The organism is Pseudomonas sp. FW507-12TSA (assembly GCF_058781435.1).
In genome coordinates, this window is the sequence record NZ_JBYSWT010000004.1 from 222,309 (window position 1) to 272,126 (window position 49,818).

Genomic DNA, 49,818 nt, shown 5'->3' on the forward strand with positions numbered 1-49,818 from the left:
ACGGTCACTGACCACGATGCGGTGCGGAATGCCGATCAGCTCCATGTCCGCGAACTTGATGCCCGGGCTGGTCTTCTTGTCGCGATCGTCCAGCAGGACCTCGAAACCGGCAGCGGTGAGCTGCTCGTAGAGCTTGTCGGTGGCTTCGCGAACCTGTTCGGTTTCATAGCGCAGCGGTACCAGGGCAATCTGGAACGGAGCCAGGGTGTCGCTCCAGATGATGCCTCTCTCGTCGTTGTTCTGCTCGATGGCGGCAGCCACCACGCGAGATACGCCGATACCGTAGCAGCCCATCTCCAGGGTGACCGGCTTGCCGTTCTCGCCCAGCACTTCGCACTTCATCGCCTGGCTGTACTTGCTGCCCAATTGGAAGATGTGCCCGACTTCGATGCCGCGCTTGATCTCCAGCACGCCCTTGCCGTCCGGGCTCGGGTCGCCGGCGACCACGTTGCGCAGGTCGGCCACGGCTGGAACCGGCAGGTCGCGCTCCCAGTTCACGCCGAAGTAATGCTTGTCGTCGATGTTGGCGCCGACGCCGAAGTCGCTCATCAGGGCCACGGAGCGGTCGATGATGACCGGCAGCGGCAGGTTCACCGGGCCCAGGGAGCCAGCGCCAGCGCCGATGGCTGCACGCAGTTCGGCTTCGGAGGCCATGACCAGTGGGTCGGCGACGCCTGGCTGCTTGGCAGCCTTGATTTCGTTGAGCTCGTGGTCGCCACGGATGATCAGGGCGATCAGCTTGCCCGGCTCTTCGGCGTGCACCACCAGGGTCTTGACGGTCTTTTCGATTGGCAGGCCGTAGCCTTCCACCAGCTGGGCGATGGTCTTGGCGTCAGGGGTATCCACCAGGCGCATGGTTTCGGTCGGCGCCGGGCGTGAGGTTTCGCGAGGCACGGCCTCGGCCTTCTCGATGTTCGCCGCGTAGTCGGAGCCGTTGCTGAAGATGATGTCGTCTTCGCCGGATTCGGCCAGTACGTGGAACTCATGGGAGCCGGCGCCGCCGATGGAGCCGTTATCCGCTTCCACTGGGCGGAACTTCAGGCCCAGGCGGGTGAAGATGTTGCAGTACGCCTGGTGCATGCGGTCATAGGTGACCTGCAGCGACGCCTGGTCGGCGTGGAAGGAATAGGCGTCCTTCATGATGAACTCGCGACCGCGCATCAGGCCGAAGCGTGGGCGGATCTCATCACGGAACTTGGTCTGGATCTGGTACAGGTTCAGCGGCAGCTGCTTGTAGCTGCTCAGCTCGTTGCGGACCAGGTCGGTGATCACTTCTTCGTGGGTCGGGCCTGCGCAGAAGTCGCGATTGTGGCGGTCCTTCAGGCGCAGCAGCTCGGGGCCGTACTGTTCCCAGCGACCGGATTCCTGCCACAGCTCGGCCGGTTGGATGCCCGGCATCAACACTTCAAGCGCGCCAGCGGCGTTCATTTCTTCGCGAACGATGGCCTCGACCTTGCGCATCACCCGCAGGCCCATCGGCAGCCAGGTGTACAGGCCGGAAGCCAGTTTGCGGATCATGCCGGCGCGCAGCATCAGCTGGTGGCTGATCACGACCGCGTCGGAAGGCGTTTCTTTTTGTGTGGCGAGCAGATATTGACTGGTACGCATGGTAGGCCGTTATCGGTTGCTTAAGACTGGAAGTGACGGAGCATTGTACGGGCGCGTGCCGCTGGCGTACAGGATTGCGCTCGGCAGGGACAGGGGCGGTCTGGAAAAGCCCGCAACCCCTGGGAAACGTTAGGATTCTTCGCCGACGGCGTTGTTGCTGGCCGAGGTTTGTTCCTCGGCTTTAGGGCCGGCGCGATGGCTTTCCTGGAACCAGTGCAGGGCGATCAGGATCAGGGTCGGGACTCCGAGGATCGCGGTGATGAGGAAGAAGTCGTGATAGCCGAATTTTTCCACCATGACCCCCGAATAGCCGCCGATCAGGCGCGGCAGCAACAGCATGATGGAACTGAGCAGCGCGTATTGGGTGGCCGAGAACTTCAGGTTGGTCAGGCTCGACAGGTAGGCGACGAACGCCGAGGTGGCCATTCCGGAGCTGAAGTTGTCCAGGGAAATGGTGACGATCAGCATCTTCAGGTTCGGCCCCATGTCGGACAGCATGAGGAACAGCAGGTTGGTGCCGGCGGATGCGGCGCCACCGATGAACAGGATCGGCAGGATGCCGAAACGCACGATCAGCAGGCCGCCCATGCCGGCGCCGATCAGCGTCATTATCAGGCCGAAGATCTTGCTGACTCCGGCGATCTGGTCCTTGGTGAAGCCCTGGTCGATGTAGAACACGTTGGCCATGACCCCCATGACCGTGTCCGACATGCGGTAGGTGGCAATTAGCCCCAACAGCAGGAAGGCCTGCCAGCGATAGCGCAGGATGAAGTCGTTGACCGGCGTCAGTACCGGCGCCAGGCCACGGCGGCCCATGGCCGACAGGCACAGCGTGGTGAGGGTGATATAGAGGATGGCACGCAGGAAGGCCCGATCCTCCAGTAGCAGGTCCAGCAAGCTGACGCCGTGGAAGATCACGCTGGCGAAGTCGGTGTTGTAGAGCTGGGTGAAGGTGGCTGGCACCGAGACCAGCAACACGATCAGCACGAATACCGAGATCAGTTGGTGGGCGAAGCTGTAGCGCCCCGCCGACAGCTGGGTGCGCAGGGGCACTGCGGGTTCGCGCATGAGCAAGGTGGTGATCAAGGCCGGGATCATCAGCACCCCGAACAGCACGTAGGTGCCGGTCCAGGCCGAATGCTTGTAGCTGAAGCCGGTGGAGCCGAAACCTTCGGCGAAAAACAGCGCGCCGGCGGTGGCCAGCAGTACCGCCACGCGGTAGCCGGACATATAGCTGGCAGCCAGGGCGGCCTGGCGGCTGTCGTCGGCGATCTCCAGGCGGTAGGCGTCGATGGCGATATCCTGGGTAGCCGAGGCGAAGGCCACAATCACGGCAATGGCGATCAGCCAGGACAGGTGTTTCTGTGGATCACAGAAACCCATGCCGATCAGGCCCAGGATCACCAGCGCCTGGGCCAGCACCAGCCAGGATCGTCGTCGACCCAGCTTGCCCAGCAGCGGCAGGCGCCATTGGTCGAGCAGGGGCGACCACACCCATTTGAAGGCATAGGCCAGGCCGATCAGGCTGGCATAACCGATGGTTTCGCGGGCCACTCCGGCCTCGCGCAACCACACCGAAAGCGTTGAGAACACCAGCATGTAAGGCATGCCGGCAGCGAAACCAAGCAGCAACAGCACGAGCGTCGAGGGGCTGGCATAGGCGGCAAGTGCGGCGCGCCAGGTTTTACGGGGCATGGGCTGGAGTCTGCCTCAAGGATTACGGAAACAAAGCGCGCACTCTAACCGCTGTGCTCTACCGGACGCCAGCCATGGCGCTGAATATCCACCCTGTTGTTCAGGACACTGACACCTTCGTCGCGCAGCCGTGCCCGTTGTTCATCCCCCGATGGGCTGCCTGCGGGCAGGCTGATGCGACCGCCGGCACCCAGCACTCGGTGCCAGGGCAGGCTGGTGTCGGCAGGCAGCTGGCTGAGGGTACGTCCGACCCAGCGCGCTGCTCGTCCCAGGCCGGCCATTTCCGCCAGTTGGCCGTAGCTGACCACCTTGCCTTCAGGAACCTGGGCCAGGGTCAGGTATAGCGCCGTGCGTCGGATTTGCGCGGGCGCCTGTGGCTCTTCGCTGTGTTCGGTCACATTCGCGGATCCAGATATAGGTGTTCGTGGTGACTGAAGGCCGATGAGGATTGAACTCATTCGTAATAGTCGGGTCATTCGTGATCAGGGCCTATTCCAACTGGAATAATGCCGTTTTTTTCGCAAGTCCGAGTTTTGTATTTAGCTATGTTGCCTAGAATTCTCGTGTGTTTCGCCATGCTTGGCGCTTCCTTGCCCGTGCTGGCCGATGTCGTGTGGTTGAAGAACGGTGACCGCGTTAGCGGCAAGATCAAGGTATTCGACGGTGGCAAGCTGCTGATCCAGACCGATTATGGCGGGGCTATCTCCATCGACTGGAAGCAGGTCAAGACCCTGGAAAGCGACCAGGAGCTGCTGGTCAAGGAGGATGCCTATTCGGGGGAGAGGGCCAAGTCGCTGCGAGCGTCGGAGGACGGCAAGGTCGTCCTGGCCAATGGCGAGGCGCCCAGGACGGTGGAACTGGCCAGTATCCAGCAGATCATGAAGCCTAAGCCGCTGGTGGAAGACATCGTGTGGAAGGGCAATGTCGATGTGGCCATGGACTACAAGCGGGCCGAGAAGGACACCGACCGCTATGACATAGACCTCAAGACCTCCGCGCGCCATGGCGCCTGGCGACACAACGCCGAGGCCGAATACAACCGCGAGTTCCAGAACAAGGCGGTGACCACCGATAACTGGCAGGCCGAATACGCCCTGGACCGCTTCATTACCCAGCAGTGGTTCTGGCAGGGCCGCTTGACCTACAAGCGTGACAAGGTCGAGGATCTCGAGCAGCAACGGGTGGTAGGTACTGGTCCGGGCTATCAGTTCTGGGACGACGAACTGGGAGCCTTCTCCCTGGGTTCGCTGCTCAACCGTACGGACTACCGGTATGCCGATGGCGGCAAGGACAATTTCTATTCACTGGCCATGAAGTGGGACTACAACCGTTACCTGATCGGCAAGCGGGTCGAGTTCTTCACTGCTGGCGAAGTGAGCAGGCCGCTGTCCGGGGTGGCTGATTACGCCCTGGATGCCGAGCTGGGCTTGCGCTACAAGGTCACCGATTGGGCTTCGCTGAACCTCAAGGCGGAAAAGGACATGATCCGTGGTACCGAAAACAGCGACCTGGACAAGACTCGCTATACCGTAGGTTTCGGCGTGACCTGGTAACCCCGGGCGCGCTCCAGCGGAAGTTGCGGGAAAAACCTTCGGGCACAAAAAAGCCCCGCTGTTGAGGGCGGGGCTTTTTACTGGATCAGTGCAAGTTAGATAACTTGTACTTCTTCAGCTTGCATGCCTTTCTGGCCGCGAGTAGCGACGAAAGAAACCTGCTGGCCTTCTTTCAGGGTTTTGAAGCCGTCAGCCTGGATGGCTTTGAAGTGTACGAACAGGTCGTCACCGGATTGTGGGGTGATGAAGCCGAAGCCTTTCTCATCGTTGAACCACTTAACGGTACCGGTTTGGCGATTAGACATGGTGTATCTCCTTGGACAAAGTTAACTGCGACTCGGGAAAAGCCCGGGCCGAGACTGAGTGCAAAGAGCAGGAAAAATTCTTGAAGATGGTTGGATCGAAATTCAACATCGTGTAGAGATTCTCAGTGACACAAGCAGCACAGTGGCGCCACCTTAAACCTTTTTCCCGAACGTGCCAATGGCCATTGCGAAGGTTTCTCGGTTTTCGTGATCGGTGACCGGCCATCTGTCTTGTAGCCCTTTAAAAACGCGGGATGGAGCGAGAAAAGCAGCCTGGACTTTGAACCCTGCCCCGCGCCCCGGTAAGATGCCGCACAGAATTTTTCACCTCGTTATTTCAGGACTTCCGCCATGAGCATCAAATCGGACAAGTGGATTCGCCGCATGGCGCAAGAGCACGGCATGATCGAACCGTTCGTCGAGCGCCAGGTGCGCGGCGAACAGGACAGCCGGGTCATCTCCTTCGGCGTCTCCAGCTACGGCTACGACGTGCGCTGCGCCGACGAATTCAAGGTGTTCACCAACATCAATTCGGCCACCGTCGACCCGAAGAACTTCGATGCCGGCAGCTTCGTCGACATCAAGAGCGACGTGTGCATCATTCCGCCAAACTCGTTCGCCCTGGCCCGTACCGTCGAGTACTTCCGCATTCCGCGTGACGTGCTGACCATTTGCCTGGGCAAGAGCACCTACGCCCGTTGCGGCATCATCGTCAACGTCACCCCACTGGAACCCGAGTGGGAGGGCCACGTGACCCTGGAGTTCTCCAACACCACCACCTTGCCGGCGAAGATCTACGCCAACGAAGGCGTGGCGCAGATGCTCTTCCTGCAGTCCGACGAAGAATGCGAAGTGTCCTACAAGGACCGTGGCGGCAAATACCAGGGCCAGCGCGGCGTCACCCTGCCGCGTACCTGATCCCGTTCGTCTGACGAACAGCGGGAATTCCTCGGCGGGCGGACACTCTATTGCAGTGTCCGCCGGCACGCGCAAAGCGTGCCGGATACAGTCCAGGAGTGCCCCCATGAAGATCGATCCCCGAATAAGCGCCACCTTGGCAAGGCTCGAACCCAATCAGGTTGGGGTATTGGCCTGGAGCCTGCTGGCGCATCCTCCTGTCGACATGGCCGGGGGCATCCCCGGCCAGCCAGATCCCGATACCCCTCAGCCCGCCGAGCCCAGCGAACCTGGCGAGCCGACCCTGCCGGACGAGCCGCCACCCGCGCCTGTGGCTTGAGCCGCAGGGCGCCTGGCACCCGCGCCCGCTGAAGCGGCGCGGGCGACGGGCTACTTCAGGTTGCCACTGAGGAACTGCTTCAGGCGCTCGCTCCTGGGGTTGCCCAGGACCTCTTCGGGCGCACCTTCTTCTTCCACCAGGCCCTTATGCAGGAACAGCACCTGGCTTGAGACCTTGCGCGCAAAGCTCATCTCGTGGGTCACCATGATCATGGTCCGGCCTTCCTCCGCCAGCCCCTGGATCACCTTGAGCACCTCGCCCACCAGTTCCGGGTCCAGGGCCGAGGTGGGCTCGTCGAACAGCATCACCTCCGGTTCCATGGCCAGCGCCCGGGCGATGGCCACCCGTTGCTGCTGGCCGCCGGAGAGGAAGGCCGGGTACTGGCTGGCGACCCGGGCCGGCAGGCCGACCTTGTCCAGGTAGCGTCGGGCCCGCTCCTCGGCGTCCCTGGTGCTGACCCCGAGTACCCGGCGCGGAGCCATGGTGATGTTCTCCAGTACGGTCATGTGGCTCCACAGGTTGAAATGCTGGAACACCATCGCCAGCCGGGTACGAATGCGCTGCAGCTGCGCGGGGTCGGCCACATGCATGCCGTGGCGGTCCTTGACCATGCGGATCTGCTGGCCATCCAGGCTCATGGCCCCGTCATCCGGGGTCTCGAGGAAGTTGATGCAACGCAGGAAGGTGCTCTTGCCCGAGCCGCTGGCGCCGATCAGGCTGATCACGTCGCCCGTTCTGGCCTTGAGGGAAACACCCTTGAGCACTTCATTGTCGCCATAGCATTTATGCAGGCCTTCAACGGTCAATTTGTACATGGGGCATGCATCCTCAAGGCGAAAGTAGATAGCCGCTGCGATAGGCTTCGCGACCGGCGACATGGGCTACCACCATGCCGGCGGTAGCCATGCGGCGCAGCGAGCGGGCATACATCAGCCCGGCGTTGCGGCAATGGATGGGGGTGACTCGGTCGGTGATCGGGTCGATGATCTCGGCCACTTGCTGTCCGGCCTCCAGGTAATGTCCCGGCAGGGTGGTGAACACCAGCAGCCCGCCCAACGGCGTCGCCACCGGCTCCACTGCGGCCAGTGGCGTGGCTGGAAACGCCAGTTCCGGCAGCGGCGGTGCCTCGCCAGCGATGGCGCCATAGTGGGTCAGGTAGTCCAGCAGGGCCTGGCAATCGCGGCTGGCCAGCGGGTGATTGACGTCGCCCTGGCCGCGCAGCTCGACGGTGACCGCCAAGGTGCCGGTGGGGATCGTGAAGCGCTCGCCAAAACGTTGCTGCAGTTGCCACCAGGGCAGGGTGAAGCACTCATCGAACGACAAACCGCCCGAGTCGGTGGCCAGCAGGCTCGCCTGGGAGCCGATGTACCGGGCGAGCGGTTCGATCCGTGGCCAGGCCTCGGGGGTGGTGTACAAATGCGCCACGGCCTCGAAGTCGCAATGCAGGTCCAGTACCAGGTCGGCATCGCAGGCCAGCCGTTGCAGGGTCAGGCGCAGGGACTGCAACTGGGTCTCGGGCCGCTGGCGCGCCAGGGAATCGGCCAGGTGTCGGCGGATCAAGTCGAGATTGTGCTGGGGATCCTCGTCGAGCAGGTCCTGGATGGCATCGCCCACCTGCAGGCCGAGGTCGGCGAAGCTGCGATTGAAGTTCTGCCCGCTCTCCAGTTCGTAGCGCCCCAGGGGGACGTCCATCAATACCTGCTCCAGGCCGATGGGGTTGGCCACCGGTACCAGGACGATTTCGTGGCGCAGGCGGCCGGCGGCCTCCAGTTGCCCCAGGCGTTGCTTGAGGTGCCAGGCCACCAGCATGCCGGGCATTTCATCGGCGTGCAGCGAAGCCTGGATGTAGATCTTGCGAGCGGCCTGGGCGGGGCCGAAGTGAAAGCTGTGGACCTGCCGCGCGGTGCCCGGCAACGGTGCGAGCAGGTCGTGGATCTCATGGCGCATTGGGTGTTTTTCCTGCTGCAAGTCCTAGTGGGTCGGGCCAAGGAAGGCCAGCCAGCGGCGTTCGGCCAGGCGGAACAGGCCCACCAGGGTGAAGGTCACGCACAGATAGATGAGCGCGGCGATGCCGAACGACTGGAACGTCAGGAAGGTTGCCGAGTTGGCATCACGGGCGATTTTCAGGATGTCGGGAACGGTCGCGGTGAAGGCCACGGTGGTCGAATGCAGCATCAGGATGACTTCGTTGCTGTAGTACGGCAGCGAACGGCGCAGGGCCGAGGGCATGATCACGTAGGCATAGAGCTTCCACCCGCTCAAACCGTAGGCCTTGGCGGCCTCGACCTCGCCATGGGCCATGCTGCGGATCGCCCCGGCGAAGATCTCCGTGGTGTAGGCGCAGGTGTTCAGGGCGAAGGCCAGGATGGTGCAGTTCATCGCATCGCGAAAGAACGCATCCAGCACCGGCTGGGCGCGGACGGCGGCGATGCTGTAGATCCCGGTGTAGCAGATCAGCAACTGGATATAGAGCGGCGTGCCGCGGAACAGGTAGGTGTAGAACTGCACCGGCCAGCGTACCAGGCGCCTGGGCGAGACCCGGGCGATGGACAGCGGGATCGATACCACGAAGCCGATGGCGATCGAGGCCGTGAGCAGCCACATGGTCATGGCCAGGCCGGTGATGTGGTAGCCGTCGCTGTAGAGGAACGGGCGCCAATATTCCTGCAGGAGTTCGATCATCGCACGGCCTCCCGGGCACCCGCGGCATAGCGCCGTTCAAGCCGACGCAGGACGAAATTGGAAGCGCTGGTGATCAGCAGGTAGATCAGCGCCGCCAGAACCAGGAAATAGAACAGCTGGTAGGTGCTCTTGCCGGCATCCTGGGCGGCCTTGACCAGATCGGCCAGGCCGATGATCGACACCAGGGCCGTGGCCTTGAGCATCACCATCCAGTTGTTGCCGATGCCCGGCAGGGCGAAGCGCATCATCTGCGGGAAGACCACGAAGCGAAAGCGCTGGCCGCGCTTGAGGCCATAGGCGGTGGCCGCTTCCACCTGGCCCCGGGGCACGGCGAGGATCGCGCCACGGAAGGTCTCGGTGAAATAGGCGCCATAGATGAAGCCCAGGGTGATCACCCCGGCGCTGAAGGGATTGATCTCGATGTATTCCCACTCCATGAAATCGGTGAAGGAGGTCAGCCAGGTTTGCAGGCTGTAGAAGATCAGCAGCATCAGCACCAGGTCCGGCACGCCGCGAATCAAGGTGGTGTAGAGCTGGGCAGGTATGCGTAGCAAGGCAAGGCTGGAGAGTTTGGCGCTGGCGCCGATCAGGCCCAGCAGCACGCTGACCAGCAGCGATAGCACCGACAATTTGACGGTCATCCAGGTACCTTCCAGCAGCAAGGGGCCGAAACCCTTCAAGCTGAACGCGGAAAGCCCCAGGTTCGTTAGGAGTTGTTCGAACATCGATCAGTGACCCGTGACGATAAAAAAGGCGCCCATCGAGGATGGGCGCCGGCAGGTTATTTACCGCTGTAGAGGTTCAGGTCACCGAAGTGTTTTTTCTGGATGGTGGCGTAGGTGCCATCATCGTGTAACGCTTTGATACCTTTATCCAGGAGCGCTTTCAGCTCTTTGTTACCTTTGGAGATACCCACCGCGGTCTTGGCTGGCAGCAGGGGGTCGTCCACGGGTTTGCTGATCTCATAGTCGGCGCCCTGGGGCGACTTGAGGAAGCCCAGCTCGGCTTGCAGCATGTCCTGGATCGAGGCATCCAGGCGCCCGGAAGTCAGGTCGGCATAGACCTGGTCCTGGTTCTGGTAGGCCTGGGTCTTGATCCCGGCCTTGTCCAGCACGGCCTTGGCGTAGGCTTCCTGGATGGTGCCCTGCTCGTAACCGATGGTCTTGCCCTTGAGCGAGGCGGTGTCTTCGCTCAGCCCCGAGCCTTTCTTGAATACGAAGGCGGTGGGGCCGGAGAACAGCTCGTTGGAGAAGTCGATCACTTTTTCCCGGGCCGCAGTCACGGTCATGGACGAGATCACGCCATCGAACTTGTTGGCCTTGAGGCCAGGGATCATGCCGTCGAAGTCGCTTTCGACCCATTTGCACTTGACCTTCAGCTCGGCACAGATGGCGTTGCCCAGGTCGATGTCGAAGCCCACCAGGCTGCCGTCGGCGGCCTTGGATTCGAAAGGCGCATACGAAGGATCGACGCCGAAGCGCAGCTCCTTGTATTCCTTGGCCAGCGCCGAGCCGGCGGCCATGCACAGAGCCAGTGCAGAAAGGGTCAGCAATGCTTTTTTCATTATTCAATCCCTAAGAGCCGATATGAGCGCTTGTGGCGCATGAGTGCTGTTACTGCAACGCATAAGACTTAATGAAAGTAGCAATTTCCGAACCAGAGTCCCGAACAGCTGTTTTAAAAGCCAGGGGAGCCTTGGTGAGGCAGCGTTCGCGCTGAAAGAGGGCGGGTGCTCAGCTGGCGCTGAAGGAACGGCGGTGCCAGCCGGGGGATGGTTGCGTACAGGGTGCACGTTGTGGGGGCAGGCCCCGCTCGTACTGGGTGCACGAGCGGGGCGCAAGGGCGGGGGAGTTACTTGCCCGGGACCAGGGTCAGGCGGGTCTTGCCGTAGCTGCGCTCGAAGTTCTGCGGCTGCATCGGGAAGCTCAGGTACTGGGCCTTGAACCAGCCATCGATGCCATTGGCGTAGTGGGGGCTGGCCGGGTTGCCGGACTGGCCGCTGCTGTTGAGCCCCATCAAGGGCTCGCTGAGGCCGAAGTCGACGATCATGCGCAAGGCCGGGGCGGCGCTGACGGCAAAGTCCTGGCCCCAGCGGTACGGCGCGGCGTTGATGGTGTTGTGGTCGCCGCCGGCCTGCGATGGCCCGCGGATGGCCTTGCCGTCGTCGCCGATCCAGCTGTAGCTGTGCAGCTTGCCCCATTGCCAGGCCTTGCGATCGTTGCCCAGCAGTTGCTCGCCGGACTTGACCGCGGCGGCCAGGCTGCGGGCCAGGATCGCCGGCTTGTCTTCCTTCTGTGGCGTGCGCGGGTCGTCCCAGAACGGGCTGTCTTCCTGGCCCAGCAGGTGGTCGGCCTGGGCCGAGTAGGACAGGCTGCCGTTGGCGACGAAGGCCTGCCAGGGCGCGGCGGATTCCGGACCCAGCTTGTCGACGAAGATCTGCCGGGCGCTTTCCTGCAGGAACAGCTCGTACAGTGCCGCATCCGCCGAGCCGGCGCTGAGCTTGCCATCGAACGCCATCAGGCGGCTGTAGGCCTCGCGGGCCCTGGCCCGGTCGGCATCGGGCAGGGTGTCGATGGCCTTCTTCAGCGGTTGGGCCATGCCGGGGGCCTCGAACATCTTCTTCAGCTTGGTAGCGAACAGGGTGGTCTGGTCGTATTGCATGGCGATCAGGCTGCGGTTGTCCTGCTTGCCGCTGGAGGCGAGCTGGGCCAGGCGCTCGGCGCGTTCCGGGGCGTCCCAGGAGTTGGACAGCTGCATGCCGTAGCCACGGGAAATCACCCGCTGGTTGGCGATGGCGAGCCAGCCCTGGGCCGGATCCTGGTCGTAGGGGTGCAGCATCGGATCGGCATAACCGTCCCAGTCATACCGACCTTCCCAGCCAGGGGAGGGCAGCAGGCCTTCGCCTTCACGACGGTTGGGGAAGCGTCCGGTGACCTGCCAGCCGATGTGGCTGGCATCGGCGAACAGCAGGTTCAGGGCGATGGCGCGGATTTCCCGGCTGGCGTCCGAGGCCTTCTCGGCGCTCTGCGCCCGGGACAGGTCGAAGAACGCATCCAGGCTCCGGTCGTCCTTGAGCTCTGGCGTCTGCAGGGCCAAGCCCAGGCCGTTGGCCTGGCTGGCGCCCAGGGCGCTGTTGAGCAAGGGGCCGTGGCGGGTTTCGTACACCGCTTCGCGAAGCGGGCGCTGGCCCTTGACGAAGTAGGTCTCGTTGCGCACGGCCACCGGCTGCCATTTGCCGTTGTTCAAGTAGTACAGGGCATTGCCCTGGCGCTTGAGTTTTTCCAGGAACAGGTCCTGGGTGTCCCCCTGCACCGAGCTCAGGCTCCAGGCCACCTTGCCGTTGAAGCCCTGGAGGATCGCCGGCAAGCCGGGGATCGCAGCGCCGGCGGCCTGGTACTTGGGTGCGCGCAACTGGAGGTAGTGCCAGGCAGCGGCCTGGCTGTCGCTGGCCAGCAGGCTCCGGCCGTTGCGGCTGCGCTGGGGCGCGATGGCCAGGTCGCTGCCACCGCTCAGGCCCAGGGTGTTGAGCCGGGCCAACTGGCTGGCGGCGCGGCTGAGTTCGTCCAGGCCGGGGATCTCGAGGTTCAGGCCCTTGAGCTTCTCGGCTTCGGCCAGGGGCAGGGGCTCGTCGGGGTAGCTGGGGGTCAGCCAGGGCAGCTTGTCGCTGCCGACTTTGCGTGCCAGCACCAGGGCGTTGAGCTCTTCGAACAGGTTGGCGGATTGCCCGAAGTTCAGCAGGCAGAAGATCAGCGCCGAATCTTCGGGTTTCCAGTATTCGGGGGTGTAGCCGTGGGCCGCCAGGTCCGGCGGCAGCTTGTCGCGATAGCGGAACAGGTAGGCGTTGACGCCCCGCGCATAGACCTCGAAGAAGCGCTTGATCCGTGGCGAAGAGGCCTTGTATAGCTCGTCGGCGCTTTTCTTCAGGTTCACCGCGCGCATCAGGCGGTCGACGTCCAGGGCGTCGGCGCCGGACATTTCCGCCAGGCGGCCCTGGGCCAGCAGGCGCAGGGTCACCATCTGGCCGATGCGGTCGCCGGCATGGACGTAGCCCAGGCTGAACAGGGCATCGTGGAAGCTGTTGCTCTCGATCAGCGGCACGCCCACGGCGTTGCGGCGTATCGAGACGTTCTGGGCCAGGCCCTTGAGCGGTTGCACACCGGAGGTGGGAGGCAGGCTGTTCTGGGCGTTCCAGGACTGGCAACCGGCCAGGCTCAGGACGCCGGCTACTGCCGCGGCAACGCCGAATCGGGGAAGAACATGTGAGAAGGCTGGCGAGGCCATGGCAAAGCTCCTGCGGGGGGTAGCGTCGATAAAGGCGCTACGTTAGTGAGCAGGCGTGTGCCGCGCAAGCGGGGCGACAGGTATTTATCGCAGGCCCGGACGAAGGCCTGCGCCGCAGGGTTGCAGGAGCGCTTGCGGGGCCCGGTTCAGGTCGGGTTGACCCGTTCCACCAGGGCGTAGGCACGTTCGGTGGCCGGTCGCGCCTTGATGCCGTTGAACCAGCCATGCAGGTGCGGGAAGTCCTCGAGCCTCTGGCTCTGTTTCTTGTAGGAGGCGACCCAGGGGTAGATCGCCATGTCGGCGATGCTGTAGTCGCGGCCGGCGACGAAGGGCCGGTCCGCCAGGCGTCGATCCAGGACACCGTAGAGGCGGGCGGTTTCGTCCACGTAGCGCTTGACGGCGTAGGGGATCCGCTCCGGGGCGGCGTGGGCGAAATGATGGTTCTGCCCGGCCATCGGACCCAGGCCCCCCATCTGCCAGAACAGCCATTGCAGGGCTTCCTGGCGCCCGCGCAGGTCCTGGGGCAGGAAGCGGCCGGTCTTCTCCGCCAGGTACAACAGGATCGCCCCGGACTCGAACAGCGACAGTGGCGCGCCGCCGTCGGCCGGCTGGTGGTCGACGATGGCCGGGATGCGGTTGTTGGGCGCGATCTTGAGGAACTCGGCCTTGAATTGCTCGCCCAGGCCGATGTTGACCGGGTACAGGTTGTAGGGCAGCCCGGCTTCCTCGAGGAACAGCGAGATCTTGTGGCCGTTGGGGGTGGTCCAGTAGTACAGGTCGATCATGCAGCGCTCCAGGTGGATGTGACTTGTATAGGGACAACGAACCCCGGCATTGGATCTCGAGGGCTTGCCCGGGATTGTGGGGTAGTGTTGAAGTGGCAGCCTTCGAACGAATGTCCCAAGGACGAGCCTCCATGCCCCTTACCGCTGATACGGCGCTGATCATCATCGACCAGCAACAAGGCATCCTGCACCCCCGATTGGGGCCGCGCAACAACCCCCAGGCCGAGGAGCGCATGCTGCAGTTACTCGCCCACTGGCGTGAGCGCAACTGGCCGGTGGTCCATGTACAGCACCTGTCACGCTCGCCGGACTCGGTGTTCTGGCCCGGTCAGTCCGGGGTGGAGTTCCAGTCGCGATTTCGTCCCCAGGGGCAGGAGAAGCTGGTCCAGAAGCAGGTGCCGGATGCGTTTTGTGGCAACTCCCTGGACGCGGACCTGCGGGCTGCGGGGATCGGGCAAGTGGTGATCGTCGGCGTGGCCACCCACAACTCGGTGGAGTCCACGGCGCGCACTGCCGGCAACCTGGGATTCATGGTCTGGGTGGTGGCCGATGCCTGCTTCACCTTCGACAAGCCCGACTTTGCCGGACGGCTGCGGACTGCCGAGGAGGTGCATGCCATGTCACTGGCCAATCTGCATGGCGAATACGCCACGGTGGTGAACCTGGCGCAGCTGCTTTAGGCGCAGCAGCGCTTGCCGGCAAGGCCGCCGGCAGGCGTTGTTTCACGGCTGGATCAGGCGCCGTGGCACTTCTTGAACTTCTTGTTGCTGCCACATGGGCAGGGATCGTTGCGGCCGACATCTTTCAACGCGTTGCGCACCGGCTCCTGGTGGCCGTGGTTGCAATGCGGGCCGTGGACATGGCCATGGTCGTGATGGTCGTGATCGTGGTTGCAGTCAGGGCCATGGACATGGGGTTGCTGGGTCATTGAAGGTCACTCCGGGATAAAATCGCCGGGAATTATCACGCCATTGCGCTTCAGGTGCACGTCTTTGCCGATGAATAATCCCACTTCCAGCTCGCCTTCCAGGCGATAGGGAATCGGCCGGTCGGGCTTGTGCAGGAGTTTCACCAGGTCACGGATCTGCGGCCACAGGTTGGTGCGCACCGGCACCTTGAAATAGCGACTGCTATGGGGTGTGACGGTGAACCAGTGCTCATGCTCGCCATCGCTGAGCAAAAAGCGCTCCAGGTAGACCCGGTAGGTCAGGCGGCGCACGGTCAGGTCTTCGTCGTTGGGGTTGTCCACCCGCAAGTGCAGGGTGAAGCGCTGCTCCAGCAAGTTGGCCTTGACCACCTCGACCTTGACCAGGTGCACCTCGGGATCGATGTCTTCGTCGGTGAACCACGACACGCAGCCGGACAGGCCCAGCATCCCGAGCAGGCAGAGAATTGGTAGCAGGCGCAGCTCACCGATCATCGCAGGGCTCCTTTTGGTCTCCCCTGTATCCATCCTGGATCGGGGCTGATCGTGGCGGACGAGGGGTCAGCGGCTGAAGTAGCCCGCGCAGCACTTCTTGTATTTCTGCCCGCTGCCGCAGGGGCAGGCATCGTTGCGCGAGGCCTTGAGTTGCACCGTGGGGTCGATGAAGTACCAGCGGCCCTGGTTCTGCACGAACGACGAGCGTTCGCGATGGCTGTGCTCGCCCTGGCTGTCGTGCCAGCGGGCGGTGAAGGTGACGAAGGCATGCTCGGGCTGGCCGCCGAATACCTCCGAGTTTTCCACCTGCAAGCCCAGCCAGGTGCTTTGGGCGCTCCAGTCGCTGATGGATTGGCGATCCAGCCCTGCCTGTTGGGCCGGCAGGGTGGTGGCTACCAGGTAGTCCACCTGCCCCAGCACATAGGCGCTGTAGCGCGAGCGCATCAGGGCCTCGGCGCAGGGCGCGGGATGGCCGGCATGGTAATGGCCGCAGCAGGCGTCCAGCAGGTTGCCGCTGCCGCAGGGACAGATCGAAGCGCTCATCGTGTTACCACCAGTACTTTCCAAAATTTTCCGGGTTCGCCCAGAAGCGTGAATTGAGCCAATCGGGCACTTGCTTGTATTCAAGCAGATCGTAGGTAAACAGCGTCAGCACCTGTTGCTCCCGCTGGAAGCGCTCGCCGGCTTGCAGGGCCAGGGAGAAGAAGTCGGTTTCCTGCCAGCCGCAGGCGGCCAGGTCGGCCAGCACGGCGATGCGGCTGGCGTTGAGGTTGCGGATGCCTCCAAGCAGGTTCTGGCCCTCGCGCTTGGGCAGGTGCTCCAGGCAATCCACCACCAGGGCCAGGTCGAAACGCTGCGCGGCCAGGTCGGTGGGCAAGGGCCCGGGGGCGGCCTGGGCCACTTCGGTGGCCGGATGGGCGGCCTTGAACGCGGCCAGGGCAGGAAAGTCGCTGGCGCCGATCAGCAGCAGCCTTTGCGGTGCATAACGGTCCAGCAAGGCAGCCAGTGCCTGCTGCGGGGTACGGGCAGAAATACCGACGCTCATCATCGCTCCTCGATCAGAGCGTCCAAGACTAGCTTGCCGGCATCCGCGGGCCTAGAGCGGTTCTTCATTTATTCGCGAGCCCCCGTGTTTACGGGGCGAAACAGGCGCTGGCGGTTTGCTGGCGCGGGCTTTCGGCCGGGTCTTTACTCCGTGAATCGGCCCTCGAGCCGATCCCTCAGGAGAAATCAGATGAGCATCATTCGTACGGCAGTACCCCTGGTTCTGTTGACCGGTGTGTTGACTGGTTGTGCAGGTTTGCAAAAAACCGACTGGCCGATCTGCGCCGCGGTAGGCGGCGTCACCGGCGCGGCGCTGGGCGCCACCGAAAGCTCGGCGTGGGCGGGCGGTGGCGCACTGGTTGTCGGTGGCTTGGCGGGAGCCTATTGCTGGGTGCATGGCGATGGCGACGAGGATGGCGATGGCGTTCCGGACAGCCGTGACAAGTGCCCGCATACGCCCAAGGGCGTGCAGGTCGATGCCAGCGGCTGCCCACTGCCTCCTCCCGTGGTGGAAGAAGTCGTGGTGGTCAAGGAAGAAACCATCGTCGTGCGCGATGTGCACTTCCACTTCGACTCGGCCAAGCTGACCGAGGCCGACAAGACCAAGCTCAACACCATAGTGACTCGCCTGAAGCAAGAGTCGGCCTCGGCACAACTGCGGGTGACGGGGCATACCGACAGCGTCGGCAAGGCGGCCTACAACCAGAAACTCTCGGATAAACGCGCTCACTCGGTGGTGGAGTACTTGATCCAGAGCGGTATTCCCCGTGCCAGCTTCGTCTCGGTGACCGGCGCCGGAGCCAGCCAACCCGTGGCGGACAACAAGACCACAGAAGGACGGGCCATGAACCGTCGCACGGAAATCCAGATCAATCGTTGAGTAGATACGCCCGGCGCGGGCTGAGGTGCCGCGCCGGGGCGTCCGAGCGTGGCATGGGGGAGGCGGGCGCAGCGATCCTCGTCGATCCGGTTGCTAACGCACTGTTGTGGGAAGAATTTTCGTCTCCCTCTGGCTTATCCCGGTAATAAGTCGTTACTGTGCGCGCAAAGAAGAACCTACAAGGGGGGGTATATGAAGGTCTTATGGGGGCTGGGGAAGTTTCTGACCCTGGTGTTTTGGCTGGTTGTGTTGATCAACCTGGCCAGGCCGTTGATCAATCCACTGCACTTGCTGGTCAACCTGGCGGGCAGCCTGTTGCTGCTGACCCATCTGTTGGAGCTGGTGCTGTTCAACGGCAGCCTCAAGGGCCGTGCCCATCCTTGGCGTGATCGCCTGCAAATCCTGCTGGTAGGTATTTTCCATCTGCAGACCCTTCCAGCCCCCGTTATCGTCGAGGCCGATCATGCGTAAGCTCTGCCCGCTGCTCCTGTTCTTCAGCCCCCTGGTCCTGGCCCAGGAGGTCAGGGTCGAAACCAATTCCTTCATGCGCTTGCCCAATACCGCCAGCAGCCTGGTCCTGGAACGCTTGGACGTGGCCGACTTCGCTACCTTGCTGGTGCCAGCCAATGTCACTGAACTCAAGGTCGAGGACCTGCACCTGGGGCGCGAGGCGCGGATCGCCATAGTGCCCACCGGGCAGAGCCTGCATCTGGTGATTCAGCGGGCACAATTGGACGAGGGTAGTCAGTTCACCTCCCGGGGGGCGCCGGGGACCTATGAAAAGACCGCCAAGCCCGGTCGCAACCTGAACCTGCGGATCGAGTCGCTAAAGGCCCAGGAGCTGTCGGTGGATGCCCGGGGCGGCACCGGGGCGCCGGGTTATGTCGGCCTGGACGGAGCCAATGGTGATGAACCAGGCTGTACCTGGGGCCAGGCCGGACGTGGTGCCGATGGGGACAATGGCGGCAATGGCCACCCGGGTGCGGCGGGTGGCCAGGTACGCCTGGAGCTGCCGCGGGATTTCCCCGACGAGCAGATCAAGGTCTGGGTCGATGGCGGTGCCGGCGGTTTGGCCGGGGCCGGTGGCAAGCCGGGCGCGGGCGGTAAATCCAAGGGCTGCCTGGTCTACCGGGCCGACGGTGGCAAGGGCGGACGTCCCGGTGCCCAGGGCGAACCGGGTCCGGAAGGCGTGGCGGGCTCGCTGACCGTGCAGCGTCTGTAACCGGCTTTGCCAGGTGTCATGCCCATCGCCCGCTCCTGCGGGCGATCGCGTTTCAGAAGCTCGGCCGGGCAGCCGCCAGGGCCACCAGCAGCAGGCCGATGATCAGGTTGATACCCACCAGGCGGCGGATCCGCCCGAGCACCGCGGCACCGGCCGGCCAGTCCTGGGCCGCCACCGCCTGGCGCAACTCCGGCAGTTGCAGCGACTGGATACGGATGAACAGCGCGGTCATCACCAGGTACAGGCCCATCATGATGTGCACATAGCGCGGTGCGGTTTCAAAGCCATTGAACCGCAGGTGCAGCAGGCCGATGCCGCTGATCGGCAAGATCACCACTGCCGCCCAGACCCAGGCGAAGAACCGCGGGAACACCTGGGCCCACAGCTGGAGCCGCTGGGGCCCCTCCAGGGCCACCACGGCGGCGGGCCGCAGGACCATCCAGGCGAAGAACATGCCGCCGACCCAGACCAGGGCGGCCAGGACGTGCAGGCTGTAGGCGAGGGCGAAAGCGGTCATTCGGGTACTCCGTTCTGCGCAGGATGAATTAGCGGGGTATGATAGCGGCCGATTCGAACCACTGAAAATTTATCCAGCGTTTTGTGCGCCTGAAGAATCATGATCAGCAACGAACTCAAAACCACGATCCAGGGCGCCTACTCGCGTTTTCTCGAAGCCAAGAGCCTCAAGCCGCGTTATGGCCAGCGCCTGATGATCGCCGAGGTGGCCAAGGTCCTGGGTGACGTCGATACCGACGACGAGGGCCGGCGCAGCGGCGATCCGGCGGTGGTCGCGGTAGAGGCCGGCACCGGTACCGGCAAGACCGTGGCCTACAGCCTGGCGGCGATCCCCACGGCCAAGGCCGCCGGCAAGCGCCTGGTGATCGCCACCGCCACCGTCGCCCTGCAGGAGCAGATCGTCTACAAGGACCTGCCCGACCTGATGCGCAACAGCGGCTTGAACTTCAGCTTCGCCCTGGCCAAGGGGCGCGGGCGCTATATGTGCCTGTCCAAGCTCGACATGCTCCTGCAGGAAGGCCACGCGCAGACCGCCACCGCCCAGCTGTTCGAAGAAGAAGGCTTCAAGATCGAGGTGGACGAGGCGAGCCAGAAGCTGTTCACCAGCATGATCGAGAAACTGGCCGGCAATAAATGGGACGGCGACCGCGACAGTTGGCCCAACGCCCTGGAAGACGCCGACTGGGCGCGCCTGACCACCGACCACAGCCAGTGCACCAACCGCCATTGCCCCAACTTCGGCCAGTGCGCCTTCTACAAGGCCCGGGAAGGCATGGGCAAGGTCGACGTGATCGTCACCAACCACGACATGGTCCTGGCCGACCTGGCCCTGGGCGGCGGTGCGGTGCTGCCCGACCCCCGCGATACCCTCTATGTGTTCGACGAAGGCCATCACCTGCCGGACAAGGCCATCGGCCACTTCGCCCACTACACCCGGTTGCGCTCCACCGCCGACTGGCTGGAGCAGACCGCCAAGAACCTCACCAAGCTCCTGGCCCAGCACCCGCTGCCGGGCGACCTGGGGCGGCTGATCGAGCAGGTGCCGGAGCTGGCGCGGGAGATCAAGACCCAACAACAGTTCATGTTCACCGCCTGCGAGCAGATCGCCGACTTCAAGACCGGTGAAGACATGGAAGGCCGCGAGCGGCCGCGCCATCGTTTTGTCGGCGGGCTGATTCCCGAGCACATGCGCGAGATGGGTATCGAGCTGAAGAAAGGCTTCTCGCGCCTGACCGACCTCTTCACTCGCCTGACCGACCTGCTCAAGGAAGGCATGGACGGCGAGGTCAACATCGGCATCGCCAGCAACCAGGCCGAGGAGTGGTATCCGCTGTTCGGCAGCCTGCTGGCCCGAGCCTCGGGCAACTGGGAACTGTGGACGGCCTTCACCGTCGAGGACCCGGAGGACAACCCGCCCATGGCCCGCTGGTTGACCCTGGCCGAGAGCGGCTCGCTGTTCGATATCGAGGTCAACGCCAGCCCGATCCTGGCCGCGGAAATGCTGCGCCGCAATTTGTGGAACGTGGCCTACGGCGCCCTCGTAACCTCGGCGACCCTGACCGCCCTGGGCACTTTCGACCGCTTCCGCATGCGTGCCGGCTTGCCGAAGAAGGCCGTCACCGCTGTGGTCCCCAGCCCGTTCCACCATGCCGACGCCGGCGTGCTGCGGGTTCCCGACCTGCGGGCCGACCCGCGGGATGCCGCGGCCCATACCGCAGCGATCATCCGCGACCTGCCGGAACTGGTGGAAGGCTCCCGGGGCAGCCTGGTGCTGTTCTCTTCGCGCAAGCAGATGCAGGACGTGTTCGACGGCCTGGATCGCGACTGGCGCAAGCAGGTGTTCATCCAGGGCAACCTGTCCAAGCAGGAGACCCTCAACAAGCACAAGGCCCGGGTCGATGGTGGTGATTCCAGTGTGTTGTTCGGCCTGGCCAGCTTCGCCGAAGGGGTGGACTTGCCTGGCGCCTATTGCGAGCACGTGGTGATCGCCAAGATCCCGTTCTCGGTACCGGACGATCCGGTGGAGGCTGCGCTGGCGGAGTGGATCGAGGCCCGGGGCGGCAACCCGTTCATGGAAATCTCGGTGCCGGATGCCTCCCTCAAGCTGGTCCAGGCTTGCGGCCGGCTGCTGCGTACCGAGCAAGACCGCGGCACCATCACCTTGTTGGATCGGCGCCTGGTCACCCAGCGCTATGGCAAGGCGATCCTCAATGCCCTGCCGCCTTTTCGCCGGGAAATATCTTAGTCGACCGTTGAAAAACTACCTGCGTTGCCATCGCTGCGTTAAAAACAGGCTGGTGCGCCAGCCCGGTCAAAATGCTCATTTACCACTCGTGAATTGCGCTTTTTCGCCTGTTTTTTGCCTTGCGCTGACTGCCTTGCCTACGTTTTTCAACGGCCTGTTCGGCCGGCCGGCGCCGCAATACGCCGGGCAGGCGAGCACGCCGCCCGGCGAGGGCTTGGGTATCCACGTCGCCCAAGGTCTTTTCACGGGTTTACCGGGCAGGGCCGCACCTTTGCGCACCCTGCTGTCTATTTCACTTCAATGCTTGAGCACCGGCCGCCCAGCGGCCCTACAAGGAGAAACCGGCCCATATGATTCGCCGCTCGTTGCCCGTCGTACTTGCCCTGTTGTTTGCCGCGCCTGTGTTGGCGGCCCCTGCCGGACAACAAACGTTGTTCAACTTTGTCCGCCCGGCCTCCGTGGTGCAGGTGGCGACCCAGGATGCCAACCTGCCGCAGTACAACGCCGAACAAACGGCCGAAGGTGAAGTGCTGCGGCGGGTGACGTTCAACCCGACACTGCGTCCCAGCTTGCGCCTGAGCCCCCAGGCGGGGGCCTGGGACTGGTCGCAGTCGGGGCTGATGAGCCTGCGTATCCAGAGTGCGATGGACTGGGCCCTGACCCTCTACGTGACCATCCAGAGCAACGATGGCCAGACCCTGGTCAGCCGGGTCGACTTGCCCGCCGGCCCGGCGCAGACGCTGCTGGTGCCCTTGGTGGCCAGCAGTGCCCTGGAGCAGGGCATGAAGGCCGCGCCGCCGATGCCCATGACCGTGGACGGCCAACGCATCCTGTTGGCCAGCAGCGAAGGGCAGCTGGACCGCAGCCAGGTGGTGTCGGTGACCCTGTCCCTGGACAACCCCAAGGCTTCGCAAAGCATCCTTCTCGAGCGTTTCGGCGTGCAGGACGGCGAGGGCGTGGTTCGCGCCGTGTATGGCTCCCTGGTGGACGGCTATGGCCAGTCGACCCGGGACCGCTGGCCGGAGAAGGTCGCCAGCGACGAGCAACTCAAATCCGCCGCCAGCAAGGAGCAGCAACAGCTCAAGGGCTGGCTCGCCGAGCGTGAAAAGGCCCCCCTGGACCGCTTCGGCGGCCTGAGCCAGGGGCCGGTCTTCAAGGCCAGCGGCTTCTTTCGTACCCAGAAACGTGATGGCCGCTGGTTCCTGGTGACTCCCGAGGGGCATCCGTTCTATTCCCTGGGGGTCAACACCTTGGCTGCGGACAACAACCGCACCTATGTCGCCGGGCGCGAATGGATGTTCAGCGACCTGCCCAAGGACGGCGAGCCGCTGGCGGCCTATTACGGTGATGGCGACAACCGTGGCGGCAACGGCTCCGACCGCGGGCGGGGCTACAACAGCGGGCGCTGGTACGACTTCTACCGGGCCAACCTGCAGCGTACTTATGGCGCACCTTGCGCCGCTGCTGGCGCGGCCGTGTCGGCGTCCGACCAGGCGACGCCCTGCGCGGCACCGGGGTTCGACCAGAAGCGCTGGCTCGGCCACACCCTGGACCGCCTGCAAGCCTGGGGCTTCAACACCATCGGCAACTGGAGCGCGCCGGCCCTGGGCCTGGCCGATCGGGTGCCCTACACCTTGCCACTGTCGATCGTCGGTGATTACGCCAGCATCAGTACCGGCAGCGACTGGTGGGGCGGCATGCCCGACCCCTTCGATCCACGCTTTGCCATGGCCACCGAGCGCGCCGTGGCCATCGCCGCCCGGGATCATCGTGACGATCCGTGGCTGATCGGCTACTTCGCCGACAACGAACTGGCCTGGGCAGGTCCGGGAAATGACGCGAAATCCCGCTTCGCCCTGGCCTACGGTACTTTGCGCCTGACCACCGATGTCCCGGCCAAGCGCGCCTTCCTCAAGCAACTGCGCGACAAGTATCGCAACCAACAGGGGCTGTCCAAGGCCTGGGGTATCGATCTGCCGGCCTGGGAGTTGCTGGAAGACCCGGGCTTCGAGGCGCCGTTGCCAAGCCCCGAGCATCCCGAGATCGAGGCCGACTACCGGCATTTCCAGCGAGTCTTCGCCGATACCTATTTCAAGACCATCGCCGATTCGTTGAAGTGGCACGCCCCCAACCACCTGCTGCTGGGAGGGCGGTTTGCCGTCAGCACACCTGAGGCGGTGGCTTCCTGTGCCCAGTATTGCGACGTGCTGAGCTTCAACATGTACACCCTCAAGCCCCAGGACGGGCAGGATTTCACCTACCTGCGCAGTCTCGACAAGCCGGTGCTGGTCACCGAGTTCAACTTCGGTTCCCGGGATCGCGGCCCGTTCTGGGGCGCCGTCACTGAACTGGCCCGGGAGGAGGAGCGGGGGCCGGCTTATGCCAACTTCCTCAAACAGGCACTGAGCGAGCCGTCCATCGTCGGAGTGCACTGGTTCCAGTACCTGGACCAGCCGGTGACCGGACGCCTGCTGGACGGTGAGAACGGTCATTTCGGCCTGGTGGGTATTACCGATGTGCCGTTCCAGGGCTTCGTCGAGGCCGTGCGCAGGGGCAACCTGCTGGCGCTGGAGCAACTGGGCAAGGCCGCGCAGCTCGCTCGGGCCCAGGCCGAGCAGGCCGCCGCCAGCGGGCCTGCGGCGGAAAACCGGGACGTACCGAGTGCCAGGCCCGAAGCGCACGCCGGTGGCCATTCCGGCAACGGCCACTGAGGACTTTCGGGCCCTGCTCAGGTAGGACCTGGTTGTTCCCAAATTCCCTTGGGGCTGAAACAATGCGCGCCACGTTGCCGAGCATTGTCGCAGGGGGATTCAGGGGTGCAGATTCAAGGTCATTACGAGCTCAAGTTCGAGGCGGTACGCGAGGCCTTCGCGGCGTTGTTCGAAGATCCCCAGGAGCGTGGCGCCGCGCTGTGCATCCAGGTCGGAGGGGAAACCGTGGTCGACCTCTGGGCCGGCACGGCCGACAAGGACGGCGCCGAGGCCTGGCACAGCGATACCATCGCCAACCTGTTTTCCTGCACCAAGACCTTTGCCGCGGTGACCGCGTTGCAGTTGGTGGCCGAGGGCAAGCTCAAGCTGGACGCGCCGGTGGCCGACTACTGGCCGGAATTCGCCGCGGCGGGCAAGGCGGCCATCACCTTGCGCCAGTTGCTGTGCCACCAGGCCGGGTTGCCGGCCCTGCGTGAGTTGCTGCCGCCACAGGCCCTGTACGAATGGCAGACCATGGTCGACGCCCTGGCCGCCGAGCAACCCTGGTGGACACCGGGGGAAGGTCACGGTTATGCCGCCATCACCTATGGCTGGTTGGTGGGCGAGCTGATTCGCCGGGCCGACGGCCGTGGCCCTGGCGAATCGATCGTGGCCCGGGTGGCCAAGCCCCTGGGGCTGGATTTCCATATCGGCCTGGCCGACGAGGAATTCCACCGGGTGGCGCATATCGCGCGCGGCAAGGGCAATGTCGGCGATGCCGCGGCCCAGCGCCTTTTGCAGGTGACCATGCGCGAGCCCGAAGCGATGACTACCCGGGCATTTACCAATCCACCGTCTATCATGACCAGCACCAATAAACCCGAGTGGCGGCGCATGCAGCAGCCCGCGGCCAACGGTCATGGCAACGCCCGCAGCCTCGCCGGCTTCTACAGCGGCTTGCTCGATGGCAGCTTGCTGGAGGCCGAGATGCTCGAGGAACTGACCCGGGAGCATAGCCTGGGCATGGACAAGACCCTGTTGACCCAGACCCGTTTCGGCTTGGGTTGCATGCTCGACCAGCCCCAGGTGGCCAACGCGACCTTTGGCCTGGGGGCACGGGCATTCGGGCATCCCGGGGCGGGGGGCTCCATCGGTTTTGCCGATCCGGAGCGCGACGTGGCTTTCGGTTTCGTCACCAACACCCTGGGTCCCTATGTGTTGATGGATCCGCGGGCACAGAAGTTGGTGCGAGTTTTGTCGGATTGTCTGTAAAAAGGTTGCTGTTAAGAACTTTTTTGCTTAAACATGCTTGAAAAGCTGCAGGACGGAACCCTGTGGCTTTTATAATTTCCAAGCGTCTGTTTGTAGCGGTTATTTAGACCGAACTTTTTATCTCATTTTGTGGATATCCCATGTCGTCGAACAAGTCTCTAGCCTTGGCCATTTGCCTGACCGTTACCGGTTGCGCACAAACCCCACAAAATGAAGCGGACGGCGGCCATTGGTGGTCGTTCGGAGGCGACAAGGCCGTCAGCAAGGAAGCCGTTCCTGCTCCTGCCGCTGAACAACCAGCCACGGCCGAGGCTGCTCCGGCAGCCCCCGCGGGCAAGCCGGCTGTCGCGGCCAAGGGCGCTCCGGCTGCCGCTGGCAAGACCACGGCTTCCGCCAAGCAGCCAGCGCCAGCGGCCAAGGCAGCCGCGCCAGCCAAGACTCCTGCAGGCAAGCCGGCAGCTCCTGCCGCCGAGCCGGCTCCGGTAGCGGCAGCTCCGGCCCCGGCCCCGGCCCCAGAGGCTGAGAACGCTTCGGCCAAGGCTGAAGATGGCAACTGGTGGTGGCCGTTTTCCTCTTCCAAGGAGGCCGACAAGCCGGTAGCCGAGGCCAAGAAGGCCGAAGCTGCTCCAGCTCCTGTCGTGGCCAAGGCCGCTGATGCCGAGAACCCATGGTGGTGGCCTTTCGGCAAGAGCCAGCCCAAGCCCCTGAGCAAGGTCAACGTGGCGGACATCCCGATGCCCGACCCGAAAATTACCCAGGCCTGGCTCGACGACTATGAACCGCGCCTGCGTGAAGCGGTGAAGGACAGCAAGCTGCAAGTGGAGCGTCGTGAGAACGTGCTGGTAGTCACCGCACTGGTGGACGCTTCCTTCAACCCGGATCGCCCGGCGATGCTGCTGCCGGTGACCCTGGGCCCGTTCACCCGCGTGGCCAAGGCTGTGGAAGGCGATCCGAAGACCGCCGTGCTGATTCTCGGCCATGCCGATGCGACTGGTCCGACCCTGGCCAATCAGAAGCTGAGCCGTGACCGCGCCCAATCCGTGGCCGCGATCTTCAGCCTCAGCGGCCTGAAGCAGGACCGCCTGATGCTGCGTGGCATGGGCGCGGTGATGCCGCGTGCCGCCAACGACAGCCCGCAAGGCCGTTCGTTGAACCGTCGGGTGGAAATCATGCTGACCCAGCGCAGCACCCTGTTGGGCCTGCTGAGCAAGTACAACCAGCCGACCCCATCCGAAACCGAAATGGTCGCTATCCAGGACGCCAAGCCAACGGTCCCGGCTCCGGCCAGCAAGAAGGCGGCAGCCCCGGCGAAGAAGTCCACCGTGGCCAAGAAACCCGCAGCCAAGCCTGCGGCCAAGAAGGCTCCGGCCAAGAAGACCGTGGCCGCGGCCAAGAACCCGACGGCTACCGCCCAGGCCAAGAACTGATCTTCCAGGATAAGGAACAGCAGGCATGACCCAGTCTCTGGCTGACATGCGTCGCGACTACGCTCGCGACGGCTTGTCCGAGGCCCAGGCTCCGGCCGAACCCTTCGCACTGTTTCATCAGTGGTTCGCCGAAGCGGTGCAGACCGAGCAGCCACCGGTGGAAGCCAATGCCATGACCCTGGCGACCGTCGATGCCGACGGTCGTCCCCATTGCCGCATCCTGTTGCTCAAGGGACTGGATGAGCAGGGTTTCACCTTCTTCACCAACTATGAGAGCGCCAAGGGCCAGCAGCTGGCCGCGCGGCCTTTTGCCGCCATGACGTTCTTCTGGCCGACCCTGGAGCGCCAGGTGCGGATCGAGGGACGGGTGGTCAAGGTCTCTGCCGAGGAATCCGATGCCTATTATCAGGTACGTCCCTTGGGCAGCCGCCTGGGCGCCTGGGCATCACCGCAGAGCCGGGTGATTGCCGATCGTGGTGAGCTGCAGGAGCTGCTCAAGGCCACCGAGGCACGCTTCAGTGACAGCCAGCCCGACTGTCCGGAGCACTGGGGTGGTTACCGGTTGTTGCCGGAGCGTATCGAGTTCTGGCAGGGGCGCCCCAGTCGCCTGCATGATCGCTTGAACTATCGGCTACAGGACCTGCAGTGGGTGCGTGAGCGCCTCGCTCCCTGAAACTCTTGGATCACTCGCCGGGATAACCTGCCGCAGCGGCTTCCAGCCATTGCGGCAGGTCCCGGCGTTTTACTTTCTGGCGTTGGGCTTCGGCCAATTGTTGCAACATGTATTGCTTCTTCTGGGCGTCGGTCCCGGCCATCGACAACGCCAGGTCCCGGTCCGTCCAGCGCTTGATACGTACGTACAGCCACCAGTGAAAGTACAGGCCGGCGACCGTGACCACGAAGATGATGAAGTAATCCATGGAAAATCCCTTGTTCGATAGCGTTATGCTGGAGGCTGGGGCTACCGTAGCGAGAGCGTCCGGAGTACACGCAGCCTGTACTTGGGCTGAATGAAAGCAATTTTATCCGGGCGGCGCCGTGACAGGTGTCAAGCTGCGGAGTCTAATGATTTATTGTCCCTTGGAGTTGATCCTATGCGTAAGTCTGTTTTGCTGGTTGCGTCCTTCACCACGATGGCCATGTTGCTCGGCGGTTGCGCCTCCAACCTGACCGGTGATTCCTACTCTCGTGATGAAGCGCGTCGCGTGCAAACCGTACGTATGGGCACCATCGAATCCCTGCGTCCGGTGAAGATCGAAGGCACCAAGACCCCTATCGGCGGCGCCGCTGGCGCGGTGATCGGCGGCGTGGGCGGCAGCGCCATCGGCGGCGGTCGTGGCAGCATCGTCACTGCGGTCATCGGTGCCGTGGCGGGCGGCCTGCTCGGCTCGGCCACCGAGGAAGGGCTGACCCGTACCCAGGGCGTGGAGATCACCGTGCGTGAAGACGACGGCAGCATGCGTGCCTATGTACAGCAAGTTCAGGAAAACGAAGTGTTCCGTGTTGGCGACCGTATACGCATCATGAGCGTCAACGGTACCAGCCGTGTAACTCGCTGATTATCCTTCAGCCAAACAAAACCCCGGCCAGGCAACTGACCGGGGTTTTGTGTTTTCAGGCGGGGGAGAACTTCGCCGATCAGGACGCCAGGGAGGTGCTCTTGCGGCTGGCTGCGGCGGTGACGGCATAGCCGATCAGGGCGGCGAACAGCGAGCCGGTGAGGATGCCCATGCGATCCATGCCGGCATACTCGCTACTGCCCGGGACGAACGCCAGGGAGCCGACGAACAGGCTCATGGTGAAGCCGATCCCGCAGAGAATCGCCACGCCGAACACCTGGCCCCAGTTGGCCCCGGCCGGCAGGGCCGCAAGACCGGTCTTGACCGCCAGCCAGGTCAGGCCGAATACCCCGACCGTCTTGCCCAGCAGCAGGCCGACGGCGATGCCCATCGGCACGAAGTGGGTGAAGCTCTCGACGGTCACGCCGCTCAGCGACAAGCCGGCGTTGGCGAAGGCGAACAGTGGCAGGATGCCGAACGACACCCAGGGATGCAGTGCATGTTCCAGGGCCAGCAGCGGCGAAGGCTCGGCATTGCGGGTGCGCAAGGGAATGCAGAAGGCCAGGGTCACGCCCGCCAGGGTCGCGTGGACGCCGCTCTTGAGGACGCAGACCCAGAGGATCAGGCCGATGATCATGTAGGGCCCGAGCTTGACCACGCCCAGGCGGTTCATCGCCACCAGCGCCGCGATGCAGGCCGCCGCCAGCATCAGCGACAAGGTCGACAGGGCACCGGAATAGAAGATCGCGATGATCACGATGGCGCCCAGGTCATCGATGATCGCCAGGGTCATCAGGAACAGCTTCAGCGAGGTCGGTACCCGCTTGCCCAGCAGCGCCAGGACCCCGAGGGCGAAGGCGATGTCGGTGGCGGTGGGAATCGCCCAGCCGTTGAGGGCCGGCGGATTGTCGCGGTTGAGGAACCAGTAGATCAGCGCCGGCACCAGCATGCCGCCGATGGCCGCCGCCCCTGGCAGCACTACCTGCGAAGGCTTGGACAGCTGGCCGTCCAGGACTTCACGCTTGACCTCCAGGCCGATCAGCAGGAAGAACAGGGCCATCAGGCCGTCGTTGATCCACAGCAGCAGCGGCTTGGCGATCTTCAAGGCGCCGACCTGGGCCACCACCGGGGTTTCCAGCAGGCCGTTGTACAACCAGGACAGGGGCGAGTTGTTGATGATCAGCGCAAGGATGGCGGCAGCGATCAGCAACAGGCCGCTGGCTGCCTCCATGGCAAAGAAACGAGTGAAAGTACTACGCAGAGGCAAGGGGCGCTCTCCATCTAAAAGCAAACAAGGTGGCACACCCTAACCCGTACAGTTGGTTGTTAAAACAAAAGTTATATTCTTTTTTGTTATATGTAGAGGGCAAGCGGCCTGCTGAAAAACGCTCTTGGAAGTTGTGTTTCCAATTGCTTCACAGCTGTACCTGTCAGGGCTGCGAGTTATTTCCTAACATGTCCGGCGGCAGTGGGCCGCAGGGCTTTTCCATCCACGAAAAAATGCCAGCGGTCCCGGACCTGGATCTCCTGCGCCGGGTGCATTTCATCTTCTAGCGCCGGTATGGCGTTCGATCCGACGAGAATAGAACATGAGCGACAATCGCCAGTGGGCCCGCGAGGCCATCCGCATCATCGAAGCCGACTTCCAGCGCAGTGCCGACACCCATCTGATCCCCTTGCCCCTGGCCGGTCATCCGGGCATCGAACTGTATTTCAAGGACGAATCGAGCCATCCCACCGGCAGCCTCAAGCATCGCCTGGCCCGTTCGTTGTTCCTCTATGCCTTGTGCAATGGCTGGCTCAAGCCCGGGGCGCCGGTGATCGAAGCCTCCAGCGGCTCCACGGCGATCTCCGAAGCCTACTTCGCGCGACTGCTGGGCTTGCCCTTCATTGCGGTGATGCCGGCCACCACCTCCCAGGAGAAGATCGCCCAGATCGCCTTCTATGGCGGCAAGAGTCACCTGGTGCAGGACCCGACGCAGATCTATGCCGAGTCCGAGCGCCTGGCCCGCGAGAGTGGCGGACACTTCATGGACCAGTTCACCTATGCCGAGCGCGCCACCGACTGGCGGGCCAACAACAACATCGCTGAATCGATCTTCCAGCAATTGCGCTTCGAGCGTTACCCGGAGCCGGCCTGGCTGATCTCCAGTCCCGGCACTGGCGGTACCACCGCGACCCTGGGGCGCTACGTGCGCTATCGCCAGCACCAGACCCGGGTGCTGTGCGCCGATGCCGAACGCTCGGTGTTCTTCGACTACTACAACAGCGGCGATGCCAGCTTGCGCCTGGACTGCGGCTCACGGATCGAAGGCATCGGCCGGCCACGGGTCGAGGCTTCGTTCCTGCCCCAGGTGATCGACGCCATGGTCAAGGTCCCGGACGCCCTGTCCCTGGCCGCCATGCACTACCTGGCCCGGCGCCTGGGACGGCGGGTCGGTGGCTCCAGCGGGACCAACCTGGTGGGGGCGCTGATGGCCGCCCAGCAGATGGCCGCCGCTGGCGAGGCGGGATCGATCGTGGCGATTCTCTGTGACGGCGGTGAGCGTTATGCGACCACCTACTACGATGAACGCTGGCTGGCGGAGCAGGGCTATGAATTGGCGGAGTTGATCGAAGCGGTAGCGGCCAGTGTCGAGCAGGGAGCCGCCTTGCCTGCCAGCGTGTTGCGCGCCGGCATCTGAAGCCAAGGGGGAGCCGTTGCGGCTCCCCCCATCCTTGCTTCAGGCCTGGATGCCGAGGATGTCGCGGGCCACGGCTTCGGCGATGCGAATGCCGTCGACGCCGGCGGACAGGATGCCCCCGGCATAACCGGCGCCTTCGCCGGCCGGGAACAGGCCCTTGAGGTTCAGGCTCTGCATCGAGGCGTCACGGGTGATGCGCAGTGGCGACGAGGTGCGGGTCTCGATCCCGGTCAGCACCGCGTCATGCAGGGAATAACCCTTGATCTGCCGCTCGAAGGCCGGCAGGGCCTCGCGGATGGCCTCGATGGCGAAGTCCGGCAGCGCCAGCGCCAGGTCGCCCAGGCTCACTCCGGGTTTGTAGGACGGCTCGACGCTGCCGACGGCGGTGCTGGGCTTGCCGGCGATGAAGTCACCCACCAGCTGCGCCGGGGCCTGGTAATTGCTGCCGCCGAGGACGAAGGCGTGGGACTCCAGGCGCTCCTGGAACTCGATGCCCGCCAGCGGGCCGCCCGGGTAATCCACTTCCGGGGTAATACCCACGACGATGCCGGAGTTGGCGTTGCGCTCGTTACGCGAGTACTGGCTCATGCCATTGGTGACCACGCGGTTCGGCTCGCTGGTGGCCGCTACCACGGTGCCGCCCGGGCACATGCAGAAGCTGTATACCGAGCGGCCGTTCTTGGCGTGGTGCACCAGCTTGTAGTCGGCGGCGCCGAGCTTCGGGTGGCCGGCGTACTTGCCCAGGCGCGCCTTGTCGATCAGCGATTGCGGGTGTTCGATGCGGAACCCCACCGAGAAGGGCTTGGCCTCCATGAACACGCCCTTGGCGTGGAGCATGCGGAAAGTGTCGCGGGCGCTGTGGCCCAGGGCCAGGACCACATGGCGCGATGCCAGTTGCTCGCCGCTTTCCAGGACTACGCCGGTCAGTTGCTCGCCCTCGGTGAGCAGGTCGGTGACCTTCTGCTCGAAGCGCACCTCGCCGCCCAGGTTGATGATCTCCTCGCGCATCTTCTCGACCATGCTGGTCAGGCGGAAGGTGCCGATGTGCGGCTTGTTGATGTAGAGGATTTCTTCCGGTGCACCGGCCTTGACGAACTCTTCCAGGACCTTGCGGCCATGGTGCTGCGGGTCCTTGATCTGGCTGTACAGCTTGCCGTCGGAGAAGGTCCCGGCGCCGCCTTCGCCGAACTGCACGTTGGATTCGGGGTTGAGCACGCTCTTGCGCCACAGGCCCCAGGTGTCCTTGGTGCGCTGGCGCACTTCCTTGCCGCGTTCGAGCACGATCGGCTTGAAGCCCATCTGCGCCAGCAACAGGCCGGCGAAGATACCGCACGGGCCGAAGCCCACCACGATCGGTCGCTGTTGCTGCCCGGCGGGGGCCTGGCCGACGAACTTGTAGCTGACGTCCGGCGCCGGGTTGACGTTGCGGTCGTCGGCGAACTTTTGCAGCAGGGCCGCCTCGTCGCGCACGTTGAGGTCGATGGTGTAGATGAACAACAGTTCCGAGGACTTCTTGCGCGCGTCGTAGCTGCGCTTGAACAGGGTGAAGTCCAGCAGGTCGTCGCTGGCGATCCCCAGGCGCTGCACGATGGCGGTGCGCAGGTCTTCATCGGGATGGTCGAGCGGCAACTTGAGTTCGGTGATTCGTAACATGACGGGGTCCGGATAGGCGGTGCGCGACAGTGCGCCGGCTTGCTTTGCACAAACCGGCGATTATAAGCCGCAATCCGCCCTGGCCGTGAGGTTAAAACGGCTGCTCGTCGAATCAGTCGTTGCGCGAGCCGCCGAAGTAACCGCAGCCGCGCTGGACCTGGCCGTCCACTCGCAGCTCGGCGCTCAGGTGCTGGACGCTGCCGGTCTGGCTGTCGACGCAACGTTGCGGGGCGACCCAGAGTTCGACGCGCTGGTTGTTGGCTTCGCTGGTGAGGTTGAAGCGGCCATCGCCCAGTTGCTCCTCCAGGTATGGCAGGGCCAGGGGCGGCTGGCCGTCACGCTCGATGCGCATGCCACGGGCGTTGACGTCGACCTTCCAGTTCGGGTTCTTGCCGCTGGCACGCAGGATCAGGCGCTGGAAGTTGGGATCGCCACAGGCGTTGGAGCGCTCCACCCGATACAGCTGGCGCAGGTCCAGCTGGCCATCGCCGCTGCCACTGGCGGAGAGCTTGCCCCGCAGGTCGGCGAACAACTTGCCCTGTTTTTCCGCCAGGGTGGCGGCTTCCTGCAGCACGCTGGTGCCGCCACCATCGCTGACCACGTAGCGCCGGTCTTCGCTGCAAGGCTTGAACAGCAGCTTGCCGTCCGCCGCGCTCAGCTCGCCCTGGACCCGGGTCAACCCGGCCATGGACGGAGCCTGGGGCTGGTCATCGAACAAGGGCAGCATCTGGCAACCGGCGAACAGCGGCAGCAGGGCGAAACAGAGCAGGGAACGGGCGGTGCGCATCAATCGGGCCTCCAGGCGGAAGCCGACACGTTACGCAGCCCGACCGTTCATCACAACCCCGGATTTTTTCGTCAGCCGACGTGGTAGGTCTGGCCGGTCTGCAAGCCTTCCACGCTCTTGGCGTAGGCCAGCGCCACGTCCGCTGCCGGCACCGGCTTGAAGCCGCGGAAGTACGGGGCGTAGCTGCCCATGGCTTCCACCAGCACGTTGGGGCTCACCGAGTTGACCCGCAGGCCTCGTGGCAGCTCGATGGCCGCGGCCCGGACGAAGCTGTCCACGGCGCCGTTGACCAGGGCCGCCGAGGCGCCGCTGCGAATCGGGTCATGGCCCAGGATTCCGCTGGTGAAGGTGAAGGAGCCCCCGTCGTTGGCGTACTCACGGCCGATCAGCAGCAGGTTGACCTGGCCCATCAGCTTGTCTTGCAGGCCCAGCTGGAAGTGTTCGGCGGTCATCTCCCCCAGGGGCGCGAAGGTGACGTTGCCGGCAGCGCAGACCAGGGCATCGAAGCGGCCGGTCTTCTCGAACAGGGCGCGGATCGACTGGTTGTCGCTGATATCCACCTGGAAGTCGCCGCTGTTGCGGCCGATACGGACGATGTCATGGCGTTGCGCCAGTTCCCGGTCCACCGCCGAGCCAACAGTGCCGCTGGCACCGATCAGGAGAATCTTCATGGGCTGTTCCTCGTGAGAAGGGAGATGAGGTTGCAGTCTAGAGTGGTTTTTTCCATGGATTAACGCGCTAATAGGCAACCTTTGGTTTTCTGGTGGAAACAATCCATGAGCGAAATGGATGACCTCGCGGCTTTTGCCGTATTGGTGGAGGCCGGCAGTTTCACCCTGGCGGCCCAACGCCTGGGATGCAGCAAGGGCCAGCTGTCCAAGCGCATCAGCGCCCTGGAGGCGCGGTTCGCGGTGGTGCTGCTGCAACGCACCACCCGCCGCCTGGACCTGACCGCCGCCGGTGCCGCGCTGCTGCCCCAGGCCCAGGCGCTGGTGGCCCAGGTGGATCGCGCCCACCAGGCCCTGGCCCGGCTCAAGGACGATGTCGCCGGCCCGGTGCGCCTGACGGTGCCGGTGTCCCTGGGGGAAACCTTTTTCGACGGCCTGTTGCTGGAGTTCTCCCGGCAGTATCCCCAGGTGCAGATCGAACTGGACCTGAGCAATGCCTACCGCGACCTGGCCCGTGAGGGTTTCGACCTGGCGGTGCGCTCCGCGGTAGACAACGACCAGCGCCTGGTGGCCCGGCCACTGCTGGCCTGGCACGAAATGACCTGTGCCAGCCCGGCATACCTGGAGCAATACGGCGAGCCCCGCACGCCCATGGAACTGGCCAACCATCGCTGCTTGCTCAACAGCCACTACAGCGGGCGTGAAGAATGGCTCTACCACCAGCGTCACGAGTTGTTGCGGGTGCGGGTCAACGGGCCGTTCGCCAGCAATCACTACAACCTGCTGAAAAAGGCCGCCCTGGTGGGGGCCGGTATCGCCCGGCTGCCATCCTATGTGCTGCATGGCGAGCTGGCCGATGGTCGCCTGCGCTGGCTGCTGCGGGACTACCAGACCCGCAGCATGCCCATGTACCTGGTGCATCCCTACCAGGGCGGATTACCCAGGCGCACCCAGGTCCTGGCCGATTACCTGATGGACTGGTTCCGCCGCAGCGGCGAAGCCCTGGACCGCTTGTAACGGCGGCCATGGCCAGACGAAACGAGCTGGGTCCGCAGGACCTTCCAGGGCTTCAGCGCAGCCTGCGGCAAAGCAGGTGGTCGATGGAGAATGTGCCCGGCCCACGGGCCAGCAACAGCAGGAAGATGGCGATCCAGGTGCCGTGGGTGGGGTAGGCGTCCGGGTAGACGAACAACTGGATCACCAGGGTCATGCCCAGCAGCGCCAGGGCAGAAAAGCGCGTGGCCAGGCCGAACAGAATCAACACCGGGAAAAAATGCTCGGCGAAGGCCGCCAGGTGCGCCGCCAGTTCCGGAGCCAGTATCGGCAAGTGGTACTCGCTCTGAAACAAGGGAATGGTCGAGTCCGCCAGGTGCGGCCAACCCAGCTCGAACGTCCCGGAAACCAGGTCGATGGCCAGTCCTTCGATCTTGGTCTGCCCGGATTTCCAGAACACCGCGGCAATACTGAAGCGCGCGATGAAGGCCACCAGGCTGTAGGGGATGAGTTCCAGTTTCTGGCAGGCCCGCATCAGCAGGTTGGCGATAGGGGAGTGGGTCTGGGTATTCATGATCGGTCTTCTTCTGCGGTTACAAGTCAATGAGTGCGCCGTGGCCAAGCAGCAGGCCCAGGCAGCGGCCCAGGTCGAAGTCGGCTTGGGCATCCAGGGCCTGGGCGGCGGCGACCGCCAGCGGTTGCCGGGCGCGCAAGCTGTCGGTGAAGGCCAGGCAGCCGGCATCCACCACCAGTACCTCGACCTCCAGGGCGTTGCGTAGCACCAGAATCTGTTGTTCCCGCTGCAGATAGAACGATGGCCATTGCCGGCCATCCTGGTGCGCGGCCCACAGGCTGGCCACGGCGTAGCTCGATTGCAGGCTGCGCAGCGATGGATGCAGGTGCAGGTGCAATCGGCCAAGCTGCTCCGGTCGGCTCATGGCTTCTTGCAGTTGCGCCGCTGCCAATGGCCGGGCATCGGCGGCGTGATAACTCTCGACCCGCAAGCGTTCCAGGCGGGCGATATCGCCCAGGTAGGGCAAGGAGGCGGCCGGAACGAAGTCATCGATGAATTCGGCAAACCCCTCGCCGTAATCGTTGAGCCGTGGGGTGCTGGGAGGCTGGCGCTCGATATAGGTTCGGGCCATGGCCTTGAAGAACGCTTGGCCCACCAGTTGCTCCACCACCGGGTAGCTGTCTGCCAGGGCGTTGAGCAGCGAGCCCTGCACATTGTTGCGATAGACCGCGAAGCGGCTGGCCGGATCGGCGCCGTTGCTGCTGTACAGGCCCGGCGGGCAGGCCCGCCCGGTGTCCAGCAGGGCCCTGGTGAACTCAGCGTGGCTGCTCATGTGCGCTCCTTGATCTGGCGCAGCAACGCCTCGGCCTTGCCGGCTTCGGCCTGGAGGGTGGCGAAGGGCGGAATGCGATTGTCCCTTTCGATCAGCGTGGCCATGGGGCCGATACGTTCCAGGACTTGCTGGTACAGGGCCCAGACGGCATCGTCCACCGGGGCGCCGTGGTCGTCGATCAACAGGCGATCTCCCAGCCCATCGCGGTCCTCGGCAAAACCCGCCAGGTGGATTTCCCCTACGGCATGCAATGGCAGCGCCTGCAGGTAGGCCAGGGGCTCACGCTGGTGATTGACGCAGCAGACATGCAGGTTGTTGATGTCCAGCAAGAGGCCGCAACCGCTGCGGCGGACCACCTCGCTGATGAAGTCCGGCTCATCCAGGGTCGAGCGCTGGAACTGCAGGTAGGTGGCCGGGTTCTCCAGCAACAGCTGGCGACCCAGGCGTTCCTGCACCTGGTCGATATGCGCGCAGACCCGTTGCAGGGTCGGTTGGTCATAGGCCAGGGGTAACAAGTCGTTGAGAAACACCGGGCCATGGCTGGACCAGGCCAGGTGCTCCGAAAAGGACTGGGGCTGGTAGCGCTCGATCAAGGCCGCCAGGCGTTCCAGGTGGAGGCTGTCCAGTGGGCCTTCGCCACCGATGGACAGGCCGACACCATGCAGCGACAGCGGGTAGTGCTCGCGAATCAGGCCCAGGTAGTGATGGAAGGGGCCGCCGTCCACCATGTAGTTCTCGGCATGGACCTCGAAGAAACCGATGTCGGGCCGTTGGCCGAGCACTTGCTTGAAGTGCTCGGTCTTGAGCCCCAGGCCAGCGCGAGGCGGCAGGCTTGACGCCAAGGCCCGAGTGTCGTCGTGGCGGTGCGGGTTCAGGGGCATGTTCATGATCGACACTCAGGCCGCGGCATCAGGACTTGGCCTTGAAGGCCTGGAGCTGGCCGAAGCCGGTGGGCGAGGTGCTGCTGGCGGTTTTCTCGCAGGTGCCCTTGGGCAGCAGTTTCCAGGCGTTGGCCTGATGGTCGGTCTTCGAGGTGCCCGCGCAGGTGGTTCCAGCACCTGCCGCGCAATCGTTCTGGCCCTTCATGGCGACGCCGAAGCACTTCTCCATGTCGCCCTCGGCATGGGCCGTGACCGGCAGGGCGGCGATGCAGACGGCAGAGCCCAGCGCCAGGACCAGGGCAGTGGCGGACAGGGTACGAGGATGGCTCATGTTGTTTCTCCAGGGTTGGGTTTGGACAAGGAAGCATTTGTGCTCGCTTGTCCTACTAGAGACGGCACCTGGCGATTCGTTACAGCCCCTGGCGATTTTTTATTGGCCCCGAAAAAAAACGGCCCCGAAGGGCCGTTTCTGGTTCCGCTGGCGCTTAGCCGCCGAGATAGGCGTCACGGACCTTGGGATCGGTCAGCAGCGCTTCGCCGGTGCCTTGCATCACCACCCGGCCATTCTCCAGCACATAGGCGCGGTCGGCGATCTTCAACGCCTGGTTGGCGTTCTGCTCCACCAGGAACACCGTCACGCCGTCGCGGCGCAGCTGTTCGATGATGTCGAAGATCTGCTGGATGATGATCGGCGCCAGGCCCAGGGACGGTTCGTCCAGGAGCAACAGCTTGGGCTTGCTCATCAGCGCCCGCCCGATGGCGAGCATTTGCTGCTCGCCGCCGGACATGGTGCCGCCACGCTGGGTGAAGCGTTCCTTGAGCCGTGGGAACAGGTGCAGGACCTTGTCCATCTGTTCCTGGTAGTCACCCTTGTCGGTGAAGAAGCCGCCCATGGCCAGGTTCTCCTCCACCGTCAGGCGGGCGAATACCCGGCGTCCCTCTGGCACCACGGCGATGCTCTTGCGCATGATCTGCGCCGAGCTTTGTCCCACCAGCTCCTCGCCCAGGTAGCGAATGCTGCCGCTGTGGGCCTGTGGCGAACCGCAGAGGGTCATCAGCAGGGTGGACTTGCCGGCGCCGTTGGCGCCGATCAGGGTGACGATTTCGCCTTGGCGGATCTCGACGTTGACGCTGTGCAGGGCCTGGATCTTGCCGTAGTAGGTGGAAACGTTCTCGAACTGCAGCATTTACGCTTCCCCCAGGTAGGCTTTGATCACTTCGGGATTGTCGCGGATCTGTTCCGGCGTACCGTCGGCCAGCGGCGTGCCCTGGTTGATCACGACGATGTGGTCGGAAATGCTCATGACCAGCTTCATGTCGTGCTCGATCAGCAGCACGGTGACGTTGTGCTCTTCACGCAGCACGCTGATCAGCGCCTTGAGATCCTCGGTTTCCCTGGGGTTGAGGCCGGCGGCCGGCTCGTCGAGCATGAGGATCCGTGGCCGGGTCATCATGCAGCGGGCGATTTCCAGGCGTCGCTGCTGACCGTAGGCCAGGGTCCCGGCGGGACGGTTGGCGAACTCGCGCAGGTTGACCTTGTCCAGCCAGTAGCCGGCGTACTCCATGGCCTCGCGCTCGCTCTTGCGGAACGCCGGGGTCTTGAACAGGCCGGCCAGGAAGTTGGTGTTCAAGTGGCGATGCTGGGCGATCAAGAGGTTCTCGACCGCGGTCATGTCCTTGAACAACCGCACGTTCTGGAAGGTCCGCACCACGCCCTTGCGGGCGATCTTGTGGCCGGTCAGGCCCTGGATCGGCTCGCCATCGAGCAGGATGGTGCCGGAGCTGGGCTGGTAGAAGCCGGTGAGGCAGTTGAACACCGTGGTCTTGCCGGCGCCGTTCGGGCCGATCAGCGCCACCACTTGTTTTTCCTTGACGGTCAGGCCCACGCCGTTGACCGCCAGCAGGCCGCCGAAGCGCATGGACAGCCCGGTAACTTTCAGGATCTCGCGGCTCATTTGCGCAGCTCCATGTGAGGACGTTGCATGGGCAGCAGACCTTGGGGACGCCAGATCATCATCAGCACCATCATGGCGCCGAACATCAACATCCGGTATTCGCTGAATTCACGCATCATTTCAGGCAACAGGATCATCACGATCGCCGCGAGGATCACCCCCAGCTGCGAGCCCATGCCACCGAGCACCACGATGGCGAGGATGATCGCCGACTCGATGAAGGTGAAGGACTCCGGGGTCACCAGGCCTTGGCGGGCGGCGAAGAAGCTGCCGGCGAAACCGGCGAAGCAGGCGCCCAGGGTGAAGGCCGAGAGCTTGATCACGGTGGGGTTCAGGCCCAGGGCGCGGCAGGCGATCTCGTCTTCGCGCAGGGCTTCCCAGGCGCGGCCGATCGGCATGCGCAGCAGGCGGTTGATCACGAACAGCGCGAACAAGGCCAGCAGCAGCGCCACCAGGTAGAGGAAGATCACCTTGTTGATCGAGTTGTATTGCAGGCCGAAGAACTCGTGGAAGGTCTGCATGCCTTCCGCTGCCTTGCGCTCGAAGCTCAGGCCGAAGAAGGTCGGTTTCTCGATGTTGCTGATGCCGTTGGGGCCGCCGGTCAGGTCGGTCATGTTGCGCAGCAGCAGGCGGATGATCTCACCGAAGCCCAGGGTCACGATCGCCAGGTAGTCACCGCGCAGGCGCAGTACCGGGAAGCCCAGCAGGAAGCCGAAGGTGGCCGCCATCAGGCCGGCGATGGGCAGGCAGATCCAGAAGCTCAGGCCGAAGTAGTGCGACAGCAGCGCGTAGCTGTAGGCGCCGACGGCGTAGAACCCTACGTAGCCCAGGTCCAGCAGGCCGGCCAGACCGACCACGATGTTCAGGCCCAGGCCGAGCATCACGTAGATCAGGATCAGCGTGGCGATGTCCACCGCGCCGCGGGAGCCGAAGAACGGCCAGACCAGGGCGCCGACGATCAGGGCCAGGATCAGCCAGCGCTGGGTGCTGGGCAGGGTCAGGAAGTTGCTGGCCTTGGCCGGGATCAGCGGCATTTTCGGCGAGGACTTCCACATGGCGCTGACTTGGGTATGGAACAGCACCCGCAGGAACATCAGGACCGAGCACACCGCGATGGTGGCGAGGATGGTCGGGCTGGTGTTGTGCACTTCCAGGTTGATGCCGACGATACTCAGTTTCAGGCCCAGTACCGGATACGCTACTGCCCAGACCAACAGGGCGCTGAACAGCGCCGATTTAAGATTCCTAGTCATACTTTCTCAACCTCCGGACGGCCCAGAATGCCGGTCGGCCGGAACAACAGCACCAGAACCAACAGGCCGAACGCCACCACATCCTTGTACTGGTCACCGAACACGTCGGCACCAAAGGCTTCGGCCACCCCCAGCACCAGCCCGCCGAGCATCGCGCCCGGGATACTGCCGATGCCGCCCAGGACCGCCGCAGTGAAGGCCTTCAGGCCCACCAGGAAGCCGGCGTTGGGGTTGATCACCCCGTATTGCATGCTCAGCAGCACGGCGGCGATGGCCGCCAGCGCGGCGCCGATCACGAAGGTCAGGGCGATGATGTTGTTGGTGTTGATACCTAGCAGGTTGGCCATCCGGATGTCCTCGGCGCAGGCACGGCAAGCGCGACCCAGGCGAGAGCGGGAGATGAACAGGGTCAGGCCGAGCATGGCGATGAGGGTCACCACGAACACCACGATCTGCATGTAGGAGACCAGCACTTCCTGTGCGCCACCTGGGCCGATGGAGAAGCTGCCCGGGATCAGGTTGGGAATGGACTTGTCCTTGGAGTCCTGCGCCAGCAGAACGGTGTTCTGCAGGAAGATCGACATGCCGATGGCGGAGATCAGCGGGATCAGGCGGTTACTGCCACGCAAGGGGCGGTAGGCGATCCGTTCGATGCTGTAGCCGTAGGCACTGGTGACGACGATGCTCGCGATAAAGGCCGCGGTCATCAGGAGCGGGACGCTGTCGAGTCCCATCATGGCCAGCCCGGCGATGGCGATGAACGCCACGTAGGAACCGATCATGTAGACCTCGCCGTGGGCGAAGTTGATCATTCCAATGATGCCGTAGACCATCGTATAGCCGATGGCGATCAAGGCATACGTGCTGCCAACGGTGAGACCGTTAACCAGCTGTTGGAAGAAGTGATAGATGTCAGGCATTACAACGCTCCTAAAAACCTGATACGCATTTCACTGGTGGAGTCATTTTCCCGTCCAGGCCCCGTAGGTCTGCACCCACTTCGGGCTGGACTTTGCCAGCGAACCGCTGATGACGGTTTTGAGATTTTCAGGTGGGCAGGCTCCCGGATCACGGGAGCGCGGCCCATACATTCGTAAAACAAAGCCCACGGCAAAGCCGTGGGCTTTATCGGCAGTCGGCCAGGGCCAGCCTTACTGAGGCGAGACTTCGGTCTTGGGCTTGCCGAAGTGCCACTCGTAGACCACGAACTTGAAGTCCTTCAGGTCGCCCTTGGCGTCGAAGCTCAGGTCGCCGGTCGGGGTCTTGAAGGTGCCTGCGTGGATGGCTTCGGCGACTTTGGCCGCGTCTTCGCTCTTGGCGTTGGCAATGGCTCCGGCGATCACTTCAACCGCGGAGTAGGAAGGGAATACGAAAGGACCGCTCGGGTCTTCTTTCTTGGCTTTGAACGCATCGGCCAGGGCGACGTTGGCCGGGTCCTGGTCGAAGGACTTGGGCAGGGTCACCAGCAGGCCTTCGGAAGCGTCCTTGGCGATCTGCGAGATGGAGTCGTTGCCGACACCTTCCGGACCCATGAACTTGGCCTTCAGGCCTTTTTCCTGGGCTTGGCGCAGGATCAGGCCCAGTTCCGGGTGGTAGCCGCCGTAGTAGACGAAGTCGACGTTGGCTTGCTTGAGCTTGGCCACCAGGGAGGAGAAGTCCTTGTCGCCGGCGTTGATGCCTTCGAACACGGCGACCTTGGTGCCTTTCTTCTCCAGGGTCTGCTTCACGGCGGTGGCGATGCCTTCACCGTATTGCTGCTTGTCGTGGAGCACCGCGACGATCTTGGGTTTCACGTGGTCGGCGATGTAGTTGCCGGCGGCCGGGCCCTGGGCGCTGTCCAGGCCGATGGTGCGGAACACCATCTTGTAGCCACGGGCGGTGATATCGGGGCTGGTGGCGGCGGGGGTGATCATCACCACGCCTTCATCTTCATAGATGTCGGAGGCGGGTTGAGCGGAGCTGGAGCAGAGGTGGCCGATCACATACTTGACGCCATCGTTGACCACTTTGTTGGCGACGGCCACGGCCTGCTTGGGATCGCAGGCGTCGTCGTATTCGACGGCTTCGAGTTTCTTGCCGTTCACGCCGCCCTTGGCGTTGATCTGTTCAATGGCCATCTTGGCGCCACTGAACTGCATGTCTCCGTACTGTGCTACAGGGCCTGTCTTGGGCCCGGCGATACCGATCCTGATGGTGTCAGCTGCGAACGAATGGCCGGCAACACCTGCCAGGACCATAGCGGCAAACAGTTTGGAAATCTGCTTAGTAGCCTTATTCATAGTGCTCCACTCTTGCTGTTGTAATTTTTATAGTTCCGGCGGCCTTGAGTCGCAGAACCGAACCAGATATTTCGTAAATATCCGTCGGAAATGCCCCTGGCAACTGTACCGGTACAGTGTAGTGCGCCGGTCGTTCGCTTGAAAAGCTGGCTGCTGGGGGCAAAAACGCGGAGTGTCGCTTGATTGAAAGAAAAAGACAGATTTGCGGCGTGGCATTTCGCGCGTTTCGGCGTCTATCCCTGGCGCTTCTGAGCTTCTCGATCGATGACGCTTTTGCTACCGGGTTTTTCTGCCAGGACACCGACGTTATGATTGCGCCGATTTCTTTTCTGGACAGTCCCATGACTCAAGAACCTAGCACCCTCTATGCCAAGCTGCTTGGTGAGACCGCATCCATCAGCTGGAAGGAACTGGAGCGGTTCTTCGCCAAGGGTGCCCTATTGTGGGTCGATGCCGACCTGGATCTGATCGAAGTGGCCCAGGCCGTGGCCCAGAACCAGGCGGACAAAGCGGCGGCCTGGTTGGCCCAGGGTAACGTTGAAAAGCTGTCTGCGACGCGGGCGTCCGATCTGCTGGAACGCGATCCAACATTGTGGGCGGTGGTGGTATCACCCTGGATCCTGGTCCAGGAAAGGGCACCGAGCTGAGGCCGTGCGCTGAACTGGTGCAGGCTTTTGTCGGACAAAAGTGTGTAGCCGAGTAACCGTGAATCCAGTGATGGCACCTTGCCGTGGAGAAAGGCCCCACGGGGTCTTTTGGCCAAGGTGACGTTCACGGAAGGGGAACAGTTTCAAGCCCGTCCGACGAGCTGCCCAATTGTTCCCCGGCAGCCTTCGCAAGCGTCCAGATCCTTTCCCTTTGCATGACCCGAGCACCGGCCAGTCGATGAGGCTGGCCGGTGCTCGGGCATCAGTAGGCGGTCTTGCCGGTGTGCTGGTTGAGGGAGATGACCCGGGTCTTGCCGATGCGGTGGCGGTAGATTTCCCGCAGGTACTTGATGGCTTTCTTCACGCAATCGCGCGACAGGCGGATGTCGTTGATCGAGACGAACTTGTCCTTGTCGTTGATCAGCTCGCGGTACTTCTTCTCGTACATCGGCTTGATCGCATACCAGTTGGTGTCGAGGATCTTCGCCGGGTTCTCGAACTCGTTGAGCAGGTCGTCGATGCGGTCTTCGTCGAAGTGATCGCTGGTGATGAAGTCCAGTACCGAGTTGTCCAGGGTATCGTCGAAGCGGTATGGATTGCGGGCGAAGCAGCGCTTGATGAAAGCCACGATCAACGTCAGGAAATCGTCCGACAGGCACGGGCTCTTGGCGATCAGGGTGGTCAGCGACAGGTTGGCCGAGGCGCCGATCACCAGCGCATAGCGCTTGAGGGTGGTGTTGGGGAACAGGCTGTTGAGGTGGGTCTTGAGCCGGTTCAGATCCATATAGGACAGCTTGTAGTCCTTGGGCAGCGAGACAATGGACACCACCGACGAGCAGTTCTTGAAGAAATGCAGGTCATGCAGCGCCGCGGCGTCGAAGCCCGAGGCCTTGTATTGCTCCAGCGCCGCGCGATAACGCTTGGATTCGATCGGCAGCAGGCTGATGCCTTCGATGGCCTGGGTCTGCTTGTTGAAGTGCGGCAGGTCGATGGAGCGGAAGAACAGGTCGTCGATGTTCAGGCGCTGCGGCTCTTTCTCGAACACCTTGAACTTGTCGCCGGTGGGCACCGGTTGCTCGGGCACCACGGATTCGGCATAGGCGATCGCCACCGGGCCGGCCAGGCTCATGAACAGGTCGTTGGCGTCCAGGCGGATGGTCTCGCCGATATCGATGCCGGCGCGCCGGAAGTAGTTCTGGTCGTAGTCGGTGGTCACCGCCTGGGCGGTGAGGATGTTGAAGATCTGCTGGGAGATGTACTGGTTGGCGTGCTTCTCCATGGCATTGACGTCGATGTTCTGGATGTTGCCGTCATCGCTTTCTTCGGCGTAGCGCATGATGTCGTTGGAGATCAGCATCATCGCGTTCCATGGGCGGATGCGGCCCATGACGCTGGCTTCGCTGCTGTCTTCGTTATCGAAGTTGTAGGAGAAGTCCCACTCCTCGGACAGGTACTTGCATAGCAGCCGCCCGGCGTTGATGTGCAGGGCCTCGGACATTTCGCTGCGATGGTCGGAGATATTCGGCAGCACGCAGATGCCGCTGGTGAAGATCGGTTCGAAGACGAAGGAGTGCCCGCTCTTGCTGTCGTGCTCGTCCATCGGCTTGGTGTCGAAGGTCTTGTTCATGTACGAGTACTGCTGGGCCAGGCCGAACTCCGAGGCCATGCCCGAGCCGGTACCGCCGCCGGCGCTGAAGATCGAGAAGTACAGGCGCGACTGGTTGGCCTTGATCCCGCAGGAATCGATCAGGTACGAGTGGATCATCTTCCAGTCGGGGCTGGAGAAACGCTGGGTGTCCTTGTTGAGGATGATCTTGGCCAGGTACTGGCCGAGGATCGGTGCGTTACCGGCACCGCCGGCATGGACTTCCGAGAGGTCCATGATCTTCATCTTGCTGTAGTCGCGGATGAACCCGCTCTTCTCGCCCTTGCGCGAGAAGCGGATGCGCCCGGCGATGTCCTTGTCCAGGTCGCCGAGCATCACCAGCGGCTCTACCAGGAACACCGGCTTGCTGGCCTTGTTCTGGCCCAGGCGCAGGTTCTGGCGGATCCATTGGCCGGGGCTGTAGCCGCCTTCGTAGGACTTGTCTTCGTTGTTGAATTCGTTGAGGTAGAACTTGCGGGCGTTGTACACCAGCTCCGCCACGTCCAGGGCGATGTTGGAGCCGCAGCGGCCGAGGCCGATCAGGCAGACCGAGGGAAACTCCTGGTCGCGGCGGTTTTCCTGCTCGTCTTCCAGGTGCACCGGACGCGGGAATACCGTGTCACGCAGGCCGTCGAGGTTGTCGAGGATGCGGTCGGTGTTGGTCTCGGTGAAATACAGGTACTGCTGGGTCGACTGGGGGCGTGAACTGGACAATGGCTTCGTATCTGAGTGGCTTGGTTTGGGGGAGGTCAGCGTCATCTCGGAGACTGCGTTGGCAGGATCGTTTTTAGAAGTCATTGTGCGCCATGTGCCTGGTCAGGTTGGCTCGCGGACGAGGTGTCGGCGGGCCATCACGGAATGGGACCTCGCAGCTTCGTGGAGTGCGAATTTTGCCCAAGGTGCCAGGGTGTTTTCTGAGCGACGCTCGGGGGAATCCTTTCCTGAATCATGATGGATCGGCCAGTATCCGATGATCTTTAATCAAATGAGGGCAATATGATGTCAGCGTTACCTACGCTCGGTTTTGCCGGAATCGGCCTGATGGGGCTGCCGATGTGCCAGCGCCTGCTGGCTGCGGGCTATCCGCTGGTGGTGTGGAACCGCAACCCGCGCAAATGCGCGCCGCTGGTGGCCGCCGGGGCGCGACAAGTTGCCGCGCCATCGCAGCTCTGCGACCAGGCCGACCTGGTGCTGTCGTGCCTGGCCAATACCGAGGTGGTGCGCGAGGTGGTCTTCGGCGCCGGCGGGATCGCCGAAGGCGCCCGGCCTGGCCAGTTGCTGCTGGACTTGTCGAGCCTGGAGCCGGCGGCGACCCGGGAGATGGCCGCCACCCTGGCCCGCGATACGGGCATGGGTTGGGTCGACGCTCCGGTATCCGGCGGTACCCAGGGCGCCGAGGCCGGCAGCCTGGCGATCATGGCTGGCGGTACCGCCGCGGATGTCGAGCGGGTGCGCCCGGTGTTGCTGGCCATGGGGCAGCGGGTCACGCACATGGGCGCGGTGGGCGCGGGCCAGGTGACCAAGGCCTGCAACCAGATGATCGTCGCCTGCAATGCCCTGGTGATTGCCGAGGTGGTGGCCCTGGCCGAGCGTTCCGGGGTCGATGCGCGTTTGTTGGCCGAGGCCCTGGCCGGTGGCTTCGCCGATTCGCGACCATTGCAGATCCTCGCCCCGCAGATGGCCGAGAGTCGTTTCGAACCGGTGAAATGGCATGTCCGCACCTTGCTCAAGGACCTGGATGGCGCGGTGAAACTGTCCCGGGAGCAGGGCGCGGCGACGCCGATCAGCGGGTTAGCTGCGCAGTTGATGCGTCTGCATGGTGGGCAAGGCTATCTGGAAAAAGATCCAGCGACTCTGGTTCAGCTCTATCGGGATCCGGCAGCCGAGGCTTGAGGGCACCGGCATGACGCTGGTCGAGTTCGTCCAGCACTCCGGGCAGCTCCAGCAACGGTACCGGCCGGCTGAGCAGGTAGCCCTGCAGGTAGTCGCAGCCGTAGTGCTCCAGCAGCTGCTGTTGCTCCAGGGTCTCCACCCCCTCGGTCACCACCTGCAAGTGCAGGGTATGGGCCATGACGATGATCGCCTGGACGATCTCCATGTCCTGGATCGACTTGGGGATGTCCTGGATGAACGAGCGGTCGACCTTCAGGGTGTTGAGCGGTAGCCGCTTGAGGTAGGCCAGGGACGAGTAGCCGGTGCCGAAGTCGTCGATCGACAGCGATACCCCGAGGCCGCGGATCTGCTTGAGCAGCGCCAGGGTGCTGGCGATGTTGCCCATCAGGGCGTTTTCCGTGACCTCCAGTTCCAGGCGCTGGGGGGCCACCTGGGCATCGCGCAGGGCGCTCTCGATCTCCCCGGCCAGTTCTTCGCGGGTCAGGTTCAGCGCCGAGCAGTTGACTGCGATCTTCAGTTCGCCGCGGCCGTGGCGCGACAGGTAGGCCAGGTCTTCGCACGCCTTGCGCAGCACCCAACTGTCCAGCTCGGCGATCATGCCGTTGGCTTCGGCAATGCTGATGAAGCGATCCGGGCTCAACAAGCCATGCTGTGGATGCTGCCAGCGTACCAGGGCTTCGAGCTTGGTGACCCGGGCGCTGCGAAGGTCGTAGATCGGTTGGTAGTACAGCTGCAAGCCCTGGTTGTCGCGCAGCGCATTGCGCAATTCTTCTTCCAGTTGCAGCTCCAGGGTGGCCCGGGTCTTGAGGTTGGAACTGAAGAAATGCAGGCTGTTGCGCCCCGAGTCCTTGGACTGGTAGAGGGCCAGGTCGGCGTTCTTCAGCAGCTCCTCGCAGGTCTTGCCGTCGTCGGGAAAGATACTGATGCCGATGCTGGTGGTCATCACCATGCGCCGCCCGCCCAGTTCGATCGGCTCCTTCATCTTGTGCATGATGCGCTGGGCCATGTTCCTGGCCTCGTCGCGACCGTACAGGTTGATGAGGATGCAGAATTCGTCGCCGCCCAGGCGGGCCACCACGTCCTCATGGTTGCGGGTCGAGCTCTTGATGTGCCCGGCGATGACCTTGAGCAGTTCATCGCCGGCATCGTGGCCGAGGCTGTCGTTGATGCGCTTGAAGTGGTCGATGTCGAGGAACATCACCGCCAGCATGCCGCCGAAGGTGCTCTTCTCCATCAGCTTTTCAGCGAACAGCTGGTTGAAGCCGCGGCGGTTGATCAGGTTGGTCAGGGCATCGTAGTGGGCCACGTGCTGCAGGGACGCGCGGGCCTGGTCGAGCTGCGAGAGCAGGGCGTTGACCCGGCGCAGGTCGCGCTCCTTGTGCTGCAGCTTCTTGTCCGCCAGGGCTGCGCTGATGCCGCTGCCGATGACCAGCAGGATGATCGCGCAGACAGTCAGCCCCAGTTGCAGGTTGCCATCGGGCGTCACCGCGATCGGCAGCGCCCCGGCGGGCAGGGCCAGGGTCATGGACCACATGCCGGTGAAGTGCATGAGGACGATGGCGCCGCCCAGTACCAGGCTGCTGGTGTACTTGAGCAACTGGTGGAATATCCCGCTGCCATCGCGCAGGTGCCGGGACAACAAGAGCGCCGCCAGGCTGCAACCGATGGCCACCAGCAGCGACAGCCCCATGATCCTGGGCTCGTAGTACAGGCTGGCGCTGGAGCGCATGGCCGCCATGCCCACGTAGTGCATGGCGCTGATGCCCAGGCCGATCCACAGCGCGGCCAGGCAGTAGCGCCAGAGCGGCAGTTGCATGTGGCTCAGGGTATCCATCGCCAGCCAGGCGGCGATCAGCGCGATGAACAGCGATAGCAGGGTCAGCGGCAGGTCGTAGTGGATTTCCAGCGGCGCCTCGAACGCCAGCATGGCGATGAAATGCATGGACCAGATGCCGCCGGCCAGGCAGCAGGCACCGACCCAACGCCACAAGCGCTGGCTGCTTGGCTGCTCGACATGGCTGACGCGCTCGGCCATGTCCAGGGTGGCGAAGCTGGCGGCGCAGGCCACCAGGTAGGCCAGCAGCACTAGAACCGGATTGTGGGTGCAATGGAGGACCACTTGCCCGCTATCCGGAAGCTCGGTAATGAAATGCAGACCCAGCCAATCCATAGCGTGCCCATGTCTTTTTTAGTCGTCTGGCGTCGGCGGAACAGCGCCAACGAGTGCTTGCAGTATAGAAGGCACTCGATGGCTGCAATGGGCGGTGGCACTTTGGCCCTAATGATTTGCTTATGGGGGTTATCGCCAATGGTGCTAAGCGCTTTCCTCGTACCAGGGCTCATCGTTCGCCGGCTCCAATGGGGCGAGGCCGAACGCGGCCCGGGCGGCATCGCAATCGGCGTTGTGCTGGCCGTCGATCCAGGAAGCCTCGAACTCCCGGCATGGGCTTCCACGCTGGGCGTAGATCGAGCAGCTCACACCCTTGCCGACTTCTCCTTCAAGGGCGATGCAGCGTGGCGACTTGCAGTCGGTACCGAGCATCGCTACCCGGCTGGGACTGATGCTCTGCACCAGTTCGTCGGGGACCGTTCCGCCGGACGAGGCGCATTCGCCCCAGAAAAAAGACACACGAAAGTATGAACAGCAGGCACCGCAATTCAGACACGGACTGGCTTCGGACATAGGCGTATTCAACGGGGAAGGGGTGGGAAA

At 63.5% G+C, this 49,818-nt stretch carries 50 protein-coding genes (1 of these 50 cut by a window edge); 17 read left to right on the plus strand and 33 right to left on the minus strand.

The window, feature by feature from the left end:
- From AC3WK8_RS06050 to AC3WK8_RS06060, 3 genes are all read right to left on the minus strand, one after another.
- Positions 1-1,608, minus strand: the 5' portion of a protein-coding gene (locus tag AC3WK8_RS06050) for a proline--tRNA ligase (protein WP_085599230.1). It extends 108 nt beyond the left edge of the window; only the first 1,608 of its 1,716 coding nucleotides appear in the window; it begins with the start codon at positions 1,606-1,608; its stop codon lies beyond the left edge, outside the window.
- A gap of 129 nt (positions 1,609-1,737) precedes the next feature.
- The gene (locus AC3WK8_RS06055; RefSeq protein WP_103324183.1) at positions 1,738-3,303 is read right to left on the minus strand and encodes an AmpG family muropeptide MFS transporter; all 1,566 of its coding nucleotides are present in this window, start codon (positions 3,301-3,303) and stop codon (positions 1,738-1,740) included.
- A gap of 44 nt (positions 3,304-3,347) precedes the next feature.
- Positions 3,348-3,701 carry an MGMT family protein gene (locus AC3WK8_RS06060; protein ID WP_085599228.1) on the minus strand — a complete coding sequence of 118 codons (354 nt, stop codon included), beginning with the start codon at positions 3,699-3,701 and terminating at the stop codon, positions 3,348-3,350.
- A gap of 147 nt (positions 3,702-3,848) precedes the next feature.
- Here AC3WK8_RS06060 and AC3WK8_RS06065 point away from each other — a divergent pair, with 147 nt between their 5' ends.
- Positions 3,849-4,856 carry a DUF481 domain-containing protein gene (locus tag AC3WK8_RS06065; protein ID WP_085599226.1) on the plus strand — a complete coding sequence of 336 codons (1,008 nt, stop codon included), beginning with the start codon at positions 3,849-3,851 and terminating at the stop codon, positions 4,854-4,856.
- A gap of 95 nt (positions 4,857-4,951) precedes the next feature.
- Here the strand turns inward: AC3WK8_RS06065 and AC3WK8_RS06070 are convergent, their stop codons facing one another.
- On the minus strand, positions 4,952-5,161 hold the full coding sequence (locus tag AC3WK8_RS06070; RefSeq protein WP_010445013.1) for a cold-shock protein: 210 nt from the start codon (positions 5,159-5,161) through the stop codon (positions 4,952-4,954).
- Between the two features lie 351 nt (positions 5,162-5,512).
- On the opposite strand from AC3WK8_RS06070, the gene dcd reads away from it, so the two are divergent.
- Both dcd and AC3WK8_RS06080 read left to right on the plus strand, forming a co-directional pair.
- Positions 5,513-6,079 carry a dCTP deaminase gene (gene dcd / locus AC3WK8_RS06075; protein ID WP_003258001.1) on the plus strand — a complete coding sequence of 189 codons (567 nt, stop codon included), beginning with the start codon at positions 5,513-5,515 and terminating at the stop codon, positions 6,077-6,079.
- Positions 6,080-6,185: 106 nt separating this feature from the next.
- A complete protein-coding gene (locus AC3WK8_RS06080) occupies positions 6,186-6,398 on the plus strand; it encodes a hypothetical protein (protein ID WP_022642673.1) in 213 nt (70 codons plus the stop codon).
- Between the two features lie 50 nt (positions 6,399-6,448).
- Here the strand turns inward: AC3WK8_RS06080 and AC3WK8_RS06085 are convergent, their stop codons facing one another.
- From AC3WK8_RS06085 to AC3WK8_RS06115, 7 genes are all read right to left on the minus strand, one after another.
- Entirely contained in the window at positions 6,449-7,213 is a 765-nt protein-coding gene (locus tag AC3WK8_RS06085) for an ABC transporter ATP-binding protein (RefSeq protein ID WP_103324184.1), read from the minus strand.
- Between the two features lie 13 nt (positions 7,214-7,226).
- Positions 7,227-8,345: a succinylglutamate desuccinylase/aspartoacylase family protein gene (locus AC3WK8_RS06090; RefSeq protein ID WP_103324185.1), complete on the minus strand. Its 1,119-nt coding sequence runs from the start codon at positions 8,343-8,345 to the stop codon at positions 7,227-7,229.
- 24 nt (positions 8,346-8,369) lie between these two features.
- Positions 8,370-9,080: an ABC transporter permease gene (locus AC3WK8_RS06095; protein WP_022642676.1), complete on the minus strand. Its 711-nt coding sequence runs from the start codon at positions 9,078-9,080 to the stop codon at positions 8,370-8,372.
- Entirely contained in the window at positions 9,077-9,805 is a 729-nt protein-coding gene (locus AC3WK8_RS06100) for an ABC transporter permease (protein WP_103324186.1), read from the minus strand. Before AC3WK8_RS06100 ends, AC3WK8_RS06095 begins: the two co-directional genes overlap by 4 nt.
- A 56-nt stretch (positions 9,806-9,861) precedes the next feature.
- Positions 9,862-10,644: a transporter substrate-binding domain-containing protein gene (locus AC3WK8_RS06105; protein WP_031321029.1), complete on the minus strand. Its 783-nt coding sequence runs from the start codon at positions 10,642-10,644 to the stop codon at positions 9,862-9,864.
- 287 nt (positions 10,645-10,931) lie between these two features.
- Positions 10,932-13,361: a penicillin acylase family protein gene (locus AC3WK8_RS06110; RefSeq protein WP_103324187.1), complete on the minus strand. Its 2,430-nt coding sequence runs from the start codon at positions 13,359-13,361 to the stop codon at positions 10,932-10,934.
- Positions 13,362-13,507: 146 nt separating this feature from the next.
- On the minus strand, positions 13,508-14,146 hold the full coding sequence (locus tag AC3WK8_RS06115) for a glutathione binding-like protein (protein ID WP_085599218.1): 639 nt from the start codon (positions 14,144-14,146) through the stop codon (positions 13,508-13,510).
- Positions 14,147-14,277: 131 nt separating this feature from the next.
- Between AC3WK8_RS06115 and AC3WK8_RS06120 the strand changes: the two genes are divergently transcribed.
- On the plus strand, positions 14,278-14,826 hold the full coding sequence (locus AC3WK8_RS06120) for a cysteine hydrolase family protein (protein ID WP_103324188.1): 549 nt from the start codon (positions 14,278-14,280) through the stop codon (positions 14,824-14,826).
- A gap of 53 nt (positions 14,827-14,879) precedes the next feature.
- Here the strand turns inward: AC3WK8_RS06120 and AC3WK8_RS06125 are convergent, their stop codons facing one another.
- The 4 genes from AC3WK8_RS06125 to AC3WK8_RS06140 all read right to left on the minus strand — a co-directional run bounded on the left by AC3WK8_RS06125 (position 14,880) and on the right by AC3WK8_RS06140 (position 16,611).
- A complete protein-coding gene (locus AC3WK8_RS06125) occupies positions 14,880-15,074 on the minus strand; it encodes an SEC-C metal-binding domain-containing protein (protein WP_031321030.1) in 195 nt (64 codons plus the stop codon).
- 6 nt (positions 15,075-15,080) lie between these two features.
- The gene (locus AC3WK8_RS06130; RefSeq protein WP_085599214.1) at positions 15,081-15,566 is read right to left on the minus strand and encodes an LEA/WHy family protein; all 486 of its coding nucleotides are present in this window, start codon (positions 15,564-15,566) and stop codon (positions 15,081-15,083) included.
- Between the two features lie 66 nt (positions 15,567-15,632).
- On the minus strand, positions 15,633-16,109 hold the full coding sequence (locus AC3WK8_RS06135; protein ID WP_022642685.1) for a YchJ family protein: 477 nt from the start codon (positions 16,107-16,109) through the stop codon (positions 15,633-15,635).
- Between the two features lie 4 nt (positions 16,110-16,113).
- A complete protein-coding gene (locus AC3WK8_RS06140; protein ID WP_103324189.1) occupies positions 16,114-16,611 on the minus strand; it encodes a DUF6231 family protein in 498 nt (165 codons plus the stop codon).
- A 189-nt stretch (positions 16,612-16,800) separates the two neighbouring features.
- On the opposite strand from AC3WK8_RS06140, the gene AC3WK8_RS06145 reads away from it, so the two are divergent.
- The 3 genes from AC3WK8_RS06145 (at position 16,801) to AC3WK8_RS06155 (ending at position 18,712) form a co-directional block, all read left to right on the plus strand.
- Entirely contained in the window at positions 16,801-17,490 is a 690-nt protein-coding gene (locus tag AC3WK8_RS06145; protein ID WP_085599210.1) for a PA1041 family peptidoglycan-binding anchor lipoprotein, read from the plus strand.
- A 192-nt stretch (positions 17,491-17,682) separates the two neighbouring features.
- On the plus strand, positions 17,683-17,961 hold the full coding sequence (locus AC3WK8_RS06150) for a DUF1145 domain-containing protein (protein WP_085599208.1): 279 nt from the start codon (positions 17,683-17,685) through the stop codon (positions 17,959-17,961).
- The gene (locus AC3WK8_RS06155; protein ID WP_022642689.1) at positions 17,954-18,712 is read left to right on the plus strand and encodes a hypothetical protein; all 759 of its coding nucleotides are present in this window, start codon (positions 17,954-17,956) and stop codon (positions 18,710-18,712) included. The genes AC3WK8_RS06150 and AC3WK8_RS06155 overlap by 8 nt, the downstream gene beginning before the upstream one ends.
- Positions 18,713-18,764: 52 nt before the next feature.
- Here AC3WK8_RS06155 and AC3WK8_RS06160 read toward each other — a convergent pair whose 3' ends face one another.
- Positions 18,765-19,229 (minus strand): CopD family protein, encoded by a 465-nt coding sequence (locus tag AC3WK8_RS06160; RefSeq protein WP_085599206.1) that lies wholly within the window; start codon positions 19,227-19,229, stop codon positions 18,765-18,767.
- 99 nt (positions 19,230-19,328) lie between these two features.
- Between AC3WK8_RS06160 and dinG the strand changes: the two genes are divergently transcribed.
- From dinG to pdxH, 5 genes are all read left to right on the plus strand, one after another.
- On the plus strand, positions 19,329-21,473 hold the full coding sequence (gene dinG, locus AC3WK8_RS06165; protein WP_085599204.1) for an ATP-dependent DNA helicase DinG: 2,145 nt from the start codon (positions 19,329-19,331) through the stop codon (positions 21,471-21,473).
- 350 nt (positions 21,474-21,823) lie between these two features.
- A complete protein-coding gene (locus AC3WK8_RS06170) occupies positions 21,824-24,184 on the plus strand; it encodes a beta-galactosidase (protein ID WP_103324190.1) in 2,361 nt (786 codons plus the stop codon).
- Between the two features lie 105 nt (positions 24,185-24,289).
- Positions 24,290-25,435, plus strand: a complete 1,146-nt coding sequence (locus tag AC3WK8_RS06175) for a serine hydrolase domain-containing protein (protein WP_103324191.1) — start codon at positions 24,290-24,292, stop codon at positions 25,433-25,435.
- Positions 25,436-25,575: 140 nt separating this feature from the next.
- Positions 25,576-26,862: an OmpA family protein gene (locus tag AC3WK8_RS06180; RefSeq protein WP_103324192.1), complete on the plus strand. Its 1,287-nt coding sequence runs from the start codon at positions 25,576-25,578 to the stop codon at positions 26,860-26,862.
- 25 nt (positions 26,863-26,887) lie between these two features.
- Positions 26,888-27,535, plus strand: a complete 648-nt coding sequence (gene pdxH, locus AC3WK8_RS06185; RefSeq protein WP_022642695.1) for a pyridoxamine 5'-phosphate oxidase — start codon at positions 26,888-26,890, stop codon at positions 27,533-27,535.
- Positions 27,536-27,545: 10 nt separating this feature from the next.
- Here the strand turns inward: pdxH and AC3WK8_RS06190 are convergent, their stop codons facing one another.
- Complete coding sequence (locus AC3WK8_RS06190) at positions 27,546-27,782, minus strand: hypothetical protein (RefSeq protein WP_085599194.1); 237 nt, start codon at positions 27,780-27,782, stop codon at positions 27,546-27,548.
- Positions 27,783-27,956: 174 nt separating this feature from the next.
- Between AC3WK8_RS06190 and AC3WK8_RS06195 the strand changes: the two genes are divergently transcribed.
- Positions 27,957-28,421 (plus strand): outer membrane lipoprotein, encoded by a 465-nt coding sequence (locus tag AC3WK8_RS06195; protein WP_103324193.1) that lies wholly within the window; start codon positions 27,957-27,959, stop codon positions 28,419-28,421.
- Positions 28,422-28,500: 79 nt separating this feature from the next.
- Here the strand turns inward: AC3WK8_RS06195 and nhaA are convergent, their stop codons facing one another.
- A complete protein-coding gene (nhaA, locus tag AC3WK8_RS06200) occupies positions 28,501-29,688 on the minus strand; it encodes a Na+/H+ antiporter NhaA (RefSeq protein ID WP_022642698.1) in 1,188 nt (395 codons plus the stop codon).
- A 322-nt stretch (positions 29,689-30,010) separates the two neighbouring features.
- Between nhaA and AC3WK8_RS06205 the strand changes: the two genes are divergently transcribed.
- Positions 30,011-31,105, plus strand: a complete 1,095-nt coding sequence (locus tag AC3WK8_RS06205; RefSeq protein WP_022642699.1) for a PLP-dependent cysteine synthase family protein — start codon at positions 30,011-30,013, stop codon at positions 31,103-31,105.
- A 39-nt stretch (positions 31,106-31,144) separates the two neighbouring features.
- On the opposite strand, the gene AC3WK8_RS06210 is transcribed toward AC3WK8_RS06205, so the two are convergent.
- The 3 genes from AC3WK8_RS06210 to AC3WK8_RS06220 all read right to left on the minus strand — a co-directional run bounded on the left by AC3WK8_RS06210 (position 31,145) and on the right by AC3WK8_RS06220 (position 34,216).
- Positions 31,145-32,758 carry an NAD(P)/FAD-dependent oxidoreductase gene (locus tag AC3WK8_RS06210; RefSeq protein ID WP_085599192.1) on the minus strand — a complete coding sequence of 538 codons (1,614 nt, stop codon included), beginning with the start codon at positions 32,756-32,758 and terminating at the stop codon, positions 31,145-31,147.
- Positions 32,759-32,870: 112 nt separating this feature from the next.
- The gene (locus AC3WK8_RS06215) at positions 32,871-33,545 is read right to left on the minus strand and encodes a COG3650 family protein (RefSeq protein ID WP_022642701.1); all 675 of its coding nucleotides are present in this window, start codon (positions 33,543-33,545) and stop codon (positions 32,871-32,873) included.
- 71 nt (positions 33,546-33,616) lie between these two features.
- Complete coding sequence (locus AC3WK8_RS06220) at positions 33,617-34,216, minus strand: short chain dehydrogenase (protein ID WP_103324194.1); 600 nt, start codon at positions 34,214-34,216, stop codon at positions 33,617-33,619.
- A 105-nt stretch (positions 34,217-34,321) separates the two neighbouring features.
- Here AC3WK8_RS06220 and AC3WK8_RS06225 point away from each other — a divergent pair, with 105 nt between their 5' ends.
- Positions 34,322-35,230: a LysR family transcriptional regulator gene (locus AC3WK8_RS06225; RefSeq protein WP_022642703.1), complete on the plus strand. Its 909-nt coding sequence runs from the start codon at positions 34,322-34,324 to the stop codon at positions 35,228-35,230.
- 52 nt (positions 35,231-35,282) lie between these two features.
- On the opposite strand, the gene AC3WK8_RS06230 is transcribed toward AC3WK8_RS06225, so the two are convergent.
- From AC3WK8_RS06230 to AC3WK8_RS06270, 9 genes are all read right to left on the minus strand, one after another.
- The gene (locus tag AC3WK8_RS06230) at positions 35,283-35,780 is read right to left on the minus strand and encodes a DoxX family protein (protein WP_103324195.1); all 498 of its coding nucleotides are present in this window, start codon (positions 35,778-35,780) and stop codon (positions 35,283-35,285) included.
- 19 nt (positions 35,781-35,799) lie between these two features.
- Positions 35,800-36,552, minus strand: a complete 753-nt coding sequence (locus AC3WK8_RS06235; RefSeq protein ID WP_103324196.1) for an HvfC/BufC N-terminal domain-containing protein — start codon at positions 36,550-36,552, stop codon at positions 35,800-35,802.
- Positions 36,549-37,433, minus strand: a complete 885-nt coding sequence (gene bufB / locus AC3WK8_RS06240) for an MNIO family bufferin maturase (protein WP_103324204.1) — start codon at positions 37,431-37,433, stop codon at positions 36,549-36,551. The genes AC3WK8_RS06235 and bufB overlap by 4 nt, the downstream gene beginning before the upstream one ends.
- Before the next feature lie 28 nt (positions 37,434-37,461).
- Positions 37,462-37,764: a BufA1 family periplasmic bufferin-type metallophore gene (locus tag AC3WK8_RS06245; protein WP_085599183.1), complete on the minus strand. Its 303-nt coding sequence runs from the start codon at positions 37,762-37,764 to the stop codon at positions 37,462-37,464.
- Positions 37,765-37,918: 154 nt separating this feature from the next.
- Complete coding sequence (locus tag AC3WK8_RS06250) at positions 37,919-38,620, minus strand: ABC transporter ATP-binding protein (RefSeq protein ID WP_022642708.1); 702 nt, start codon at positions 38,618-38,620, stop codon at positions 37,919-37,921.
- Entirely contained in the window at positions 38,621-39,388 is a 768-nt protein-coding gene (livG, locus tag AC3WK8_RS06255; RefSeq protein WP_022642709.1) for a high-affinity branched-chain amino acid ABC transporter ATP-binding protein LivG, read from the minus strand.
- On the minus strand, positions 39,385-40,641 hold the full coding sequence (locus AC3WK8_RS06260) for a high-affinity branched-chain amino acid ABC transporter permease LivM (protein WP_031321035.1): 1,257 nt from the start codon (positions 40,639-40,641) through the stop codon (positions 39,385-39,387). The genes livG and AC3WK8_RS06260 overlap by 4 nt, the downstream gene beginning before the upstream one ends.
- Positions 40,638-41,561 carry a high-affinity branched-chain amino acid ABC transporter permease LivH gene (livH, locus tag AC3WK8_RS06265; RefSeq protein WP_022642711.1) on the minus strand — a complete coding sequence of 308 codons (924 nt, stop codon included), beginning with the start codon at positions 41,559-41,561 and terminating at the stop codon, positions 40,638-40,640. The genes AC3WK8_RS06260 and livH overlap by 4 nt, the downstream gene beginning before the upstream one ends.
- Positions 41,562-41,792: 231 nt before the next feature.
- Positions 41,793-42,920 (minus strand): branched-chain amino acid ABC transporter substrate-binding protein, encoded by a 1,128-nt coding sequence (locus AC3WK8_RS06270; RefSeq protein WP_085599179.1) that lies wholly within the window; start codon positions 42,918-42,920, stop codon positions 41,793-41,795.
- A gap of 341 nt (positions 42,921-43,261) precedes the next feature.
- Between AC3WK8_RS06270 and AC3WK8_RS06275 the strand changes: the two genes are divergently transcribed.
- The gene (locus tag AC3WK8_RS06275; RefSeq protein ID WP_103324197.1) at positions 43,262-43,567 is read left to right on the plus strand and encodes a DUF2288 domain-containing protein; all 306 of its coding nucleotides are present in this window, start codon (positions 43,262-43,264) and stop codon (positions 43,565-43,567) included.
- Between the two features lie 262 nt (positions 43,568-43,829).
- On the opposite strand, the gene AC3WK8_RS06280 is transcribed toward AC3WK8_RS06275, so the two are convergent.
- Complete coding sequence (locus tag AC3WK8_RS06280; protein ID WP_085599176.1) at positions 43,830-46,010, minus strand: hypothetical protein; 2,181 nt, start codon at positions 46,008-46,010, stop codon at positions 43,830-43,832.
- Between the two features lie 198 nt (positions 46,011-46,208).
- On the opposite strand from AC3WK8_RS06280, the gene AC3WK8_RS06285 reads away from it, so the two are divergent.
- Positions 46,209-47,105: an NAD(P)-dependent oxidoreductase gene (locus AC3WK8_RS06285; RefSeq protein ID WP_085599174.1), complete on the plus strand. Its 897-nt coding sequence runs from the start codon at positions 46,209-46,211 to the stop codon at positions 47,103-47,105.
- On the opposite strand, the gene AC3WK8_RS06290 is transcribed toward AC3WK8_RS06285, so the two are convergent.
- Complete coding sequence (locus AC3WK8_RS06290) at positions 46,996-49,275, minus strand: putative bifunctional diguanylate cyclase/phosphodiesterase (RefSeq protein ID WP_085599172.1); 2,280 nt, start codon at positions 49,273-49,275, stop codon at positions 46,996-46,998. The two genes, AC3WK8_RS06285 and AC3WK8_RS06290, sit on opposite strands and share 110 nt — an antisense overlap.
- 144 nt (positions 49,276-49,419) lie before the next feature.
- A complete protein-coding gene (locus AC3WK8_RS06295; RefSeq protein ID WP_053135500.1) occupies positions 49,420-49,788 on the minus strand; it encodes a YkgJ family cysteine cluster protein in 369 nt (122 codons plus the stop codon).
- Positions 49,789-49,818: the final 30 nt, after the last annotated feature.

Coding starts and splice junctions, on each gene's coding strand:
- AC3WK8_RS06085 (WP_103324184.1), bottom strand. CDS start 7,213: ATGTACAAATTGACCGTTGAAGGCCTGCATAAATGCTATGGCGACAAT.
- AC3WK8_RS06210 (WP_085599192.1), bottom strand. CDS start 32,758: ATGTTACGAATCACCGAACTCAAGTTGCCGCTCGACCATCCCGATGAA.
- AC3WK8_RS06215 (WP_022642701.1), bottom strand. CDS start 33,545: ATGCGCACCGCCCGTTCCCTGCTCTGTTTCGCCCTGCTGCCGCTGTTC.
- AC3WK8_RS06145 (WP_085599210.1), top strand. CDS start 16,801: ATGAGCATCATTCGTACGGCAGTACCCCTGGTTCTGTTGACCGGTGTG.
- pdxH (WP_022642695.1), top strand. CDS start 26,888: ATGACCCAGTCTCTGGCTGACATGCGTCGCGACTACGCTCGCGACGGC.
- AC3WK8_RS06155 (WP_022642689.1), top strand. CDS start 17,954: ATGCGTAAGCTCTGCCCGCTGCTCCTGTTCTTCAGCCCCCTGGTCCTG.
- AC3WK8_RS06150 (WP_085599208.1), top strand. CDS start 17,683: ATGAAGGTCTTATGGGGGCTGGGGAAGTTTCTGACCCTGGTGTTTTGG.
- AC3WK8_RS06245 (WP_085599183.1), bottom strand. CDS start 37,764: ATGAGCCATCCTCGTACCCTGTCCGCCACTGCCCTGGTCCTGGCGCTG.
- dcd (WP_003258001.1), top strand. CDS start 5,513: ATGAGCATCAAATCGGACAAGTGGATTCGCCGCATGGCGCAAGAGCAC.
- AC3WK8_RS06115 (WP_085599218.1), bottom strand. CDS start 14,146: ATGATCGACCTGTACTACTGGACCACCCCCAACGGCCACAAGATCTCG.
- AC3WK8_RS06100 (WP_103324186.1), bottom strand. CDS start 9,805: ATGTTCGAACAACTCCTAACGAACCTGGGGCTTTCCGCGTTCAGCTTG.
- AC3WK8_RS06235 (WP_103324196.1), bottom strand. CDS start 36,552: ATGAGCAGCCACGCTGAGTTCACCAGGGCCCTGCTGGACACCGGGCGG.
- AC3WK8_RS06225 (WP_022642703.1), top strand. CDS start 34,322: ATGAGCGAAATGGATGACCTCGCGGCTTTTGCCGTATTGGTGGAGGCC.
- AC3WK8_RS06065 (WP_085599226.1), top strand. CDS start 3,849: ATGTTGCCTAGAATTCTCGTGTGTTTCGCCATGCTTGGCGCTTCCTTG.
- AC3WK8_RS06220 (WP_103324194.1), bottom strand. CDS start 34,216: ATGAAGATTCTCCTGATCGGTGCCAGCGGCACTGTTGGCTCGGCGGTG.
- AC3WK8_RS06095 (WP_022642676.1), bottom strand. CDS start 9,080: ATGATCGAACTCCTGCAGGAATATTGGCGCCCGTTCCTCTACAGCGAC.
- AC3WK8_RS06160 (WP_085599206.1), bottom strand. CDS start 19,229: ATGACCGCTTTCGCCCTCGCCTACAGCCTGCACGTCCTGGCCGCCCTG.
- AC3WK8_RS06105 (WP_031321029.1), bottom strand. CDS start 10,644: ATGAAAAAAGCATTGCTGACCCTTTCTGCACTGGCTCTGTGCATGGCC.
- AC3WK8_RS06135 (WP_022642685.1), bottom strand. CDS start 16,109: ATGAGCGCTTCGATCTGTCCCTGCGGCAGCGGCAACCTGCTGGACGCC.
- AC3WK8_RS06295 (WP_053135500.1), bottom strand. CDS start 49,788: ATGTCCGAAGCCAGTCCGTGTCTGAATTGCGGTGCCTGCTGTTCATAC.
- livG (WP_022642709.1), bottom strand. CDS start 39,388: ATGAGCCGCGAGATCCTGAAAGTTACCGGGCTGTCCATGCGCTTCGGC.
- AC3WK8_RS06195 (WP_103324193.1), top strand. CDS start 27,957: ATGCGTAAGTCTGTTTTGCTGGTTGCGTCCTTCACCACGATGGCCATG.
- AC3WK8_RS06180 (WP_103324192.1), top strand. CDS start 25,576: ATGTCGTCGAACAAGTCTCTAGCCTTGGCCATTTGCCTGACCGTTACC.
- dinG (WP_085599204.1), top strand. CDS start 19,329: ATGATCAGCAACGAACTCAAAACCACGATCCAGGGCGCCTACTCGCGT.
- AC3WK8_RS06290 (WP_085599172.1), bottom strand. CDS start 49,275: ATGGATTGGCTGGGTCTGCATTTCATTACCGAGCTTCCGGATAGCGGG.
- AC3WK8_RS06140 (WP_103324189.1), bottom strand. CDS start 16,611: ATGAGCGTCGGTATTTCTGCCCGTACCCCGCAGCAGGCACTGGCTGCC.
- AC3WK8_RS06070 (WP_010445013.1), bottom strand. CDS start 5,161: ATGTCTAATCGCCAAACCGGTACCGTTAAGTGGTTCAACGATGAGAAA.
- AC3WK8_RS06275 (WP_103324197.1), top strand. CDS start 43,262: ATGACTCAAGAACCTAGCACCCTCTATGCCAAGCTGCTTGGTGAGACC.
- AC3WK8_RS06055 (WP_103324183.1), bottom strand. CDS start 3,303: ATGCCCCGTAAAACCTGGCGCGCCGCACTTGCCGCCTATGCCAGCCCC.
- AC3WK8_RS06230 (WP_103324195.1), bottom strand. CDS start 35,780: ATGAATACCCAGACCCACTCCCCTATCGCCAACCTGCTGATGCGGGCC.
- AC3WK8_RS06130 (WP_085599214.1), bottom strand. CDS start 15,566: ATGATCGGTGAGCTGCGCCTGCTACCAATTCTCTGCCTGCTCGGGATG.
- AC3WK8_RS06125 (WP_031321030.1), bottom strand. CDS start 15,074: ATGACCCAGCAACCCCATGTCCATGGCCCTGACTGCAACCACGATCAC.
- AC3WK8_RS06280 (WP_085599176.1), bottom strand. CDS start 46,010: ATGACTTCTAAAAACGATCCTGCCAACGCAGTCTCCGAGATGACGCTG.
- AC3WK8_RS06205 (WP_022642699.1), top strand. CDS start 30,011: ATGAGCGACAATCGCCAGTGGGCCCGCGAGGCCATCCGCATCATCGAA.
- AC3WK8_RS06170 (WP_103324190.1), top strand. CDS start 21,824: ATGATTCGCCGCTCGTTGCCCGTCGTACTTGCCCTGTTGTTTGCCGCG.
- AC3WK8_RS06285 (WP_085599174.1), top strand. CDS start 46,209: ATGATGTCAGCGTTACCTACGCTCGGTTTTGCCGGAATCGGCCTGATG.
- bufB (WP_103324204.1), bottom strand. CDS start 37,433: ATGCCCCTGAACCCGCACCGCCACGACGACACTCGGGCCTTGGCGTCA.
- AC3WK8_RS06110 (WP_103324187.1), bottom strand. CDS start 13,361: ATGGCCTCGCCAGCCTTCTCACATGTTCTTCCCCGATTCGGCGTTGCC.
- AC3WK8_RS06270 (WP_085599179.1), bottom strand. CDS start 42,920: ATGAATAAGGCTACTAAGCAGATTTCCAAACTGTTTGCCGCTATGGTC.
- AC3WK8_RS06190 (WP_085599194.1), bottom strand. CDS start 27,782: ATGGATTACTTCATCATCTTCGTGGTCACGGTCGCCGGCCTGTACTTT.
- livH (WP_022642711.1), bottom strand. CDS start 41,561: ATGCCTGACATCTATCACTTCTTCCAACAGCTGGTTAACGGTCTCACC.
- AC3WK8_RS06260 (WP_031321035.1), bottom strand. CDS start 40,641: ATGACTAGGAATCTTAAATCGGCGCTGTTCAGCGCCCTGTTGGTCTGG.
- AC3WK8_RS06120 (WP_103324188.1), top strand. CDS start 14,278: ATGCCCCTTACCGCTGATACGGCGCTGATCATCATCGACCAGCAACAA.
- AC3WK8_RS06250 (WP_022642708.1), bottom strand. CDS start 38,620: ATGCTGCAGTTCGAGAACGTTTCCACCTACTACGGCAAGATCCAGGCC.
- AC3WK8_RS06090 (WP_103324185.1), bottom strand. CDS start 8,345: ATGCGCCATGAGATCCACGACCTGCTCGCACCGTTGCCGGGCACCGCG.
- AC3WK8_RS06080 (WP_022642673.1), top strand. CDS start 6,186: ATGAAGATCGATCCCCGAATAAGCGCCACCTTGGCAAGGCTCGAACCC.